The 54,947-nt window shown below is 66.7% G+C and carries 49 protein-coding genes; 38 read left to right on the top strand and 11 right to left on the bottom strand.

Annotated elements, in window-relative coordinates; translation table 11 throughout:
- Positions 1-32 precede the first annotated feature (32 nt).
- Positions 33-635 (bottom strand): lipocalin family protein, encoded by a 603-nt coding sequence (locus N7573_RS14935; protein WP_094001036.1) that lies wholly within the window; start codon positions 633-635, stop codon positions 33-35.
- Between the two features lie 127 nt (positions 636-762).
- Here N7573_RS14935 and N7573_RS14930 point away from each other — a divergent pair, with 127 nt between their 5' ends.
- Both N7573_RS14930 and N7573_RS14925 read left to right on the top strand, forming a co-directional pair.
- Positions 763-1,089, top strand: a complete 327-nt coding sequence (locus tag N7573_RS14930; protein ID WP_049399225.1) for a hypothetical protein — start codon at positions 763-765, stop codon at positions 1,087-1,089.
- Positions 1,090-1,158: 69 nt separating this feature from the next.
- Positions 1,159-3,255: a prolyl oligopeptidase family serine peptidase gene (locus N7573_RS14925; RefSeq protein ID WP_049421401.1), complete on the top strand. Its 2,097-nt coding sequence runs from the start codon at positions 1,159-1,161 to the stop codon at positions 3,253-3,255.
- A 78-nt stretch (positions 3,256-3,333) separates the two neighbouring features.
- On the opposite strand, the gene N7573_RS14920 is transcribed toward N7573_RS14925, so the two are convergent.
- Positions 3,334-4,521, bottom strand: coding sequence for a pyridoxal phosphate-dependent aminotransferase (locus tag N7573_RS14920; protein ID WP_049399229.1), 1,188 nt, complete (start codon positions 4,519-4,521; stop codon positions 3,334-3,336).
- A gap of 192 nt (positions 4,522-4,713) precedes the next feature.
- Here N7573_RS14920 and N7573_RS14915 point away from each other — a divergent pair, with 192 nt between their 5' ends.
- The 9 genes from N7573_RS14915 (at position 4,714) to hslU (ending at position 12,559) form a co-directional block, all read left to right on the top strand.
- Complete coding sequence (locus tag N7573_RS14915) at positions 4,714-6,825, top strand: S9 family peptidase (protein ID WP_279913799.1); 2,112 nt, start codon at positions 4,714-4,716, stop codon at positions 6,823-6,825.
- Positions 6,826-6,879: 54 nt separating this feature from the next.
- The gene (locus N7573_RS14910; RefSeq protein WP_121504351.1) at positions 6,880-7,305 is read left to right on the top strand and encodes a YbaN family protein; all 426 of its coding nucleotides are present in this window, start codon (positions 6,880-6,882) and stop codon (positions 7,303-7,305) included.
- Between the two features lie 82 nt (positions 7,306-7,387).
- Complete coding sequence (locus tag N7573_RS14905) at positions 7,388-7,660, top strand: lipoprotein (RefSeq protein ID WP_032129015.1); 273 nt, start codon at positions 7,388-7,390, stop codon at positions 7,658-7,660.
- Entirely contained in the window at positions 7,653-8,504 is an 852-nt protein-coding gene (gene dapF / locus N7573_RS14900; RefSeq protein ID WP_049399235.1) for a diaminopimelate epimerase, read from the top strand. Before N7573_RS14905 ends, dapF begins: the two co-directional genes overlap by 8 nt.
- Positions 8,501-9,175: a DUF484 family protein gene (locus tag N7573_RS14895; protein ID WP_125893427.1), complete on the top strand. Its 675-nt coding sequence runs from the start codon at positions 8,501-8,503 to the stop codon at positions 9,173-9,175. The genes dapF and N7573_RS14895 overlap by 4 nt, the downstream gene beginning before the upstream one ends.
- A 13-nt stretch (positions 9,176-9,188) precedes the next feature.
- On the top strand, positions 9,189-10,079 hold the full coding sequence (gene xerC / locus N7573_RS14890) for a tyrosine recombinase XerC (RefSeq protein ID WP_049421395.1): 891 nt from the start codon (positions 9,189-9,191) through the stop codon (positions 10,077-10,079).
- A 77-nt stretch (positions 10,080-10,156) separates the two neighbouring features.
- A complete protein-coding gene (locus N7573_RS14885; RefSeq protein ID WP_032129030.1) occupies positions 10,157-10,357 on the top strand; it encodes a DUF3079 domain-containing protein in 201 nt (66 codons plus the stop codon).
- 173 nt (positions 10,358-10,530) lie between these two features.
- Entirely contained in the window at positions 10,531-11,082 is a 552-nt protein-coding gene (gene hslV, locus N7573_RS14880) for an ATP-dependent protease subunit HslV (RefSeq protein WP_005411093.1), read from the top strand.
- A gap of 103 nt (positions 11,083-11,185) precedes the next feature.
- On the top strand, positions 11,186-12,559 hold the full coding sequence (gene hslU, locus N7573_RS14875; RefSeq protein ID WP_014038532.1) for an ATP-dependent protease ATPase subunit HslU: 1,374 nt from the start codon (positions 11,186-11,188) through the stop codon (positions 12,557-12,559).
- Positions 12,560-12,613: 54 nt separating this feature from the next.
- Here hslU and N7573_RS14870 read toward each other — a convergent pair whose 3' ends face one another.
- Both N7573_RS14870 and smeT read right to left on the bottom strand, forming a co-directional pair.
- Positions 12,614-13,606, bottom strand: coding sequence for a Gfo/Idh/MocA family oxidoreductase (locus N7573_RS14870; protein WP_121504353.1), 993 nt, complete (start codon positions 13,604-13,606; stop codon positions 12,614-12,616).
- Positions 13,607-13,651: 45 nt separating this feature from the next.
- Entirely contained in the window at positions 13,652-14,311 is a 660-nt protein-coding gene (gene smeT, locus N7573_RS14865) for an efflux transporter SmeDEF transcriptional repressor SmeT (RefSeq protein WP_032129009.1), read from the bottom strand.
- A 227-nt stretch (positions 14,312-14,538) separates the two neighbouring features.
- On the opposite strand from smeT, the gene smeD reads away from it, so the two are divergent.
- From smeD to smeF, 3 genes are all read left to right on the top strand, one after another.
- Positions 14,539-15,723, top strand: a complete 1,185-nt coding sequence (smeD, locus tag N7573_RS14860; RefSeq protein ID WP_154264460.1) for a multidrug efflux RND transporter periplasmic adaptor subunit SmeD — start codon at positions 14,539-14,541, stop codon at positions 15,721-15,723.
- Positions 15,724-15,735: 12 nt separating this feature from the next.
- The gene (gene smeE / locus N7573_RS14855; RefSeq protein WP_279943207.1) at positions 15,736-18,858 is read left to right on the top strand and encodes a multidrug efflux RND transporter permease subunit SmeE; all 3,123 of its coding nucleotides are present in this window, start codon (positions 15,736-15,738) and stop codon (positions 18,856-18,858) included.
- A 110-nt stretch (positions 18,859-18,968) separates the two neighbouring features.
- Positions 18,969-20,369 (top strand): multidrug efflux RND transporter outer membrane subunit SmeF, encoded by a 1,401-nt coding sequence (gene smeF, locus N7573_RS14850; protein WP_125893439.1) that lies wholly within the window; start codon positions 18,969-18,971, stop codon positions 20,367-20,369.
- Between the two features lie 142 nt (positions 20,370-20,511).
- Here the strand turns inward: smeF and N7573_RS14845 are convergent, their stop codons facing one another.
- The 4 genes from N7573_RS14845 to N7573_RS14830 form a co-directional block, all read right to left on the bottom strand.
- On the bottom strand, positions 20,512-20,934 hold the full coding sequence (locus N7573_RS14845; protein WP_032129005.1) for a low affinity iron permease family protein: 423 nt from the start codon (positions 20,932-20,934) through the stop codon (positions 20,512-20,514).
- Between the two features lie 62 nt (positions 20,935-20,996).
- Positions 20,997-21,323 (bottom strand): hypothetical protein, encoded by a 327-nt coding sequence (locus N7573_RS14840; RefSeq protein ID WP_014038526.1) that lies wholly within the window; start codon positions 21,321-21,323, stop codon positions 20,997-20,999.
- A 75-nt stretch (positions 21,324-21,398) separates the two neighbouring features.
- Complete coding sequence (locus N7573_RS14835) at positions 21,399-21,659, bottom strand: hypothetical protein (protein ID WP_197615762.1); 261 nt, start codon at positions 21,657-21,659, stop codon at positions 21,399-21,401.
- 198 nt (positions 21,660-21,857) lie between these two features.
- Positions 21,858-22,310 carry a nucleoside deaminase gene (locus N7573_RS14830; RefSeq protein WP_005411083.1) on the bottom strand — a complete coding sequence of 151 codons (453 nt, stop codon included), beginning with the start codon at positions 22,308-22,310 and terminating at the stop codon, positions 21,858-21,860.
- Between the two features lie 80 nt (positions 22,311-22,390).
- Here N7573_RS14830 and ubiE point away from each other — a divergent pair, with 80 nt between their 5' ends.
- The 4 genes from ubiE (at position 22,391) to N7573_RS14810 (ending at position 26,812) form a co-directional block, all read left to right on the top strand.
- On the top strand, positions 22,391-23,152 hold the full coding sequence (ubiE, locus tag N7573_RS14825; protein ID WP_005411082.1) for a bifunctional demethylmenaquinone methyltransferase/2-methoxy-6-polyprenyl-1,4-benzoquinol methylase UbiE: 762 nt from the start codon (positions 22,391-22,393) through the stop codon (positions 23,150-23,152).
- Positions 23,153-23,405: 253 nt separating this feature from the next.
- Complete coding sequence (locus N7573_RS14820) at positions 23,406-25,334, top strand: M1 family metallopeptidase (protein ID WP_049463229.1); 1,929 nt, start codon at positions 23,406-23,408, stop codon at positions 25,332-25,334.
- Between the two features lie 123 nt (positions 25,335-25,457).
- Positions 25,458-26,189, top strand: a complete 732-nt coding sequence (locus N7573_RS14815; protein ID WP_019337678.1) for a hypothetical protein — start codon at positions 25,458-25,460, stop codon at positions 26,187-26,189.
- On the top strand, positions 26,189-26,812 hold the full coding sequence (locus N7573_RS14810; protein ID WP_279913785.1) for an HAD family hydrolase: 624 nt from the start codon (positions 26,189-26,191) through the stop codon (positions 26,810-26,812). Before N7573_RS14815 ends, N7573_RS14810 begins: the two co-directional genes overlap by 1 nt.
- A 103-nt stretch (positions 26,813-26,915) precedes the next feature.
- Here the strand turns inward: N7573_RS14810 and N7573_RS14805 are convergent, their stop codons facing one another.
- Entirely contained in the window at positions 26,916-27,854 is a 939-nt protein-coding gene (locus N7573_RS14805; protein WP_134951036.1) for a carbohydrate kinase family protein, read from the bottom strand.
- 283 nt (positions 27,855-28,137) lie between these two features.
- On the opposite strand from N7573_RS14805, the gene N7573_RS14800 reads away from it, so the two are divergent.
- The 9 genes from N7573_RS14800 to N7573_RS14760 all read left to right on the top strand — a co-directional run bounded on the left by N7573_RS14800 (position 28,138) and on the right by N7573_RS14760 (position 40,167).
- Complete coding sequence (locus tag N7573_RS14800) at positions 28,138-29,184, top strand: rod shape-determining protein (RefSeq protein WP_005419402.1); 1,047 nt, start codon at positions 28,138-28,140, stop codon at positions 29,182-29,184.
- 121 nt (positions 29,185-29,305) lie between these two features.
- Positions 29,306-30,334 (top strand): rod shape-determining protein MreC, encoded by a 1,029-nt coding sequence (gene mreC / locus N7573_RS14795; RefSeq protein WP_279943206.1) that lies wholly within the window; start codon positions 29,306-29,308, stop codon positions 30,332-30,334.
- Entirely contained in the window at positions 30,331-30,816 is a 486-nt protein-coding gene (gene mreD, locus N7573_RS14790; protein WP_049463232.1) for a rod shape-determining protein MreD, read from the top strand. Before mreC ends, mreD begins: the two co-directional genes overlap by 4 nt.
- Positions 30,817-30,819: 3 nt before the next feature.
- Positions 30,820-32,895, top strand: a complete 2,076-nt coding sequence (gene mrdA / locus N7573_RS14785; RefSeq protein ID WP_107433308.1) for a penicillin-binding protein 2 — start codon at positions 30,820-30,822, stop codon at positions 32,893-32,895.
- Positions 32,892-34,004 carry a rod shape-determining protein RodA gene (gene rodA, locus N7573_RS14780; protein WP_032130317.1) on the top strand — a complete coding sequence of 371 codons (1,113 nt, stop codon included), beginning with the start codon at positions 32,892-32,894 and terminating at the stop codon, positions 34,002-34,004. The genes mrdA and rodA (N7573_RS14780) overlap by 4 nt, the downstream gene beginning before the upstream one ends.
- A 192-nt stretch (positions 34,005-34,196) precedes the next feature.
- Positions 34,197-35,276 carry a rod shape-determining protein RodA gene (gene rodA / locus N7573_RS14775; protein ID WP_279913878.1) on the top strand — a complete coding sequence of 360 codons (1,080 nt, stop codon included), beginning with the start codon at positions 34,197-34,199 and terminating at the stop codon, positions 35,274-35,276.
- Between the two features lie 1,153 nt (positions 35,277-36,429).
- Positions 36,430-37,575 (top strand): lytic murein transglycosylase B, encoded by a 1,146-nt coding sequence (gene mltB / locus N7573_RS14770; protein ID WP_049400491.1) that lies wholly within the window; start codon positions 36,430-36,432, stop codon positions 37,573-37,575.
- Positions 37,572-38,846 carry a septal ring lytic transglycosylase RlpA family protein gene (locus N7573_RS14765; RefSeq protein ID WP_279913270.1) on the top strand — a complete coding sequence of 425 codons (1,275 nt, stop codon included), beginning with the start codon at positions 37,572-37,574 and terminating at the stop codon, positions 38,844-38,846. The genes mltB and N7573_RS14765 overlap by 4 nt, the downstream gene beginning before the upstream one ends.
- A 100-nt stretch (positions 38,847-38,946) precedes the next feature.
- Entirely contained in the window at positions 38,947-40,167 is a 1,221-nt protein-coding gene (locus N7573_RS14760; RefSeq protein ID WP_032130313.1) for a D-alanyl-D-alanine carboxypeptidase family protein, read from the top strand.
- Between the two features lie 174 nt (positions 40,168-40,341).
- On the opposite strand, the gene N7573_RS14755 is transcribed toward N7573_RS14760, so the two are convergent.
- Entirely contained in the window at positions 40,342-41,415 is a 1,074-nt protein-coding gene (locus N7573_RS14755) for a lipid A deacylase LpxR family protein (protein WP_032130312.1), read from the bottom strand.
- Positions 41,416-41,676: 261 nt separating this feature from the next.
- Here N7573_RS14755 and N7573_RS14750 point away from each other — a divergent pair, with 261 nt between their 5' ends.
- The 7 genes from N7573_RS14750 to gnd all read left to right on the top strand — a co-directional run bounded on the left by N7573_RS14750 (position 41,677) and on the right by gnd (position 49,134).
- Positions 41,677-41,955 carry a YbeD family protein gene (locus tag N7573_RS14750; protein ID WP_005411067.1) on the top strand — a complete coding sequence of 93 codons (279 nt, stop codon included), beginning with the start codon at positions 41,677-41,679 and terminating at the stop codon, positions 41,953-41,955.
- Positions 41,943-42,653, top strand: a complete 711-nt coding sequence (gene lipB, locus N7573_RS14745; RefSeq protein WP_279913269.1) for a lipoyl(octanoyl) transferase LipB — start codon at positions 41,943-41,945, stop codon at positions 42,651-42,653. Before N7573_RS14750 ends, lipB begins: the two co-directional genes overlap by 13 nt.
- 18 nt (positions 42,654-42,671) lie before the next feature.
- On the top strand, positions 42,672-43,682 hold the full coding sequence (gene lipA, locus N7573_RS14740) for a lipoyl synthase (RefSeq protein ID WP_049421379.1): 1,011 nt from the start codon (positions 42,672-42,674) through the stop codon (positions 43,680-43,682).
- A gap of 252 nt (positions 43,683-43,934) precedes the next feature.
- A complete protein-coding gene (locus tag N7573_RS14735; RefSeq protein WP_032130309.1) occupies positions 43,935-46,112 on the top strand; it encodes a carboxy terminal-processing peptidase in 2,178 nt (725 codons plus the stop codon).
- Between the two features lie 241 nt (positions 46,113-46,353).
- The gene (locus N7573_RS14730; RefSeq protein WP_279913268.1) at positions 46,354-46,962 is read left to right on the top strand and encodes a DUF2242 domain-containing protein; all 609 of its coding nucleotides are present in this window, start codon (positions 46,354-46,356) and stop codon (positions 46,960-46,962) included.
- Between the two features lie 17 nt (positions 46,963-46,979).
- Positions 46,980-48,218 carry a hypothetical protein gene (locus N7573_RS14725; protein WP_279913271.1) on the top strand — a complete coding sequence of 413 codons (1,239 nt, stop codon included), beginning with the start codon at positions 46,980-46,982 and terminating at the stop codon, positions 48,216-48,218.
- Between the two features lie 10 nt (positions 48,219-48,228).
- Positions 48,229-49,134 carry a phosphogluconate dehydrogenase (NAD(+)-dependent, decarboxylating) gene (gene gnd / locus N7573_RS14720; RefSeq protein WP_014648435.1) on the top strand — a complete coding sequence of 302 codons (906 nt, stop codon included), beginning with the start codon at positions 48,229-48,231 and terminating at the stop codon, positions 49,132-49,134.
- Positions 49,135-49,358: 224 nt separating this feature from the next.
- On the opposite strand, the gene N7573_RS14715 is transcribed toward gnd, so the two are convergent.
- On the bottom strand, positions 49,359-50,402 hold the full coding sequence (locus N7573_RS14715) for an oxidoreductase (protein WP_279913267.1): 1,044 nt from the start codon (positions 50,400-50,402) through the stop codon (positions 49,359-49,361).
- Positions 50,403-50,573: 171 nt separating this feature from the next.
- Here N7573_RS14715 and N7573_RS14710 point away from each other — a divergent pair, with 171 nt between their 5' ends.
- From N7573_RS14710 to N7573_RS14695, 4 genes are all read left to right on the top strand, one after another.
- Entirely contained in the window at positions 50,574-50,957 is a 384-nt protein-coding gene (locus tag N7573_RS14710; RefSeq protein ID WP_107433314.1) for a BON domain-containing protein, read from the top strand.
- Positions 50,958-51,188: 231 nt separating this feature from the next.
- The gene (locus N7573_RS14705; RefSeq protein WP_032130516.1) at positions 51,189-53,006 is read left to right on the top strand and encodes an ATP-binding protein; all 1,818 of its coding nucleotides are present in this window, start codon (positions 51,189-51,191) and stop codon (positions 53,004-53,006) included.
- Positions 53,003-53,443 carry a response regulator gene (locus N7573_RS14700; RefSeq protein ID WP_005411057.1) on the top strand — a complete coding sequence of 147 codons (441 nt, stop codon included), beginning with the start codon at positions 53,003-53,005 and terminating at the stop codon, positions 53,441-53,443. The genes N7573_RS14705 and N7573_RS14700 overlap by 4 nt, the downstream gene beginning before the upstream one ends.
- Before the next feature lie 4 nt (positions 53,444-53,447).
- A partial coding sequence (locus N7573_RS14695) for a hybrid sensor histidine kinase/response regulator (protein ID WP_279943205.1) occupies positions 53,448-54,947 on the top strand: 1,500 nt, incomplete at its 3' end.

The following is a 54,947-nucleotide window of genomic DNA, read 5'->3' as shown; positions in this document are numbered from 1 at the left end:
TGCCGGCCGCTGGCCGGCAATCCCACCTGCAATCAACGCACGTTTGGTACTTCGTAGCCCAGCTTGCCGACCTGCTCCGGGTGCTGCGGCACGCGCTTGAGCTTGTCGGTGTTCACGCCGTACTCGTCGCGCAGTCGCTCTGCGAGCTCCTTGTACAGGGCTTTGTCCATGTCCGGCGTACGAGAGAAGATCCAGGCCATTTCACGGCCGGGATAGCCGATCAGCGCCCACGAATAGTCCGGGGCCACTTCCAGTACCCGCGAATGGGTGGGCACCACGCGGTAGAACCAGGTGCGCCAGCCGTGGTTGCCGCTGTCCGGGTCGACGCTGGCACGCGCGCGGACTTCCTGCAGCGGTTCGCCGAAGCCATCGCGGTAGCGGTAGGTGATGCCGACCTTGTGCGCGTCGCGGAGCTCATACTCGTTGACGCTGGCCACATGGCCCCGTTCGATGAAGTTCGGCACGCGGCCGATCACGTACCAGGTGCCCATGAAACGCTTCAGGTCGATCGGCGCATCCGGGTCGGCGGCGCGCGGAGCGCTGGCACGGGGCGACGGCGGCTCACTGGCGGCCACGGCGGGGCCCGCCAGGGACAGGGCCAGCAGCACGGCGCAGAGCGGGCGGATCGAAGTCATGCGGGAGCGGGCTCCAGTGGGCTTGCACGCGCATGGTCGACTGTGTGCACGCGATCCGTCAATGGTGTCGCAACCTGTGAGAAGGGCCTTGCCCATGCTGTGTTGCATTGTCCACCGGAGAAGCCCCATGAACGCACGTTCCGTCCGCCGCTCTGCAACTGAACGCGTCATTCTCGAGCGTGCCGACCCGCGCCTGCTGCGCAGCGTGCAGCAGCTGGCCCTGGCCGGTATGGCGCTGGTACTGGTCTGGCCGGCCGCGCGCGGCAGCAGTGCCTGGCTGGGCTGGCTACCCATGTGGCTGGTGGGCATGCCGCTGGTGGCCTGGTGGGCGTTGCTGCGCTTCCCGTTGCCGCGCCTGTCGTGGCTGCGGCTGGCGCGTCGTACCGGTGGACAGGCGCGTCGCCGTAGCGGCGGGGCGGCGCGAGGCCGTCGCGGTTCCACCGCCGCGGCCTGACCTTCGACACGGGGGCGCCCGCGGCGATCCATGCTAGCGTTCCACGGCTTATGACTGCCTGGAGCTGCAATGTCTCGACTCGCTTCCGCCTGCCTGCTGGCCGGCATGATGACCGCTGCCTCGGTGGGGACCGCCGTGGCCGCTGAAGACACCGATCGCTACGCCTGGCTCGAAGACGTCACCGGCGACAAGCCGCTGACCTGGGTCAAGGAACAGAACGCCAAGTCCGAGGCGCGCCTGGCGCAGACCCCGGCCTTCAAGCAGATGGAGACCAGCATCCGCGAGGTGCTCGACTCCGATGCCAAGATCCCCGGCGTGCAGAAGATCGGCGACTACTACTACAACTTCTGGAAGGACCAGCAGCACGAGCGCGGCCTGTGGCGGCGCACCACCCTGGCCGAGTACCGCAAGGCCTCGCCGCAGTGGGAAACCGTGCTCGACCTGGATGCGCTGAACAAGGCCGAGGGTGAGAACTGGGTCTGGCACGGCGCCGATTGCCTGCGCCCGGATTACAGCCGCTGCCTGATCGCGCTGTCGCGCGGTGGCGCCGACGCCGACGTCACCCGTGAGTTCGACCTGGCCAACAAGACCTGGATAAAGGACGGCTTCTTCCGTCCCGAGTCCAAGGGCGGCCTCAACTGGGTCGACCGCGACACCGTGTTCGTCTACACCGACTTCGGTGCGGGCTCGATGACTACCTCCGGCTACCCGCGCGTGGCCAAGCTGTGGAAGCGCGGCACGCCGATGACCTCGGCCACCGTGGTGTACGAAGGCAAGCCGGAGGACATGTACATCGCGGCGATGCACGATGACACCCCGGGCTTCGAGCGCAACCTGGTCAGCCGCACGCTGGCGTTCTACAACAACGAGCTCTACCTGCGTGGCGACGATGGCACGCTGACCAAGATCGACGCGCCGAATTCGGCCGAGAAGGGCCTGCACAAGCAGTGGCTGACCCTGGAACTGCGCGATCCGTGGACCGTGGGCGGCAAGACCTACGCGTCCGGTTCGCTGCTGGCGACGAAGCTGGACGACTTCCTGGCCGGCAAGCGCGACTTCGAGGTGCTGTTCACCCCGACCGCGACCACCTCGCTGGCCAGCGCCACCTGGACCAAGAGCCACCTGGTGCTGAACGTGCTGGATGACGTCAAGAACCGCCTGTCGGTGCTGACCCCGGGCGCCGATGGCTGGCAGACCAGCCGCTTCGTCGGCGCGCCGGCCTTTGGCACGCTGGCGGTGGGCGCAGTGGACAGCAACGACAGCGATGCGGTGTGGCTGACCGCCACCGACTACCTGACCCCGACCACGCTGGCTCTGGCCGAGATCGGCCAGGCGCCGGAAACGTTGAAGACCATGCCGGCCTTCTTCGATGCCAAGGGCAAGGTGATCGAGCAGCACTTCGCCACCAGCAAGGATGGCACCCGCGTGCCGTACTTCGTGGTGCACGACAAGGCGATGAAGCTGGACGGCTCCAACCCGACCCTGCTGTACGGCTATGGTGGCTTCGAGATCTCGCTGACCCCGAATTACTCAGGTGGCATGGGCCGCGCCTGGCTGGAGAAAGGCGGTGTGTACGTGGTCGCCAACATCCGTGGTGGTGGCGAGTACGGCCCGCGCTGGCACCAGGCCGCGCTGAAGCAGAACCGTCACAAGGCCTATGAAGACATGGCTGCGGTGGCGCGCGATCTGGTCAAGCGCAAGATCACCAGTGCCAAGCACCTGGGCGTCCAAGGTGGCAGCAACGGTGGCCTGCTGACCGGCAACATGCTGACCCAGTACCCGGAGCTGTTCGGTGCAGTGGTGGTGCAGGTGCCGCTGCTGGACATGAAGCGCTACAGCCACCTGTTGGCCGGTGCCTCGTGGATGGCCGAGTACGGCAACCCGGATACCAGCGACTGGGAGTTCATCAAGACCTTCTCGCCGTATCATCTGTTCAACGAGAAGAAGAACTACCCGCCGGTGCTGTTCACCACCTCCACCCGCGATGACCGCGTGCACCCGGGTCATGCCCGCAAGATGGCGGCGAAGATGATCGACGCCGGCAAGGACGTGACCTACTACGAGAACATCGAAGGTGGCCACGGCGGCGCAGCCAACAACGCGCAGGCAGCACACATGTCCGCACTGGCCTACAGCTTCCTGTGGGAGCGGTTGGGCGGCAAGTAAGCAGAACGGAAAACGCCGCCCCAGGGCGGCGTTTTTCGTTGGGTTCACGTATCCACGCATGGCGTTCGCGCAGATCGATCAGGCGCCCCAGCTCTTCAACCCGCGTGCAATTCGCGCCACCGCCTCCTGCAGCCGCGGCACTTCCTGGGTATAGGCCAGGCGCACATGCTGATTGGCGCGATGGAAACCGAAATCCAGGCCCGGGGTGAACGCCACGTGTTCGGTTTCCAGGAAGTGCGCACAGAACGCCTGCGCGTCATCGGTGAACGCGCTGACGTCGGCGTACAGGTAGAACGCACCCTGCGGTTCCACTTCGATGCGGAAACCAAGCTCGCGCAGCGCCGGCAGCAGATAGTCGCGACGCTGGCGGAACGCCTCGCGGCGCTGTTCGAAGATCGCCATCGATTCCTCGCTGAAGCAGGCGAGTGCGGCATGCTGGGCGATGCTCGACGCGCTGATGTACAGGTTCTGTGCCAGCTTCTCCAGGTCCGGCACCGCCGCCGGCGGCGCCACCAGCCAACCCAGCCGCCAGCCGGTCATGCCGAAATACTTGGAGAAGCTGTTCAGCACGAACGCGCTGTCGTCCACCTGCAGCACGCTGGGTGCATCCAGGCCGTAGGTCAGGCCGTGGTAGATCTCGTCCACCACCAGATGGCCGCCACGCGCGTGCAGGGCCTGCGACAGTGCCGCCAGTTCGTCGGCGGACAGCACGGTGCCGGTCGGATTGGCGGGGGAGGCCACCAGTGCGCCGACGCTGTCGGCATTCCAGTGCTGTTCCACCAGCGACGGTGTGAGCTGGTAGGCGGTGTCCGGGCCGACCGGCACCAGCTGTGCACCGCCTTCCACCAGGCGCAGGAAATGACGGTTGCAGGGGTAGCCGGGGTCGGCCAGCAGCCAGTGGCGGCCGGGGTCGACCAGCAGGCTGCTGGCCAGCAGCAGCGCACCGGAGCCGCCGGGAGTGACCAGGATGCGTTCGGGATCGATATCCAGCCCGTAGTGGCTGCGATAGAAGCCACTGATCGCCTGGCGCAGGGCCGGCAGGCCACGTGCGGCGGTGTAGCGGGTATGGCCGGCGGCCAATGCGGCCTGGCCGGCACGCACGACCGGTTCGGCCGTGGTGAAGTCCGGTTCGCCGATTTCCAGGTGGATCACATCGTGGCCCGCCTGTTCCAGCGCCTGCGCGCGGGCCAGCAGGGACATCACGTGGAACGGAGCGATTTCATGGCTGCGCCGGCTGTAGCCCGGCGTGTGGGGCAGGGTACTCATGTGCCCATGGTACGCCGCGCGTCCTGGAAGTGCCGGCCGCTGGCCGGCAACCCCCCGCCTCTGTTTATCCCGAGGTTGCCGGCCAGCGGCCAGCACGACCCATGACCATCCGCAGGGTTGCCCGCAACCCTCCTGCAACCCAGACTCGAGCACAAGGACGCCATTGCATTGCGGCTCAAGGAGCCTTATCTCATGAAATCCACCCTCTGCCTGTTGCTTGCGAGCCTGATGACCACCACTGCCACCGCCGCCACGCCGCCCGTTCCGCCGGATGCCGCCAAGCATCCGCATGTGGTCAAGGCGCCGTTCGGCGCGACCCGCAACGACGACTATTACTGGCTGCGCGACGACAAGCGCGAGAACAAGGACATGCTGGCCTACCTGCAGGCCGAGAATGCCTACGCCGACCAGTTGCTGGCGCCGCTGAAGCCGCTGGAAGACACCCTGTACAAGGAGATCGTCGGCCGCATCAAGCAGGACGATTCCAGTGTGCCGGCGCGCGAGCGCGGCTACTGGTACTACAGCCGCTTCGAGACCGGCCAGGACTACCCGATCCACGCACGCCGCAAGGGCGGCATGGATGCCGCCGAGGAAATCCTGCTGGACGTCAACACGATGGCCGCCGGCAAGGGCTACTTCAGCGTCGGCTCGATGGAAGTCAGCCAGGACAACCAGCTGCTGGCCTGGGCCGATGACGATGTCGGTCGCCGCCAGTACACCATCCGCTTCAAGGACCTGGCTACCGGCAAGGTGCTGCCCGATGTGATCACCGGCAGCTCCGGCGACCTGGTCTGGGCCGACGACAACCGCACCGTGCTGTATGTCGAGAACGATCCGGAAACGCTGCTGACCGTACGCGTGAAGAAGCACGTGCTGGGCACCCCGGCCAGTGCCGACACCGTCGTCTACGAAGAGAAGGACGACAGCTTCTACATGGGCATCGGCCGCACCCGCGACGATCGCTTCATCACCATCGGCGTGCACAGCACTGTGTCCTCGGAAGAGCGCTACGCGCCGGCCAGCGACCCGACCACGTTCACCGTACTGGCGCCGCGCCAGCGCGATGTGGAGTACGACGCTGACCACTACGACGGCCGCTGGGTGATCCGCACCAACGACGGTGCGAAGAACTTCAAGCTGGTCACCGCACCGACCGATGCGACCTCGCGCGCACAGTGGAAGGACTGGATCGCGCATGACGATGCGGTGTTCATCGAAGGCTTCGAGCTGTTCGACAGCTACACCGCCATCGCCGAACGTTCCGAGGGCCTGGAGCGCATCCGCCTGCTGTTCAAGGATGGCCGCAGTGACTACGTGAAGGCCGATGAGCCGGCGTACTCGATGGGCCTGGGCGACAACACCGAGGCCGATACGCCGTGGCTGCGCTACGTCTACACCTCGATGACCACCCCGACCACCGTGTTCGAGCTGAACACCGCCACCGGCGAGCGCCGCCAGCTGAAGGTGCAACCGGTGATCGGCTATGACGCGTCGAAGTACGAAACCGATCGTGTCTGGATCACCGCGCGCGATGGCGTGAAGGTGCCGGTGTCGCTGGTCTACCGCAAGGGCTACCAGAAGGATGGCAAGGGCGCGCTGTTCCAGTACGCCTATGGCAGCTACGGCATGTCGATGGATCCGTACTTCAACCAGACCGCGGTGAGCCTGCTCGATCGTGGCGTGGTGTATGCCATCGCCCATATCCGTGGCGGCCAGGAGATGGGCCGCGACTGGTACGAGAACGGCAAACTGCTGCACAAGCAGAACACCTTCAACGACTTCATCGACGTCACCCGCGGCCTGGTCGCACAGGGCTGGGCGGCGAAGGATCGCGTCGCCGCGTCCGGCGGCAGCGCCGGTGGCCTGCTGATGGGCGCCGTGGCCAACCAGGCGCCGCAGGACTACCGGGTGATGGTGGCGCAGGTACCGTTTGTCGACGTGGTCACCACCATGCTCGACCCGACCATTCCGCTGACCACCAACGAATACGACGAGTGGGGCAACCCCGAGCAGAAGCAGTATTACGACTACATGCTGTCCTACTCGCCCTACGACAACGTGAAGCAGCAGGCGTACCCGGCGCTGTTCGTGGGCACCGGCCTGTGGGATTCGCAGGTGCAGTACTGGGAGCCGGCCAAGTGGGTGGCCAAGCTGCGTGACGACAACACCGGCCATTACCCGATCCTGTTCCGCACCAACATGGAAGCCGGCCACGGCGGCAAGTCGGGGCGCTTCCAGCGCTACCGCGAGCTGTCCGAGTCGTACGCGTTCGTGCTGCAGCAGCTGGGCATCGCCCAGCCGTAATGGTGCAGGGGTGCCGGGCGTTGCCTGGCATCCCGAACCGGTATCCTTGCGGCCATGAGCCAGCCCGACCCCTCCGCACCGCGCGATAGCGCCACGCCACCGCGCGTGGTGCGTTTCCGCTGGGCATGGTGGCTGTTGGCGTATGTCAGCCTCGGCACCGGCATCGTCGGCATCTTCGTGCCGGGCCTGCCGACCACCGTATTCATCCTGATTTCGGCCTGGGCTGCCTCGCGTGGCTCCGAGCGCCTGCACAACTGGCTGCTGCAGCACCCGCGCTTCGGCCCCGCCATCGCCAACTGGCAGGCGCACGGCGCCGTCAGCCGCTACGGCAAGTGGATGGCCACGATCACCATGGCGGTGTGCGCCGGCATCATGCTGTGGTGCGTGCCGATTGCCTGGGTGAAGTGGTTCTCGATCGGCAGCATGACCGTGGTGGCGATCTGGCTGTGGACCCGGCCGCTGCCGCCGCCTGCAGATTGAACGCCTGCGGTGGTGCCGGCCGCTGGCCGGCAACCCGATCCCCTGCACCAACCGCTCAGCCGCCAATGGCTATACTCGGGGCATGAAGATCCCCCATCGAAACGCCATCCTGATTCCGCTGGCAGCGGCCTCGCTGCTGCTCCTCGCCGCTTGCGGCAACAAGGGCCCGCTGGTACTGCCGCAGAAGCCGGTGCCGGTGGAAGAAACCGTCGAACCGGTTGCCGAGCCCGCTACTGAAGCGACCCCGGCGGAGACCCAGGGCAGCGCCACGCCGGCCACGACCGTGGACCCGGCTGCACCGACCACGCAACCGGCGCCTGCACCTGCGAAGAAGGTGGGCGGCGGGAATGAGTAAGGCCGGTTCCAAGGCGCTGCGCTTCAGCAAGATGCATGGCGCGGGCAATGATTTCGTAGTGATCGACCTGCGTGACGGCACTGCGCCGCCCACGCCTGAACTGGCCGCGCGCCTGGCCGACCGCCACACCGGCGTCGGCTGCGATCAGATCCTGACTATCGAAGCGCCGCGCGCGGAAGGCTCGGTGGCGTCGTACCGCATCTGGAATGCCGACGGTTCCAACTCCGAGCAGTGCGGCAACGGCGCGCGCTGCATCGCGGCCTGGCTGGTGCGTGAGGGCAGTGCGCAGGGGGATCAGTTCGTCATCGACAGCCCGCTGGCCAGTCATGAGGTGAAGGCCCTGGGCGATGGCCAGTTCGCGGTGACCATGGGCGTGCCTGCGTTCGAGCCGGTCAACGTGCCGCTGGTGGGCTTCGCCCATGCACGCGAGGAGTACCTGCTGCCGTTGCAGGGCGAGAGCATACGCTTTGCCGCGGTGTCGATGGGCAATCCACATGCGGTGATCGAAGTGGGCCTGATCGATGCAGCACCGGTCGAGCGCGTCGGTTCGCTGCTGCAGCAGCATGCCTCGTTCCCGCGCTCGGTGAACGTGGGTTTTGCCCAGGTGATGGGCCCGGCGCATGCACGTCTGCGTGTGAATGAACGTGGCGTCGGCGAAACCCTGGCCTGCGGCAGCGGCGCCTGCGCCGCTGCGGTGACCCTGATGCAGCGTGGCCGCCTGCAGCGCGATGCGCGCATCAGCCTGCCCGGGGGTGACCTGCGCATCCAGTGGCCGGGCGATGGCCAGCCGGTGGTGATGGCCGGCCCGACCGCATTCGTCTTCGAAGGGGAGTGGATCGCATGACCGAAACCGTCGACAAGCTCGGGGCCCATGAAGTCGCTGCCTGGTTGCGGCGACATCCCGGCTTCCTCAAGCAGTTCCCGGACCTGGCCCTGACCCTGGTGGTGCCACGCGACGACGGCCCGACCGCGTCGCTGGCCAGCTACCAGCTGGAAGTGCTGCGCGAGAAGAACCGCGAGCTGGCACGACGGTTGGCCGATCTGGGTGCCACCGCCCAGGTCAATGAACGCCTGGCAGTGCGCACGCATCAGCTGACCCTGGCGCTGATGAAGCAGGACAACGCCGCCGACACCCTGCGTGCGATGGCTGCCTCGCTGCAGGAAGATTTCGCCGGCGACCTGGTGCGATTGGTGGTGCACACACCGGTGGCCGGGCTGGAACAGGCCGACTGGCTGCAGGTGATCGCCGCCGATGATGCGCAGCTGGGCCCGTTCCGCGACTGCCTGAACGACGGCGAGCCGATCTGCGGGCGCCTGCAGCCGGAAAAGAATGCCGTGCTGTACGGCGTGCGCAGCGAAGAAGTGCAGACCACCGCGCTGCTGCCGTTGCCGGGCGTGGGCCTGATTGCTGTGGGCAGCCACGACCCGAACCGCTTCTACCCGGGCATGGGCACGCTGTTCCTGCGCATGATGGGCGATGCGTTGGCCACCGGCCTGAAGCGCTTCCCGGGCTGAGCAGGATACGACGATGAGCGCGGTACAGGCCTTCCTGCAGCATCTGCAGGTAGAGCGGCGGATGTCGGCACATACGCTCGACGCCTACCGCCGCGACCTGGACGCGCTGTCGGCCTGGGCCGAGCCGCGCGGTGTTGCGGTGGAAGCACTCGATGCCGAGTCGCTGCGTCAGTTCGTCGCCGATGAGCACCGGCGTGGCTTGTCGGCCAAGAGCCTGCAGCGCCGCTTGTCGGCCTGCCGCAGCTTCTACGCCTGGCTGTTGAAGCATGGACGCATCGAGGTCAGCCCGGCGGCGACGCTGAAGGCGCCACGCGCACCGCGCCGGTTGCCGCAGGTGCTCGATGCCGACGAAGCCGTGCAGCTGGTCGAGCTGGAACCGGAAGGTGAACTCGGCCGCCGTGATCGCGCGCTGCTGGAACTGTTCTATTCCTCTGGCCTGCGCCTGAGCGAAGTCTGCGCGCTGACCTGGCGGGATCTGGATTTCGACAGCGGCCTGGTCAACGTGCTGGGCAAGGGCAACCGCCAGCGCCGGGTACCGTTCGGCCGGCCGGCACGCGAAGCACTGCAGGCGTGGCGTGCGGAAAGCGGGGGCGGGCCGGCCTCGCCGGTGTTTCCCGGCCGCAACGGACCGATCAGCCAACGCGCGGTGCAGATCCGCATCCGCCAACTGGCGCAGCGCCAGGGCCTGTTCAAGCACGTGCACCCGCACATGCTGCGGCACAGTTTCGCCAGCCACATCCTGGAATCGTCCGGTGACCTGCGTGGCGTGCAGGAACTGCTTGGCCATGCCGACATCGCCACCACGCAGATCTACACCCACCTCGATTTCCAGCACCTGGCCAAGGTCTACGACGCCGCGCATCCACGTGCGAAGCGCCGCAGCAAGGACGACAAGGCTGAATAGCGCGCCCTTGATCTGGATCAGGGCAGGGCGGGCGCTACCGGCGCATCGTGGCCGCAGGCCACGAGGACACCGCCACCATGGCGAAGCCCATACCGTTGCATCCCAAACACCCCGAGCGCATCTGTTGGGGCTGCGACCGCTACTGCGCGGCTGACGCCCTGGCCTGCGGCAATGGCTCCGGCCGCACCCAGCACCCGATCGAGACGCAGGGTGAAGACTGGTACCTCGCCTGGGGCATCGAGCCGAATCCGGACCGGCCGTCGCAGGCCAAGCGCTGAACGGCAGGCGTTCCACGTTCGGGCGGTGGGATCCGCGCGCATTGCGATGCGCTCGTCAGAAAGGCGCCCTCCTGTCGATGGGGCGCGGCCAAGCGCTGAACGGCAGCCATCCGCACAGGCTTGATCGCACCCGGCGCTGTCCCCATGTCCCGGGAACAGCTATCGGAGGCCGCATGGACCCCAGTCAGAATCCCAACGTTTTCCACGCCACCACCATCGTCTGCGTCCGTCGCGGCGAGCACGTGGCCATTGCCGGCGACGGCCAGGTCACGCTGGGCCACACCGTGATGAAGGGCAATGCGCGCAAGGTGCGCCGCCTTGGCCGTGACGGCCAGGTGCTGGCCGGCTTCGCCGGTGCCGCCGCCGATGCCTTCACCCTGTTCGAGCTGTTCGAGGCCAAGCTGGAAAAGCACGGCCAGCTGCAGCGCGCTGCGGTCGAACTGGCCAAGGATTGGCGCACCGAGCGCCGCCTCGGCAAGCTCGAGGCCCTGCTGGCAGTGGCCGACAAGGAAACTTCGCTGATCATCAGCGGCACCGGTGATGTGATCGAGCCGGAGGACGGCATCATCGCCATCGGTTCCGGTGGTTCCTATGCACTGTCGGCCGCGCGCGCACTGATGGCGCACACCGAACTGGATGCGCGCACCATTGCCAGCGAAGCGATCGGCATTGCCGGCGACATCTGCATCTACACCAACCGCAACGTGGTGGTCGAGGAGCTGTGAGGGTCGTGCCGGCCGCTGGCCGGCAACCTCATGATCCCCCGCACGCGTGCCTGGTTGCCGGCCAGTGGCCGGCACTACCGACAATGAATCCGTGAGCACATCCATGTCGAAGATCGAAGTTTCCTCCGCCACCATGACCCCGCGCGAGATCGTGCAGGAACTGGACCGGCATATCGTGGGCCAGCACGACGCCAAGCGCGCCGTGGCCATTGCCCTGCGCAACCGCTGGCGCCGCATGCAGCTGGTGCCCGAGCTGCGCAATGAAGTGATGCCGAAGAACATCCTGATGATCGGCCCGACCGGCGTCGGCAAGACCGAGATCGCGCGTCGACTGGCCACCCTGGCCAACGCGCCGTTCGTCAAGGTTGAAGCCACCCGCTTCACCGAAGTCGGCTACGTCGGCAAGGACGTCGAGCAGATCATCCGCGACCTGGCCGATACCGCGGTCAAGCTGTACCGCGAACAGGCCAAGGTGCGCGTGCGTACCCAGGCCGAGGAGCGCGCCGAAGACCGCATCCTCGATGCGCTGCTGCCGCGCCGCAGCGGTGGCATCGGTTTCGATCCGGAAGTCGCCCGCAACGAGCCGTCGGCGCAGGACAACGAGACCCGCATCAAGTTCCGCAAGATGCTGCGCAACGGTGAGCTGGACGAACGCGAGATCGAGCTCGACCTGGCTGCCAACGTCAGCATGGACATCATGACCCCGCCGGGCATGGAGGAAATGGGCCAGCAGCTGAAGTCGATGTTCGCCAACCTCGGCGGCGGCGCCAAGGCGCACAAGCGCACGCTGACCATCAAGGCCGCGCGTCCGCTGCTGATCGAGGAAGAAGCCGGCAAGCTGGTCAACGAGGACGACATCCGCACTGCCGCGATCGAGGCCTGCGAGCAGCACGGCATCGTCTTCATCGACGAGATCGACAAGGTCGCCAAGCGTGGTGACAACGTGGGTGGTGGCGACGTCTCGCGCGAAGGCGTGCAGCGCGACCTGCTGCCGCTGGTGGAAGGCTCCAACGTGTCCACCAAGTACGGCACGATCAAGACCGACCACATCCTGTTCATTGCTTCGGGTGCGTTCCACCTGGCCAAGCCCAGCGATCTGATTCCGGAGCTGCAGGGCCGCTTCCCGATCCGCGTGGAGCTGGGTGCGCTGAGCAAGGGTGATTTCGTGCGCATCCTGACCGAGCCGAAGGCCGCGCTGACCAAGCAGTACGAAGCGCTGCTGGCCACCGAAGGCGTCAAGGTCAGCTTCACTGCCGATGCCATTGATCGTCTGGCCGAGATCGCCTTCCAGGTGAACGAGCGCCAGGAGAACATCGGTGCCCGTCGCCTGCATACGGTGCTGGAGCGGCTGCTGGATTCGCTCAGCTACGAGGCACCGGACCGCGACGGCGAAACCCTGGCCATCGACAGTGCTTATGTCGATGCGCACCTGGGTGAGCTGGTGCAGGACCCGGACCTGAGCCGCTACATCCTGTAATGCCCGACGCTGCAAAGCAGGAGGCCGCCGAAAGGCGGCCTTCTGCTTTGGCAGTCAGCGCGAGTGCCGTGTGCGGTAGGCCTGCAGCACCTGGTCGATCACCGCGCTGGTGCGGGCGGCGCTGATGCCGTTGGATGGTGAGTGGCCGTTGCCGCGCAGCTCGTCCACCAGAGTGGCGATCAACGGCTGCTGGATCGACGGCGGGTTCGGGATGTCGAACGCCTGCACGCCCGCTTCCGTCTCCAGAACCACCGGAACGTCCTCGAAGGTGGCAAAGCGCAGCTGTCCGCGATCGCCGGTGATTTCGATTTCATCCTGGCGGCGGAACGCGCAGAAGCTCCATTGGGCGATGCCGTGCGCCCCCGTCCCGGTGCGGAAGCACATCGAGACGCTGTCCTCGGCGGCGTAGGCGCCGGTCAACGAGCTGGCCAGGCCACGCACATCGCTCAGCGGCCCCAGCAGATGGTCCAGCAGGTCCAAGGTATGCGAGCCCAGATCGACGAACAGCCCGCCGCCGGCGATCGCCGGGTTGGTCCGCCAGAAGTCCGGCGATGCAGCGTTCGCCGAATGCGGCCGGTGCAGGGTGGCGCGCACGCTGCGCGGCGTGCCGATCGTGCCGCTGTCCAGCAGCTGCTTCACCTGCGCGAAGCGGGGCAGGGCGCGGCGGTAGTAGGCCACGAACACCGGCACGCCGCTGCGCGCGCTGGCCTCCAGCACGCGTTCGCATTCCGCGTGATCCATGGCCATCGGCTTTTCTATGTAGACCGGCTTGCCCGCGGCAATCGCCTGCAACGCGTAGTGCATGTGCGTGGAGGGCGGCGTCGCAACGTAGATCGCGTTCACTTCCGGGTCGGCGATGAGTGCATCGGCGTCCGCGTACCAGCGGGGAATCGCATGGCGCCGCGCATAATCCTCGGCCAACGCCGCATTGCGGCGCATGACCGCCGCCACCCGTGAGCCCGGCGTGTTGGCCAGGGCCGGCCCGCTCTTCTTCTCGGTGACGCTGCCACAGCCGATGAAGCCCCATACCACGTTGTCCAGGATCATGGGTCCGTCCTCAGATGAGTGTCGCGGTGGCGGCAGCAGCTCTACTCACGCTTCGGGCAGCGGCTCGGGCACCGTTCCGGGCACGAACACGCCTTCTTTCACGTAGGCGGCCAGGGTCATGTCCAGCGCAAGCATGCCGTCGCGCTTGAGGTCCATCAGTTCCGGTTCGACCATCGCGCCATGCAGTACGCCCAGCACAGTGGCGTGCAGCATGCGCGCGGCGATCTTCGGGTCCGCGCCTTCGCGCAGCTGGCCTAGGTCCTGGGCCCGGCGCAGGGCGCGCTCCATCCGGTCCAGCGCGTCGCGGAAGCCGGCCTGCTGCATTTCGGTCAGCACCTTGGTATCGGCCGAGGCGTCACTGCGCAGCATGATCTCCATGGTCTTGCGCAGGCGTTCGTCCTCGGACAGCTCGATGAACGAGTGGATCATCACTGCGCGCAGGTCGTGCACCGGTGTGTCGCGCTGGTCGGTGGAGGTGCGCTCCAGTTCCTGCATGAAGGGCAGGTGCACCCGTTCGACGATCGCGGCCAGCACCTCGCTCTTGTTCTTGAAGTGCCAGTACACCGCGCCACGGGTATAGCCGGCGCGGGCACCGATCATCTCCAGCGTGGTACGGGCCACGCCGTGTTCATGGAAGCAGGCTTCGGCGGCGTCAAGGATGCCTTCCCGGGTTGCCTGGGTGTCCTCTTTGGTCTTGCGGGCCATGGGTGTGGGTACGAGTGCGGGTGAAACGTGGCTGAATTGTACCGGTTTACAAACAAACAAGCATGTATGTATATTTCGCACCCATCATTCCCGTCGTGTGCGTGGCAGGCCCGTCCGGCTCCCACTCCACCCGGGTGGGCGCTGTTCGCACGGTCTTCACCTTCGCTGGTGGAGGGTCCGCCGTATCAGCGCTGGCTGAGACCCTTTCCTTCAAGAGCCTTTCCGTCATGTTGCTGAGCCGAATCCGACCCTTTGCACTGTCGCTGGCAATCGCCGCGACCGTGGCTGCCTGCGGCGGCCAACCCCAGGCCCCCGAACAGGGCCCGGGTGACGTCACCGTGGTCACGCTGAAGTCCGAGACCGTGGGCCTGACCCGCGAGCTGCCGGGCCGTACCAACGCCTTCCTGGTCGCCGAAGTGCGTCCGCAGGTCAACGGCATCGTCGCCAAGCGCCTGTTCACCGAGGGCGGCATGGTCAAGGCTGGCGAGCCGCTGTACCAGATCGAGGACGCCAGCTACCGCGCACAGGCCAACAGTGCCCGTGCCCAGCTGGCGCGTGCCGAGGCCACCGCCAACGCCGCGCGCCTGAGCGCCAAGCGCATCACCGAGCTGGCCAAGGTCGATGCGGTCAGCCAGCAGGACCTGGAAAACGCGGTGGCCGCGCAGAAGCAGGCCGAGGCTGACGTCGGTGCCGCCAAGGCCGCGCTGGATGCGGCCAACGTCACTCTGGGCTACGCCCGCATCACCGCGCCGATCAGCGGCCGCATCGGCAAGTCCAGCGTCACCCAGGGTGCGCTGGTCAGCGCCGGCCAGGCCAATGCGCTGGCCACCGTGCAGCAGCTGGACCCGATCTATGTCGACCTGACCCAGTCCTCGGCCGAGCTGCTGCAGCTGCGCCGCGAGCTGGCCGCGGGCCGCCTGCAGGACAACCAGACGCTGCCGGTCAGCATCCTGATGGAAGACGGCAGCACCTTCGAGCACAAGGGCACGCTGGAGTTCTCCGAAGTCAGCGTCGACCCGGCCACTGGCAGCTTCGGCCTGCGCGTGAAGGTGGACAATCCGGACGGCCTGCTGATGCCGGGCACGTACGTGCGCGCGGTGATCGGCGGCGGTGTGCGCAGCGATGCAGTGCTGGTGCCGATGGCCGGCATCGCCCGCGATCCGAAGGGTGACACCTCCGCGATGGTGGTCGACAAGGACAACAAGGTCGAAGTGCGCCCGGTCAAGGTCAGCCGCACGGTCGGCGACAAGTGGCTGGTCGAGGACGGTCTGAAGGCCGGCGACAAGGTCATTGTCGAAGGCCTGCAGAAGATCGGCCCCGGCATGCCGGTCAAGGCCACCGAGAAGGGCGCTGCTCCGGCCAAGCCGGCAGCGGCCGCCCAGCCTGCCGCTCCGGCCGGCGACGCGAAGTAAGCGGAGAACCCCATGGCACGCTTTTTCATCGATCGACCCATCTTTGCATGGGTGATCGCCATCATCATCATGCTCGCCGGCGGCCTGGCCCTGTTCAAGCTGCCGGTCTCGATGTACCCCAACGTCGCACCGCCGGCGGTGGAAATCAGCGCCACCTACCCGGGTGCATCGGCCAAGGTGGTCGAGGACTCGGTGACGCAGATCATCGAGCAGAACATGAAGGGCCTTGATGGCCTGATCTATTTCTCCTCCAACAGCTCGTCCAACGGCCAGGCCACCATCACCCTGACCTTCGAGAGCGGCACCAACCCGGACATCGCCCAGGTGCAGGTGCAGAACAAGCTGCAGCTGGCCATGCCGCTGCTGCCGCAGGAAGTGCAGCGGCAGGGCATCAACGTGGCCAAGTCCAGCTCGGGCTTCCTGAACGTCATTGCGTTCGTGTCCGAGAACGGCAGCATGGACGCCAACGACATCGCCGACTACGTCGGTTCCAATGTCGTCGACCGTCTGAGCCGCGTGCCGGGCGTGGGCAACATCCAGGTGTTCGGTGGCAAGTACGCCATGCGCATCTGGCTGGACCCGAACAAGCTGCATACCTATGGCCTGTCGGTTGCGGAAGTGACCGCAGCAGTCAAGGCACAGAACGCCCAGGTGGCCATCGGCCAGCTCGGCGGCGCGCCGTCGATCAAGGGCCAGCAGCTCAACGCCACCATCAATGCGCAGTCGCGCCTGCAGACCCCGGAACAGTTCCGCAACATCATCGTGCGCGGTGCGCAGGACGGTGCCGAACTGCGCCTGGGCGATGTCGCCCGCGTCGAACTGGGTGCAGAGTCCTACGACTTCGTCACCCGCTACAACGGCCAGCCGGCCAGCGGCCTGGCGGTTACCCTGGCCACCGGCGCCAACGCGCTGGATACCGCGGCCGGCGTGGATGCCGCGCTGCAGGACATGAAGAGCTTCTTCCCGGCCGGCCTGAAGGCCGAGATCCCGTACGACACCACCCCGTTCGTGCGCGTGTCGATCAAGGGCGTGGTGCAGACCCTGATCGAAGCGATCGTGCTGGTGTTCGTGGTGATGTACCTGTTCCTGCAGAACTTCCGCGCCACCCTGATCCCGACCATCGCCGTGCCGGTGGTGCTGCTGGGTACCTTCGGCGTGCTGGCGATGCTGGGCTTCTCGGTGAACATGCTGACCATGTTCGCGATGGTGCTGGCGATCGGCCTGCTGGTGGACGATGCCATCGTGGTGGTGGAGAACGTCGAGCGCATCATGTCCGAGGAAGGACTGTCGCCGCTTGAGGCCACCCGCAAGTCGATGGGCCAGATCACCGGCGCGCTGGTGGGTATCGGCCTGGTGCTGTCGGCGGTGTTCGTGCCGATGGCCTTCATGAGCGGCTCCACAGGCGTGATCTACCGCCAGTTCTCGGCCACGATCGTTTCGGCGATGGCGCTGTCGGTGCTGGTCGCGATCGTGCTGACCCCGGCGCTGTGCGCGACGATGCTCAAGCCGCTGAAGAAGGGTGAGCACCACGTCGCACACAAGGGCTGGACCGGTCGTTTCTTCAATGGTTTCAACCGCGGCTTCGACCGCACCAGCGAAAGCTACCAGCGCGGTGTGCGCGGCATCATCCACCGTCCGTGGCGCTTCATGGGCATCGTGGCGGCACTGTTCGTGCTGATGGGCGTGCTGTTCGTGCGCCTGCCCAGCTCGTTCCTGCCCAATGAAGACCAGGGCGTGCTGATGGCGCTGGTGCAGGCGCCGGTCGGTGCCACCCAGGAACGTACGCTGGAATCGATCGCGGCACTGGAAAAGCACTTCCTGCAGAACGAGAAGGATGCGGTGGACTCGGTGTTCTCGGTGCAGGGCTTCAGCTTCGCCGGTATGGGCCAGAACGCGGGCATGGCATTCGTCAAGCTGAAGGACTGGAGCGAGCGTGACGCCGACAATGGCGTGATGCCGATCACCGGTCGCGCGATGGCGGCACTGGGCCAGATCAAGGATGCCTTCATCTTCGCCTTCCCACCGCCGGCCATTCCGGAACTGGGTACCGCGTCGGGCTATACCTTCTTCCTGAAGGACAACAGCGGCCAGGGCCACGAGGCACTGGTGGCCGCGCGCAACCAGCTGCTGGGCCTCGCCGCCGGCAGCAAGAAGCTGGCCAACGTGCGCCCGAACGGCCAGGAAGACACGCCGCAGTTCCGCATCGACATCGATGCAGCCAAGGCGACCTCGCTGGGGCTGTCGATCGACCAGATCAACGGTACCTTGGCCGCCGCATGGGGCAGCTCGTACATCGACGACTTTGTCGATCGTGGCCGCGTCAAGCGTGTGTTCGTGCAGGCCGACCAGCCGTTCCGCATGGTGCCGGAGGACTTCGATCTCTGGTCCGTGAAGAACGACAAGGGCGAGATGGTGCCGTTCAGCGCGTTCGCCACCAAGCACTGGGACTACGGTTCGCCGCGTCTTGAACGCTACAACGGTGTGTCGGCGATGGAAATCCAGGGCGAACCGGCCCCGGGTGTCGCGTCCGGTGACGCCATGGCCGAGATCGAACAGCTGGCCAAGCAGCTGCCGGCGGGCTTCGGCATCGAGTGGACGGCGATGTCCTACCAGGAACGCCAGGCCGGCTCGCAGACGCCGCTGCTGTACACGCTGTCGCTGATGATCGTGTTCCTGTGCCTGGCCGCGATGTATGAAAGCTGGAGCGTGCCGACCGCGGTGCTGCTGGCGGCCCCGCTGGGTATCCTCGGCGCGGTGCTGGCCAACACCTTCAAGGGCCTGGAGCGCGACATCTACTTCCAGGTGGCGATGCTGACCACGGTGGGCCTGACCAGCAAGAACGCGATCCTGATCGTCGAGTTCGCCAAGGAAAACCTGGAGAAGGGGGCCAGCCTGATCGAGTCGATCATGCACGCCGTGCGCGACCGCTTGCGCCCGATCGTGATGACCTCGCTGGCCTTCGGCATGGGCGTGGTGCCGCTGGCAATCTCCACCGGTGCCGGCTCCGGTGCCAAGCAGGCGATCGGCACCGGTGTGCTCGGCGGCATGATCGTCGGCACCGTGCTCGGCGTGTTCTTCGTGCCGCTGTTCTTCGTGGTGGTGCAGCGCGTGTTCAAGCGCAAGTCCACGACGTGACCTGAAACGGTAGTGCCGGCCGCTGGCCGGCACCTACTGCCCGCGTGATGTGAATCCAACGAGGTTGCCGGCCAGCGGCCGGCACTACCTCCTGCCATCCGGCAGTACCGATGGAAGTCATTCCCATGAAAAGTGCATCCCTGTTTCTTTCCATTGCCGCCGCGCTCGCGCTCGCCGGCTGCTCCACCCTGGTGCCGAAGAACACCGCCGTTGCTCCGGCCATTCCGGCGCAGTGGCCGGCCGAGGCCGCGCAGGGCGAGGTGGCCGATGTCGCCGCCGTCGGCTGGCGCGACTTCTTCACCGATGCGCGCCTGCAGCAGGTGATCGACCAGTCGCTGCAGAACAACCGCGACCTGCGCGTGGCCGTACTCAACGTTGAACGCGCGCGCGGCCAGTACCGCGTACAGCGCGCCGACCGTGTGCCCGGTGTGGCCGTCACCGGCCAGATGGACCGCCGTGGTACCGACGCCGGTGTCACCGAGCAGTTCACCGCGGGTGTCGGCGTAGCCGAGTTCGAACTGGATCTGTTCGGCCGCGTGCGCAATCTCAGTGAAGCGGCGCTGCAGCAGTACTTCGCCGTGGCCGCCAACCGCCGCAACGCGCAGCTGAGCCTGGTGGCCGAGACCGCCACGGCGTGGCTGACCTACGGGGCTGATGCGCAGCGGCTGAAGATCGCCGATGCCACGCTGAAGACCTACGAGGATTCGCTGCGCCTGGCCGAGGCCCGCCACGAGCGTGGTGGCAGTTCGGCGCTGGAGCTGACCCAGACCCGTACCCTGGTCGAGACCGCACGTACGGATGCTGCACGTCTGCGTGGCCAGCTGGCCCAGGACCGCAATGCGCTGGCGCTGCTGGCCGGTGGCCAGTTGGATCCGGCACTGCTGCCGGACAGCATCGAACCGCAGCTGCTGGCACTGGCACCGCCGCCGGCCGGCCTGCCCAGCGATGTGTTGCTGCAGCGCCCGGACATCATGGCCGCCGAACACCAGCTGCTGGCGGCCAACGCCAACATCGGTGCGGCACGCGCGGCGTTCTTCCCGAGCATCTCGCTGACCGGCAGCATCGGTAGTGGTTCGAGCGAATTGTCCAACCTGTTCGACAGTGGCACCCGCGTGTGGAGCTTCCTGCCGAAGATCACGCTGCCGATCTTCCAGGGCGGCAAGCTGCGCGCCAATCTGGCCATCGCCAATGCGGACCGTGACATTGCGCTGGCGCAGTACGAGAAGTCGATCCAGGTGGGCTTCCGCGAAACCGCCGATGCGCTGGCGTTGAACGTCAGCCTGGATGAGCAGGTGAGTTCACAGCAGCGCCTGGTGGAAGCGGCCGAACAGGCCAACCGCCTGTCGCAGGCACGCTACGACGCTGGCCTGGACAGCTTCGTGACCCTGCTTGATGCGCGCCGTACCGCCTACAACGCGCAGCAGACCCAGCTGCAGGCGCAGCTGGCCCAGCAGGCCAACCGCATCACCCTGTACAAGGTGCTGGGCGGCGGCTGGCACGAGCGCGGGTAAGCAGTGCTTCTGGTAGGTGCCAACCTTGGTTGGCACGGATGCGTCAGCGCAGGCGGCTGGCCCTGTGCCAACCAAGGTTGGCACCTACCTGGAGATCGAGGGTAATGCCGGCCGCGGGCCGGCATTGTCATTTCAGGAGCTGCTACACCGCTTCATCGTCGCGCCGCGCTGCGTGGCAGGCGCGCACCCGCGCCAGCGCGTCGCCGGCTTCGCGCGCCATCTGCTCGTACTCGCGCCGGATCTCTTCCAGCCGCTCCTCGTCCAGTTCTTCCAGATCCAACAGTTCGTTGTTGGCTTCGGCCGTCGCGCGGATCAGCTCGTCCAGCTTGATCTGCATCGCGGCGGTATCTGCGTTCTGTGTGTGCTGGATCAGGAACACCATCAGGAAGGTGATGATGGTGGTACCGGTGTTGATCACCAGCTGCCAGGTGTCGTTGAAACCGAATACCGGGCCACTGATGCCCCAGATCACCACGATCGCTACCGCGGCCAGGAAGGTCCACGGCGAGCCGGTGGCGGCCGCGGCCTTCTTGGCGATCGTATTGAACAGGTTGCGTGCTTTCATCGTCGTCATCCCACTCAGGTGACGAGGATGATCGGCAGCGGCTCGTGCAGGGGCTGTGCAGCTCAGGCGCGCAGGCGCGGGGCGTCCTGCAGGCGCACCGGGCTGGTCTGGTAGACGTGCTGCCAGCAACGGTCGACGAATTCGCGGGCCTGGGCTTCGCTCAGGCGCGGCATGATCTGCAGCGCGTACTGGGTCTGGAACATCTCGTCGCGCTGCGCATTGCTGGCGCGCGGCTGGGTGATCAGCGAATCACAGGCGAACTTGATCCACGGCACGTAGGAGCCGAACGAGTTGTGCGGTAGTGCGCCGTCGGCATGCTGGCGGCGCCAATGGTCAAGCTCGGCGTCAACGTTGATGACCGGGGGAATGGTGGGGACTTCAGCGTGCATGACAATCCAGTTCGGTTGAGTGGAAAGGGAGTGGGGGTTCATCCGAGTGTGGCCGATGGGGCAGTGGAAGCCGCGTCAGCGCGATGTGGAGCCGGCGTTGCGATTGCCTATCAGTTGCGCATGCTCGACCGCGCCGAGGTCTTCGGCCATGTCGGCCATTGCATTGCACAGGCGCTCATGGTCGAGCGGATGGCCGCGCACCAGTTCCAGCTGCAGGCCCTGGTAGGCGGTCCAGAACAGGGCGCCACGCTGGTGCAGCGCATACTGCTGCTGCAGGCGCTTGCGAATGGCGTCGAGGATCGGGTCGGGCGTGGGGCGTACGGCGTGCGCGCACATGGCTGGCTCCGCCGGGGAAGGAAGTCCCGGTAACCCCACCCTAGGCGCGGCAGCCGGGTAGGGTGTTACCGCAGCGTGTGCGCGTTGCGCAGCTGACTGTGCGCGGGTTCACGGCAATGGCCGCAAACGCTGCCGGCACTAGGGCGTGCCGGCACTGAAGCGTTCATTAAGCGGGTTCAACAGGACACTGCGTGGTGTTCATTCACCGATGTCTTCGTTCCAGATCTCCGGGTGTTGCGCAATGAAGCCGCCCAGCAGGTCCACGCATTCCTGGCTGTCCAGGTCGATCACGTTGACGCCGTTTTCCCGTAGCCAGTCGATGCCGCCCTGGAAGGTGCGCGATTCGCCCACCACCACGGTGCCGATGTTGAACTGGCGCACCAGCCCCGAGCAGTACCAGCACGGCGCCAGGGTGGTGACCATGATGGTGTCCTGGTAGCGGCGCTGGCGGCCGGCCTTGCGGAACGCATCGGTTTCGCCGTGCACCGACGGGTCGCCTTCCTGCACGCGGCGGTTGTGGCCGCAGCCGAGCAGGCGGCCGTCGTTGTGGTACAGCGCCGCGCCGATCGGCACGCCGCCTTCGGCCAGGCCCTGGCGGGCTTCGGCGATGGCGGTCTGCAGCAGGGCCTGGTAGTCGGGCGTGGTGATCATGCGGGGCTCCGGTAAGTCGTGGCCCGCCATGATACGGGCAGGGGGTGCCGCTGGCCCCCGGCGGTGCGATAATCGGGGCCATGAGCGAATCCCCCTACAAAGCCGGTACCACCCATTTCGGGTTCCGCGACGTCGCCGCCAAGGACAAGCAGAAGCTGGTCGGCCAGGTGTTCACCTCGGTCGCGCGCAACTACGACCTGATGAACGACCTGATGAGCCTGGGTGTGCACCGGGCGTGGAAGCGCTACTACGTGGCGACCGCGCAGGTGAAGCCGGGCGACCGTGTGCTCGACCTGGCCGGCGGGACCGGCGATATCGCCGCCCTGCTGAAGGAGCGCGTCGGCGCCGAGGGCTCGGTGGTGCTGGGCGACATCAACGCCGGCATGCTGTCGGTCGGCCGTGACCGCCTGACCAACCGCGGCCTGGTGCTCGGCCTGGACTATGTGCAGTGCAACGCCGAAGCCCTGCCGTTCCCGGACAACAGCTTCGACCTGGTGACCATTGCCTTCGGCCTGCGCAACGTGACCGACAAGGACGCTGGCCTGCGCGAGATGTACCGCGTGCTGAAGGTGGGTGGCCAGGCCCGCGTGCTGGAATTCTCCGAAGTCACCGCCGACTGGTTCAAGCCGATCTACGACTTCCACTCGTTCAAGATCCTGCCCAAGCTGGGCAAGCTGTTCGCCAACGATTCGGACAGCTACCAGTACCTGGCCGAGAGCATCCGCAAGCACCCGCCGCAGGATGAGCTGAAGGCGATGATGGGGCAGGCCGGTTTCGAGCGCTGCCACTACAAGAACCTGACCGGCGGCATCGTTTCGATCCACTCCGGCTACAAGCTGTAAGCCGCGCTTTTGTAGGTGCCAACCTTGGTTGGCACACCCCGGCCGCGAGCGATGAAAGATCCGTGCCAACCAAGGTTGGCACCTACCTGTGGATGCCAACCAAGGTGGGCACCTACCTGTAGAAGCCAACCTTGGTTGGCATGCGCCGGAGGCGCAGGATCGGCCCCGGCCGCCATTACCCCGCACCGCGCAACGCCTGCGGAGCCGGAGGGAGTTACCATTGGGGGTCTGATCCCCGTAACGGTCCCGATTCATGCGTAATCCGCTGATGCTCCTTCCGCTGGCCGTGGCCCTGGCCGCCGGCTGCTCCCAGGAGGCGGCCGCGCCCGCCGCCGCCCCGACTGCCGCCAAGGCCCCCGCCGCCCCCGTGAACGCCGAGAACCGCAGCCACGACGAAAGCTCGTACGCCGAGCCGGACAAGGTCGTCATCAAGGACATCGCGCTGGATCTGAAGCTGGACTTCGACCAGAAGCAGATCGGCGGCACCGCCACCTACACCCTGGAATGGAAGCAGAAGGACGCCAAGCAGCTGGTGCTCGACACCCGCGAGCTGACCGTGTCCAAGGTCGAGGCCGTCGCCGCCGATGGCGCGCGCAGCCCGTTGAAGTTCGAGCTGGCCGCCGCTGACAAGGTGTTCGGCAGCAAGCTGACCATCGAAGCCCCGGAACAGCCGGCCAAGGTGGAAGTGACCTACCACACCGCGCCGACCGCCTCGGGCCTGCAGTGGCTGGCACCGTCGATGACCGAGGGCAAGAAGCTGCCCTTCATGTTCAGCCAGTCGCAGGCCATCCACGCCCGTTCGTGGGTGCCGCTGCAGGACACCCCGAGCGTGCGTTTCACCTACAGCGCGCACGTGGTCTCGCGCCCGGACGTGATGGTGCTGATGAGCGCCGACAACGATCCGAAGGCCGCGCGTGACGGTGACTACACCTTCAAGATGCCGCAGCCGATTCCGTCCTACCTGCTGGCCATCGCTGCCGGTGACCTGGTGTTCGAGCCGATCTCCGGCCGCTCCGGCGTCTGGGCCGAGCCGACCATGGTCAACAAGGCCGCCAAGGAATTCGAAGACACCGAGAAGATGATCGGTGCCGCCGAGAAGCTGTACGGCGAATACCGCTGGGGCCGCTACGACATGCTGGTGCTGCCGCCGTCGTTCCCGTTCGGTGGCATGGAGAACCCGCGCCTGACCTTCGCCACCCCGACCGTGATCGTCGGTGACAAGTCGCTGGTCTCGCTGGTCGCCCACGAACTGGCGCACAGCTGGTCGGGCAACCTGGTGACCAACGCCAGCTGGAAGGACATCTGGCTCAATGAAGGCTTCACCACCTACGTCCAGGGCCGCATCACCGAAGCTCTGTACGGCAAGGAAATGGCCGAGATGGAGAAGCAGATCGACCAGACCGACCTGCTGGCCGAAGTGAAGGACATGAGCCCGGCCGACCAGGCGCTGGCGCTGCCGCCGCTGAACGAGCGTGACCCCGACGAAGCCCTCAGCCAGGTCGCCTACGTCAAGGGTTCGTGGTTCCTGGAATTCCTGGAGCAGCGCTTCGGCCGCGAGACCTTCGATCCGTTCCTGCGTGGCTGGTTCGATGACCACGCCTTCCAGAGCGCGAACACCGACCAGTTCGTCGAGTACCTGAAGAAGAACCTGCTGCCGAAGAATCCGTCGGCAGTGACCGAGGCCGAACTGAAGGCATGGCTGGACGAGCCGGGCATCCCGGCGTTCGCGGCCAAGGCGCAGTCGCGCAACTTCAGCAGCGTCGATACCGCGCGCATCGCGTTTGCCAGCGCCGGCACCGTGCCGAGCAGCCAGGTCATCGCCGACTGGAGCACGCAGGAATGGGTGCGCTTCATCGACGGCCTGGGCGCGACCCAGCCGTTGGACAAGCTGGCCACGCTGGACAAGGCCTTCCACTTCACCGGCACCCCGAATGGCGAGATCGCCATGCGCTGGTATCCGCTGGCAATCCGCAGCGGCTACGAGCAGGCCAATGAAGGCGCGGCCGCCTTTATCGAGCGCGTCGGCCGTCGCAAGCTGATCCTGCCGATCTACGCCGAACTGGTGAAGACGCCGAAGGGGCTGGAGCTGGCCAAGCAGGCCTTCGAAAAGGCCAAGCCGGGCTACCACCCGATCACCACCGCCTCGGTCCAGGACATGCTGGCCAAGGCCGAAGCCAAGTAAGAAAACGCGCCGGGCATCCCCCGGCGCTTTTTTTTGTAGAGTCGAGCTTGCTCGACTGGCTCTTCAACAGCAGTCGAGCAAGCTCGACTCTACAGATATGCGAAAACACGAAGGACCTCCGCCATGAAACGACTGATCCTGCTCACCGCCTGCACCCTGGCCCTGGCTGCCTGCAGCAACCCCGAGGAAGAGCGCAAGGCGCAGGAAGCCGCCGCTGCCGCCGTGCAGGCACAGAAGGAAGCCAAGGCCGAAGACGTGGCCAAGCAGTACGACATGGCCGTGGCCGCACAGGACTGGGAGCGTGCGCGCCTGCATGGCGCCTCGCTGCTGGACCAGTACAAGGACACCGCCGCCGCCGAGCGCATCGCCGCCGGCTTCGACGAGGTCAAGGCCAAGGGCGATGCTGCGCGGGACCTGCGCCGCATGCAGGCGCTGTGGCAGTACAACCAGATCCCGGTGGGCAACAAGGGCAACCAGGTTTCGGCGCAGATCTACAGCAAGGAACGGGTGGATGTGGATGGCAGCGGTGCCAAGCCGGTGCAGCTGGTGTTCCGCGATCACCCGGAGTGGAAGCGGCATGCCTACCTGGTGCTGCAGGCCGGCGATTTCCGTTGCCCGCAGTGCACGGTGAAGGTGACCGTGGACGACGGCAAGCCGATTTCCATGGCGGCCTGGCGCCCGAAGACCGATGAAGCCATCGCGCTGTTCATCACCGACCAGAAGGCGTTGTGGAAGCTGGCGCGCAAGGGCAAGTCGATCAGCATCGAGTTCCCGGTCAAGGCCGGCGGCACGCGTACCGCCGTGTTCGAAACCGGTGGTGTCGACGCCAGCCGCATGCCGCAGTGGTGGCAGTGATGGTTGCGGCGGGCAGCGCAGTGCACGCGTTGTCCGCGATCCGGCACTGGGTGTTCGACATGGACGGCACGCTGACCGTCGCTGTGCATGATTTCGCCGCGATCCGCCGCGCGCTGCTGATCGCCGCGGAGGAAGACATCCTCGACCATATCGCAGCGCTGCCGGATGCACCGGCGCAGGCCAAGCGTGAGTGGCTGCTGGATCACGAGCGCACGCTGGCCGAGGACGCGCTGCCGGCACCGGGCGCGGTGAAGCTGCTGCGCGCGCTGGCGGCGGCCGGCTGCCGGCTGGGCATCCTGACCCGCAACGATCATGCGCTGGCGAAGCTGACCCTGGACGCGATCGGGGTCGGGGAACTGTTCGACGATGCCGACATCATCGGCCGCGATGAAGCGGTGCCCAAGCCGTCGCCGGATGGCCTGCAGCAGCATCTTCGACGCTGGGGAATCGGGGCTGCGGAGGCGGTGATGGTCGGAGACCACGCCTATGACCTGGAGTGCGGCCGCGCCGCGGGCACCCACACCGTGCTGGTCAATCTGCCGGAGAACCCGTGGCCGGGCAGTGCCGACTGGCATTTCGCCGATTGCCGTGCACTGTTGGCGGCCTGGCAGCAGAAGGGGTAGTGCCGGCCGCTGGCCGGCAGTGTCGACCAAGGTAGACACCTACCAAGGCACAGCGTGTCGACCAAGGTCGACACCTACCGAACAGATGCGCGGGCAGTTCGGTTTACGCGCCCAGCGCGTAACCGAACTGCTGCTTGAACTGCTCGTTGAACTCGTCAAAGGTGAAGCGCTGGTTCTGGGTGCCCGGGTGCTCCACCTTCAGCGCGCCCATCAGGTTGCCCATGCGGCCGATGGTCAGCCAGTCGTAGCCCTTCTGGATGCCGTAGATCAGGCCGGCGCGGAACGCGTCGCCACAGCCGGTCGGGTCGACCACGCGGCGTTCGTGCGCCGGCGGGATGTCGTAGCTCTTTTCCGGGGTGTGGATGACCGCGCCCTTCGGGCCACGGGTGGTGATGTAGGCCTTGACCCGGCTGACGATCTCCTTCTCGTCCCAACCGGTGCGTTCCTGCAGCAGGTTCGACTCGTAGTCGTTGACCACCACGTAGTCGGCCTGGTCGATGAAGGCGCGCAGCTCCGGTCCGTTGAACAGCGGCATGGCCTGGCCCGGGTCGAAGATGAACGGGATGCCGTCTTCGTGGAATTCCTGCGCGTTCTGGATCATGCCTTCTCGACCGTCCGGGCCGACCAGGCCCAGGGTCACGCCGGGCACGCCACGCACGTGGTTCTCGTAGGAACGCATCATCGCGCCTGGATGGAAGGCGGTGATCTGGTTGTTGTCGTGGTCGGTGGTGATGAACGCCTGCGGGGTGAACAGCTCATCGATCACGCGCACGCGCGTCAGGTCGATGCCCAGGCCTTCGAAATACTCGCGGTACGGGCCGAAGTCCGAACCGACGGTGCCCATCGGGATCGGCTGGCCGCCCAGCAGGTGCAGGTTGTAGGCGATGTTGCCGGCGCAGCCGCCGAACTCGCGGCGCATGCGCGGCACCAGGAAGGACACGTTCAGGATGTGCACCTTGTCCGGCAGGATGTGATTCTTGAACTGGTCCGGGAACACCATGATGGTGTCGAAGGCAAGAGAACCACAGATCAGAGCGGACATCGATGTAAGCCTATGCGGTGAATTTTGGGGTGGGCCGGCCCGGTTCGGCGGGCAAGCAAACGGCGCCCTTGGGCGCCCGACGGCGCAAAGGTTACCCGCTGGTGCCGCTCAGGGCCAGAACCGGGTGAGACCCGATCAGGCCGAAAGCCTGTGAAGACGCGGGTTCAGCTAGTTTTTTCCTTGCTCGGCGGCAGGCGGGTTGCTAGGCTTGTCGGCCTCGATTTCTGCCCATTTTTTCGCCATCCCGCGGCGGGCACGACACCCCTCAGGACTCCTTCCTCAGATGTTCAAGAAACTCCGTGGCATGTTCTCCAACGACCTGTCCATCGACCTGGGCACGGCCAACACCCTCATCTACGTGCGCGGGCAGGGGATCGTGCTGAACGAGCCGTCGGTCGTGGCCGTGCGCCAGGACCGTGCCATTGGTGGTACCCGCTCGGTGGCAGCCGTAGGCGCCGAAGCCAAGCAGATGCTTGGCCGTACCCCGGGCCACATCACCACCATCCGCCCGATGAAGGACGGCGTCATCGCCGACTTCACCTACACCGAGGCGATGCTCAAGCACTTCATCAAGAAGGTGCACAAGTCGCGCGTGCTGCGCCCGAGCCCGCGCGTGCTGGTCTGCGTGCCGGCCGGCTCGACCCAGGTCGAGCGCCGCGCGATCAAGGAATCGGCCGAGGAAGCCGGTGCCCGTGATGTGTTCCTTATCGAAGAGCCGATGGCCGCCGCGATCGGCGCCGGCATGCCGGTTACCGAAGCCCGTGGCTCGATGGTCATCGATATCGGCGGCGGCACCACCGAGGTGGCGGTGATCTCGCTCAACGGCATCGTCTATTCGGCCTCGGTCCGCATCGGCGGCGACCGCTTCGACGAGTCGATCACCAACTACGTGCGCCGCAACCACGGCATGCTGATCGGCGAAGCCACCGCCGAGCGCATCAAGGTCGAGCTGGGCTGCGCCTACCCGCAGGCGGAAGTGATCGAGATGGAAATCTCCGGCCGCAACCTCGCCGAGGGCGTGCCGAAGATGATCAAGATCAGCTCCAACGAGGTGCTCGAGGCCCTGCACGAGCCGCTGTCGGGCATCGTCAGCGCGGTCAAGCTGGCGCTGGAGCAGACCCCGCCGGAACTGTGCGCCGACGTCGCCGAGCGCGGCATCGTGCTGACCGGTGGTGGCGCCCTGCTGCGTGACCTGGACCGCCTGATTTCCGAGGAAACCGGCCTGCACGTGCAGGTGGCGGACGATCCGCTGACCTGCGTGGCCCGCGGCGGTGGCCGTGCGCTGGAGCTGGTCGACATGCACGGCAACGAGTTCTTTGCGCCGGAATAAGCCGTCCCGGCTGCCTGCGCCCGCAGCGCCCCTCCGGGGTGCGGCCCACCATGAGGGTAGGCCGGCACCGGCGGGGCGTCCGCGTGTTTCCCTTCCGCCTTCTGCCAGTTGAATCGTTGCCGTGCCGCCCTACGCCGGACCTCCCGTTGCTTCCCGATCCGGTGATGCCGCCAGCCCGCTGCGTCTGCTGGCTTATCTCGCACTGGCCATCACCCTGATCGTGCTTGACGACCAGGCCGGCTGGCTTGCGCAGCTGCGCGGGCAGGCCAACAGCCTGGTGCAGCCGGTATGGGCACTGGCGGGACTGCCGGGCAAGCTCGGCAACCAGGTCAAGGACTCGGCGGCCAGCCACGGCCAGCTGGTCAACGAGAACCGTGAACTGCGCAACCAGCTGCTGCTGGCCAACGCCCGCCTGACCCGCCTGCAGACCGCCGCGCTGGATAACGCCCAGCTGCGCGAACTGCTGAACGTGGCCGAGCGCAGTGGCCTGGACGTGCAGCTGGCGCCGATCCTGGACATCGACCTGGATCCGGTGAAGCAGCGTCTGGTGCTCGACGCCGGCAGCCGCGAAGGCGTGCACGTCGGCCAGGCGGTGATCGATGCCGGCGGTCTGATGGGCCAGGTGATCAGCGTCACTGGCGGTACCTCCACCGTGCTGCTGCTGACCGACCCCGACCATGCCGTGCCGGTGACGGTGGCCCGCAACGGCGTTCGCCTGATCGTCTACGGCCGCGGCGACAAGCTGGAACTGCGCGACATCCCGCTCAGCGCCGGCGTGGAGGTGGGCGATGAGATCGTCACCTCCGGCCTCGGTGGCCGCTTCCCGGCCGGGTTCCCGGTCGGCACCATCACCGGCCTGCGCCCGGACGACACGCACGCCTTCCTGGTCGGCGAACTGAAGCCGGCGGCGCAGCTGGACCGCGGCCGCGACGTGCTGCTGCTGCGCCCGGGCGCGGCAATTCGCTTGCCTGCGGCCAGCGAATTGCCGCCGACTGCACCTTCGGCGCAACCGGCCCGCGCATCCTCCCTTACCCCCGCGCCTTCAGCGCGCCCCCCTCTACAAGAGGGGGGCTCTCCACCCGATGCTGGGTCGGCGACGGTAGTGCCGGCCGCTGGCCGGCAACCGACCACGCCGGAGGCCCAGCGATGAGCCGCCTGCGCGACAACCCGTGGGTGCTGCCGGCCAGCCTGGTGGTGGCGCTGCTGCTGGGCCTGCTGCCGTTGCCGGCGCTGCTGCAGCCGCTGCGCCCATACTGGCTGGCGCTGGTGCTGGCCTATTGGGTGATTGAAGCGCCTGAGCGTGTCGGCCTGGGCGTCGCTTTCGCCAGTGGCGTGATCGCCGATCTGCTGTACGGCGGTGTACTCGGCGAACAGGCGCTGCGGCTGGTGATGCTGGCCTTCATCCTGCAGCGCTTCCGCGCCCGCATCCGCTTCTTCCCGATGTCCCAGCAGATGCTGGCCATCGGCGGCCTGCTGTTCAACGACCGCATCGTCAGCGCGCTGGTCCACATCGTGGTGGATGAGCCGACCCTGCCGTGGTCGTACTGGTGGGCACCGCTGCTGGGCATGGGCCTGTGGCCGCTGGTATTCGTGCTGCTGGACGCGGTGCGCTTCGGCAAGCGCGGGCGCTGAGCCATGATCCCGCGCCGCCAGGTCAAGAATCCGCACGCCGAAGCCGAACAGTTCCGCCGCCGCGCGGCGCTGGGCTTCCTGGGTGTGCTGGTCTGCCTGCTGGGCCTGGGCGGCTGGTACTTCAAGCTGCAGGTGCTGGACCACGACGTCTACGCCACGCGCTCGGAAGCCAACCGCATCAAGCCGCGGCCGGTGGTGCCCGGGCGCGGCATGATCTACGACCGCAACGGCCGCCTGTTGGCCGAGAACGTGCCGGCCTTCCGCCTGGACGTGACCCCGGACAAGGTCAAGGACATGGACGCCACCCTGGAAGGGCTGGCGAAGATCATCAGCATCAGCCCGGAAGAACTGGAAGCGTTCAACAAGTCGCGCAAGGCGCGCCGCAAGTTCCTGCCGGTCACGCTGAAGCTGCGCATGAGCGACGAGGAGATGGCGCGCTTTGCCGTCGACCGCTGGCGCTTCCCCGGCGTCGAGCTGGAACCCTACCTGACCCGTCGCTATCCCTATGGCGATCTGTTCGCGCACATCATCGGTTACGTCGGCCGCGTCGATGACAAGGACCTGGAAATCCTCGGCGAGGGCAATGCCGCGCTGACCCACATCGGCAAGTCCGGCCTGGAGCGTTATTACGAGCAGCAGCTGCGCGGCAAGGTCGGCTACGAGCAGGTCGAGACCAACGTGCAGGGCCGTGCGATCCGCACCATCGGCCGCGTCGCCGCGCAGTCCGGCGCCGACCTGCGGCTGTCGATCGACGCCGACCTGCAGCGCGCCATGGTGGCCGCCTTCGGCGACCAGGAAGGCTCGGCGGTGGCGATGGACCCGCGCACCGGCGAAGTGCTGGCGATGGTCAGCCTGCCGTCCTACGACCCCAACCTGTTCGTCAACGGTATTTCCCATGCCGACTTCAAGGCGCTGAACGACAACCCGTCGCGGCCGCAGTTCAATCGCCTGGTGCTCGGTGGCGTCGCCCCCGGTTCCACGCTGAAGCCGCTGATCGGCCTGGCTGGCCTCGATTCGGGCGTGCGCCGCCCGGAAGACAAGGTGCTGTCCACCGGCATGTTCTACCTGCCCGGCACCTCGCGTGGCTGGGGTGACTCGCACCGCGGCGGCCACGGCTGGACCGACCTGCGCAAGTCGATCGCGCAATCGGTCAACACGTATTACTACAAGCTGGCGCTGGATCTGGGCATCGAGCGCTTCGACCATTACATGGAGTACTACGGCTTCGGCCAGCCGACCGGCATCGACCTGACCGGCGAGATCGGCGGCATCCTGCCGTCGCCGGCCTACAAGCGGAAGAGCCGCAAGGAAGCCTGGTATCCGGGTGACACAGTCAACATCAGCATCGGCCAGGGTGACTGGAAGGTCACTCCGCTGCAGCTGGCGCGGGGCGTCAGTGGGCTGGCCAACGGGCAGCTGCGCACGCCCCATCTGGTGATCCAGCAGCGTGCGGGGTTCGACCATGACTGGATGGCGACCGACCCGGGCGAGAGCAAACCGGTCAGCCCGAACCCGAACAACCTGCAGGCGGTGCGCGAAGGCATGATGGCCACCATGCTGCCTGGCGGCAGCGCTGCGCGAATGGCGGCCGGCGCGCCTTACACGATGGCAGGCAAGACCGGTACCGCGCAGGTCGTCAGTCGCAAGGGCACCGCTGCAGTGAACCCGAAGAGCCTGCCGATGCACCTGCGCCACCGCGCGCTGTTCGTCGGTTTCGCGCCGGTCGACCAGCCGGTGATCGCGCTGGCGATCGCAGTGGAGGGCGGTGGTTACGGCGGCGCGGCGGCCGCGCCGATCGCACGCAAGGTGTTCGACGCCTACCTGCTGGGCAAGATGCCCGAAGGCATGCAGCCGCTGGACAGCGAGCGCGGCACCACCGCCATCGGTGCAACCGCATTCGACAACGAAGATGTGGGCGCGCGCCAGGCCGGTGACCTTGCTGCGGCACAACTGGGGGAACACCCCGTGCTGATTGGCGTGCCTGCGCCGGAACCGGCACCCGCACCGCCGCCGGGAACGCCGGCCGCCGCCGCGCTGCCGGCCACGCCACGCCCGACCACCGCGGAGCCCGCACGATGAGAGTGTTCCTGCGTTGGGCCGGCGACATGCTGCGCCGCTTTTTCAGCACGCTGGACTGGGTACTGTGCCTGGCCCTGGGCGCGCTGATGGTGATCGGCCTGGCCACCTTGAAGAGTGCCGGTGGCGACGGCCTGGTGATGGCCCAGGGCGCGCGCTTTGCAGTGGGCATGGCCGCGCTGTGGGGCATCTCACGGGTACCGATCCTGCGCATTCGCTCGGCAACACCGATGATCTACGCGATCTCGATGATCCCGTTGCTGGCGGTGTTCGTGCTGGGCACCGGCAAGTACGGGCGGCAGTGGCTGGACCTGAAGTTCTTCTACCTGCAGCCGGCCGAACTGCTGAAGGTCAGCCTGCCGATGATGGTGGCCTGGTATCTGCACAAGATGCCGTTGCCACCGCGCTTCAATACCGTACTCGTGTCCCTGGTCATCATCGGCGTACCGACCGGCCTGGTGATGCTGCAGCCGGACTTCGGTACCGGTGTGCTGATCGCCGCCAGCGGCGTGTTCGTGCTGCTGTTGGCAGGCCTGCCGTGGTGGTGGGTCGGGCTGGGCGTGGGTGGCGTGGCTGCGGTCGCGCCGGTGGCCTGGTTCTGGCTGCTGCGGCCGTACCAGAAGGACCGCATCATGATGTTCCTGGACCCGGAGATGGATGCACTGGGAGCCGGCTGGAACATCATCCAGTCGAAGATCGCGATCGGTTCCGGCGGCTTCGATGGCAAGGGCTGGGGCGAGGGCTCGCAGTCGCATCTGAACTTCATTCCCGAGCAGACCACCGACTTCGCGTTCTCGGTGCTGAGCGAGGAGTTCGGCTGGATCGGCGTGGCCACCGTGCTGGCGCTGTACCTGGTGGTGATCGGGCGCTGCCTGTGGATCGCCAGCCAGTCGCGCGATTCCTATTCGCGCCTGCTGGCCGGCGCCACCGGCCTGGCGTTCTTCGTCTACGTGCTGGTGAACGGCGGGATGATCTCCGGCCTGCTGCCGGTGGTGGGCGTGCCGATGCCGCTGATCAGCTATGGCGGTACCTCGGCGGTCTCGCTGCTGGCCGGCTTCGGGTTGGTGATGGCCGTGCGTAGCCACAATCCAGTGCACGGCGGCTACGGGTAACAACGGCCGCGCCTTTCATCGCGCTTCCATATGCTCGATTGCTTCTCGCTGTTCTGTAGAGTCGAGCCGTGCTCGACTGCTTCTGCTGCATGAAAGGCAGTCGAGCACGGCTCGACTCTACAGACGCAGAAGCACCCTGACAGCTTCACGCAAGCGCGCGTTGTTACCGTGGCCAGCGTGGACTGGAAACGAATGCTTGGCGGCTGCCGTGAGGCGGTGCGCACGATCGACCTGCCGTTGCTGGTCGCGTTGTTGATCCTGATGGGCGCGGGGCTGGCGGTGCTGCACAGCGTGTCCGGTCCGGTCACCGGGCAGGCGACGCGCTTCGCCGGTGGCCTGCTGGCGATGTGGCTGCTGTCGCGTGTTTCGCTGCTGCGCCTGCGCGCGTGGACACCGGCGCTGTACGCGCTGTCGATGCTGCCGCTGATGGCGGTGTATGTGATCGGCACCGGCAAGTACGGGCAGCGCTGGCTCAACCTCGGCGTCTTCTACCTGCAGCCCTCCGAGCTGCTCAAGCTCAGCCTGCCGTTGATGATGGCCTGGTACCTGCACCGGCAACCGCTGCCACCGTCACCACGCACGGTACTGACGGCCGCAGTGCTGATCGGCGTTCCCGCCGTGCTGATCCTGATGCAGCCCAACCTCGGTACCGCCACGCTGGTCACCGCCAGCGGCGTGTTCGCGTTGTTGCTGGCGGGCCTGCACTGGGGCTGGGTGGCCACCGGCGCGGTGGGGCTGGCGGTGGCCGCGCCACTGGCCTGGCTCGGCGTGTTGCGGCAGTACCAGAAGGATCGCGTACTGACCTTCCTAGACCCGGCAGCAGACCCGCTCGGCACCGGCTGGAACATCCTGCAGTCGCGCATCGCGATCGGTTCCGGTGGCTGGCAGGGACGTGGCTGGGGGCAGGGCACCCAGGCCACACTGGATTTCCTGCCCGAGTACACCACCGACTTCGCGTTTTCGGTGCTGGCCGAGGAATTCGGCTGGATCGGTGTGGCGACGCTGTTCGCGCTGTACCTGTTCGTGGTCGGGCGTTGCCTGTGGATCGCAGTGCACGCGCGCGACACCCATGCGCGGTTGCTGGCCGGCAGCCTGGGGCTGGCGTTCTTCGTCTACGTATTGGTGAACGGTGGAATGATTTCCGGCCTGCTGCCGGTGGTGGGCATTCCGATGCCGTTGATCAGTTATGGCGGGACATCGGCGGTCTCGTTGCTGGCCGGCATCGGCCTGGTGATGGCGGTACGTGGGCACCGCCCCGTGCACGGGGGATAGGGTTTCCAGCCAACGGCGCAGCCCCTCGTGGGTGGTCGCGCAAAGCAGTTCATGGGTGGGGCCGGGTAGATGGGCTGCGCAGGGGACGCTGCAAGTACGTCCATGTAAGCTCGGTCGCCGCATCCATGCGGCTCACGCCCCTGCGCAGCCCATCTACCCGGCCACGGACAGGTTCCGTGCGCGTCCACCCACGGAGAAGAAAAAGAAGATCAAAAGCAAAAGCGGCCTGGCGGGTCGCTTCCTTGCTTTGTGTAGAGCCGAAGGCAGCGGCAGGAGCCGCTGCCAACGTCGCCCACGGCGACGGCCCGAAGGGTGCCGGTCAGGACGACCGGCATAGCCATGCTCGGCTCTCGAGCAAGCGCAGCGCGCGACCCGCTTGTGATCTTCTCTTTCTTCTCCGTGGGTGGCAGACCACCGAAATCTGTCAGAGGGCGGTCGGGTTGGGTATGCGGGGGTGTCAGCCGCATGGGCCCGAGGCATGCCTCGGGCGGGTTGGGCAGGACGCCCAAACCCTGGCCTTGCCGCGCGTGCAGGACTGCGCGCAAGAGCAAGCGGCTGCCAAGCCTCCAGGGGGTCACTTCAGGGACGGATTCACGGCGTCCCCCGCGTACCCAACCCGACCGGCCCAGCGGCGGCTTCTGCTTTCCGCAACACACCCCACCCACGAGGGGCTGCGCCGTTGGCTGGAAACTTCCTGACTCTGCGCAACGCCCGTTGTGGAAGCGTTCTCACAACGATGCACGGCAGCACGCCCACTGACCAAAGTCCGGAAAAAGCGTTAGCTGGTTCACACTTTTACAGCGCGTTGATCCTGATCAATGGACTTGTCGTAATCGGCCTGCACAATGGCGGCCCGTTCGGCACGGCGCGCCGTCAATCGTTGCAGCGCGAGGGGGCGTCGGGCGGGAAGCAGTACTGATCCAACGGGTACAGGGAGCGCGGAGCACTGCCACTGGGGAGCGGCAGCCGCGCGGGTACCGACCGGATCCGGTCGCCGGTTGCGTCTGCGGGGATGGGGACGCAACCGGCAACCTCTATCTGAATGGGGAAGTGTGATCACGACGTCTTCACATTTCCCGCTACTCGCAGGCAAATCGTTGTGATTCATGGTGTTAGGGGTTTTAATTCATCCATGACCTGCTAACCTGCGACGATGATTCGACGCACTCTGGCCTGCATGCTCACCCTCGGCCTGGTCGCCTGCGCGACCCAGCCGAAGTCCCCACCGTCTTCGCCCCAGGCCAGCAGTACGCCGCGCCAGCCCGCCGCCAAGGCCCATGGCCCGGCCGAGGCCGCGCCCGAAGCCGCTGCCGCCACCGCGCCGCCGGTCGATCTCACCCCGGTGCCGTTCGAGGTCGCACGGGCCCGCTTCATTGCCGATACCGCCAAGCGCTATGGCCTGAAGCCGGAGCAGATCAGCAGCGTGCTCGACCAGGCGCAGGTGCGCCAGCCGATCATCGCCGCGATGTCGCGCCCGGCCGAACGGGTCAAGCCGTGGAACGAGTACCGGCCGATGTTCATCAGCAAGGCGCGCATCGATGGCGGCCGCGCGTTCCTGGCCCAGCATCGCGCCGAACTGGATCGCGTGCAGCAGCGCACCGGTGTGCCGGCCGAAGTGATCGTGGCGATCATCGGCGTGGAAACCAGCTACGGCAAGAATGCCGGCAGCCATCGCGTGCTCGATGCGCTGTACACGCTGGCGTTCTACTACCCGCGCAGCGGCGACCCGGCCAAGCTGGAGCGCGAAGTGCGCCGCGAGCTGTTCTTCCGCGATGAGCTGGCCAAGTTGTTCGAGCTGGGCCGCGAAGAGAACCTGGACATCACCACGCTCAAGGGCAGCTATGCCGGCGCGATGGGCATGGGCCAGTTCATGCCGTCCAGCTACCTCGATTACGCGGTGGACGGTAATGGCGACGGCCGTCGCGACCTGTTCACCAGCTACGACGACGTGTTCTCGTCCATCGCCAACTACTTCGTGAAGAAGGGTGGCTGGGTGCGTGGCGGGCAGGTGGCCGTGCCGGCCACGTTGGCGCCGGGCCGCGAGGAATTCAATCCGACCGAATGGATGCCGACCTGGTCGCTGGCCGACCTGGCGAAGCGTGGCTACCAGCCCAGCGCAGCGGTGCAGCCGGGCGCCACCGCTACGCCGATCACGCTTGAAGGCAGCACCGGCAAGCAGTACTGGCTGGGCTTCCAGAACTACTACGCGATCACCCGCTACAACCTCTCGAAGATGTACGCGATGGCCGTGTTCCAGTTGTCCCAGGCCATTGCCGGACAGGAGCTGCCCCCGGCATGAACATCAGATGGCTGGTCCCAGGCTTGATCGTCCTCGCGCTGGCTGCCTGCAGCAGCGCGCCGAAGAAGCCGGCCACGGCCGGCCATGGTGGCAAGTCCGGCGGCACCCTGGTGCAGGGGCGCGGCTCGCGCCCGGCACACTGCCCGGAAGGATCGCCCTACGCGGCGGCCAAGGAAGACCTGAGCACCCGCGGCAACTACACCGCCGGTGGCCTGTACAAGCCGGGCGTGCGTGACAGCACGCCGGACTACATTCCCAACGTGGCCTGCATCCCCGAGCCGGAAGTGACCGCGGAAGAACGCTCGGCGATCGGCAACAAGACGCCGTACGTGGTGCTGGGCAAGTCGTACAAAGTGCTCGACGACACCCGCAACTATGTCGAACGCGGCACCGCGTCGTACTACGGCGCCAAGTTCCACGGCCGCCTGACCTCCAACCGTGAGGTCTACGACATGTACCAGTTCACCGCTGCGCACAAGACGCTGCCGCTGCCCAGCTTCGCCCGCGTGACCAACCTCGACAACGGTGAGTCGGTGATCGTGCGCGTCAACGATCGCGGTCCGTTCCATGATGGCCGCGTGGTCGATCTCAGCTATGCCGCCGCTGTGCGCCTGGGCATCACCCAGCGCGGCACCGGCAACGTGGAAGTGCGCGCGCTGCAGCCGGGTGAGGGCAACCTGCTGGCGCAGAAGCCGTCGCGCCGCGAGCGTCGTGCTGCGGAAGCGGCCGCCGCCAGCGCTGTAGCCAGTGCGCGCCCGGCACCGACCGCGCGTGCCGCCGCCGACAGCGACATCGATCGCCTGGTCAAGGGGCTGCCGGCCGATGGCATGCCGGCGCGTGGCCAGCCGGCCACCACCCAGGGCATGGCCAGCACCGTGCCGGATGTGGCGGTCAGCAGCCTGCCGCCGAGTGCTCCGCCGGTGCGCAGCACCGCATACGCGCCGGCTCCGGCGGTCGTTGCCAGCACCACGCCGCGCGCCGCTGCGCAGGCACCGGTCCGCACCGCCGCCGCTACCCCCAGCCTGTCGCAGCAGGTGATGGGCGCAGTCATGGTGCAGGTTGCCAGCTTCTCCAACCGTGACAACGCCAACCGCGCGATGGGCCAGCTCAACGCCGCCGGCATCGTCGGTGCCACCATCAGTGACATCGCCGCCGGTGGCCGTACGCTGTTCCGCCTGCGCGTTCCCGCCAGCGACCATGCCAGCGCCGCGGAACTTGTCGGCCGCATCGCCGGTCTGGGGCTGGGTTCGCCGCAGATCGTCAAGGATTGATCCACCCGGGCCGGTGCTGCCGGCCCATGCTGCCCCGGCCTTACAATGGCCGCTACGTTCCACCCTCCATTCCTGGCCGTCCCCTGGAGCCTGCTGTCCAATGAATTTCCGTTCCGCCGCCACCGCCCTGGCCGCCACCCTGGTGGTGGGCCTGGCTTCCGCCCAGACGCCGCTGCCGACTCCGGCCACGCCGGCGCCTGCCGCCGCCGCTGCCGCCCCGGCCACCGTCGCCACTCCGCCGGCGCCGGCGCCGAGCGTGTCCAAGGCCTGGGTGCTGATGGATTACGCCACCGGCCAGGTGCTGGCCGGTGAAAACATCAACGAACAGCTGGCTCCGGCCAGCATCACCAAGGTGATGACGTCCTACGTGATCGCTGCCGAGGTCAAGAACGGCAAGGTCCGTGCGGATGACCAGGTGATGATGAGCGAACGCGCCTGGCGCGAAGGCGGTGCGGGTACCGATGGCAGCTACAGCGGCTTCCCGGTCAACCAGACCGCGCGCCTGGAAGACATGGAAAAGGGCATGGCGATCCAGTCCGGCAACGACGCCGCGATCGCCCTGGCCGAGCATGTGGCTGGCAGCGAGGAAGCCTTTGCGTCGCTGATGAACAGCTATGCCGCCAAGATCGGCATGAAGAATTCGCACTTCGTCAACGCCCATGGCCTGACTGCGCAGGGCCACCACAGCACCGCCTACGACCTGGCGCTGCTGGGCCGCGCGATGGTGCGCGATTACCCGGAAACCTACGCGTACAACAAGATCAAGGAATTCCAGGTCGGCAACATCAAGCAGCCGAACCGCAACCTGCTGTTGTGGCGCGATGGCAGCGTGGACGGCATCAAGACCGGCCACACTTCCGAAGCCGGTTACTGCCTGATGAGCTCGGCCCAGCGCGGCGACCAGCGCCTGATCGCCGTGGTGCTGGGCGGCCAGTCGGAAAAGCAGCGTGCCGATGACAGCCTGGCCCTGCTGAACTGGGGTTTCCGCTTCTTCGAGACCCACCGCCTGTACGAGCCGGGCAAGGCCGTGGCCGAGCACAAGGTCTGGAAGGGCACCACCGACAAGGTGCAGCTGGGCGTGGCCCAGCCGATGCTGGTGAGCGTGCCGCGCGGCCGCTACAACGACCTGAAGCCGAGCATCGACGTGCCCAAGACCCTGGAAGCACCGTTCACCGCCGGCCAGCAGATCGGCACCGTGAAGGTGATGCTGGATGGCAAGCTGGTGGCCGAAGCGCCGCTGGTGGCGGTGGCTGCCGTTGAACAGGCCGGCTTCTTCAAGCGCCTGTGGGACAGCTTCTGGATGTGGTGGGAATCGGAATGATCCACGCCCCGGCGTGGTGAGGGAAAAGGCCGGCAAATGCCGGCCTTTTCTGTTTCGGGATGCCGCTTGCGCATGAATCCTGCCGGATGTGGGTAGTGCCGGCCGCTGGCCGGCTCCTCATGAACCCATCCGGATATGCCGGCCCCGGTGTGCCGACCAACGGTCGGCACCTACCTACAGCGAGCGGCTGATGGTGAAGCTGCCGAACACCGGCGCTTCGCGCTGGCCGTTGAACTCGCGCGTGCTGTGGTAACGCGCCGCAGCGAACTTCCAGCGTCCGTACATCACCGCCACGCCATAGCCGCCGTAGGCCACCACGTGGCGCTTGTCCACACTGTGGCTGTTGCGGAACGTGTTGCCATCCAGCGTGATGTCACGGATCACCCAGGCGGCGTCCGAGGTCGCGAACAGGTGCCAGGACCAGCCATTGGGACGGCCGCCACGGGTCGGCGCAGTGTTCTCACCGGCCGGGCGCAACGGCGTGCTGCCGAAGTCGTCCGGCAGCTTCCAGCCGAAGCGCACTTCACCGCCAAGGTTGGCCTTGGTTTCCAGGTTGCCGATCGATCCGCCGTAGTGGCTGATCGCGTCCCAACCCCAGCCGTCGGCATTGACGCTGGCATCGCCCGGCCAGCGGCGCATGCGCTCATGGGTCAGCATGAACAGGGGCTCGTTGTGCAGCTGGTTGTCCCAGCCCTTGAATTTCTCGTCGCCCAGCACTTCGTGCACGGCATTCTGCACTTGCTTGCCCTGTGCCCACGGGCCAACCACGCCCAGCGTCAGCTGGGTGGTCTGCAGGCGGTCGCCGCTGCGCGCATTGAAACCGAAGTTTGCGATCAGTACGCCGGCGTAAGGGCGGTCGTCCTCAATCAGGTCCCTGCGGCTGAAATCGGTCGGGGTGAAGATGCCCTGGCCGATGCTGAAGATCATGTTCTGCTGTTCGAACTTGCCCGGATGCAGCCCTTCCAGGTACTGGTTCACCCAGCGGGCCATGCGTGGCAGGCAGGGGTCGTCGGTGTAATCGACCAGATTGGGCGAGACCAGGGTCAACAGTGCACCATTGGTATAGCCCTGGTCCTGGTGGCGGCCGCCGAACAGGTCGTTGTCAACGCGGAAATTGACCTGCGGAGGGTGGTCGCGCATCGCGTCCGGGCCACATTGTTCGGCCGCCTGGGCGGCGAGGGGGAGGGCAGCAGCCAGCAGGCCGGACAGCCCGAGGGCTGCAAGGCGGCGTTGGGAAGGGGGGCTCATGTGGAGGTTTTTTCTGTCTGTCGTTATATGCCGCGACACGGTACTCGTGCGGGCGTGATGGAACGAGCGCGTTCGAATCACTTGTCTGTTCCGAAAACGACATTGTCTCGTGAAGACAATCCTGCACTGTCCTGCGGCGCCCCAAGGGGCAACGGCCAATGCTGAACGGCTGTTCAGCTGCAACGCAGCGACTCACCGGTGCACTGTTTGACGTTGATGAATACTCTTGGGTTTGTTGGCCTGCGGCCCGATAATGGGGGCATGGAAATCAAGTCCGACAACCCCGACCACGGCTTCCAGTTCCCCGGCCAGTTCGAGCTCAGTGCCATGGGCCCGGCCAACCGCGGCCTGGAACATGAGCTCCCCCGCCTGCTGCTGGCTGCCGGCATCGATGTCGTCAACGAACGCATCAGCTGGAAGCATTCCTCCAACGGCAAGTACGTGTCCGTGCGCATCGTGTTCAAGGCCGAGAGCCGCGAACAGTACGACCTGGCGCACCAGGCACTGCGCGACCACCCGGAAGTGAAGTGGACGCTGTAGCCGACAGCTGCCCGGCCGAAGCCGCCCCGGAAGACCGCGCGCCGCGTCCGGCGGTGGTCCGTGACCTCGGCCGCCAGGCCTATGAACCGGTGTGGCGCGCCATGCAGCGCTTCACCGACCAGCGCAGCGACGCCGATGCCGATGAGCTGTGGGTGGTCGAGCACGACCCGGTATTCACCCTGGGCCAGGCCGGCAAGGACGAGCATGTGCTGGCGCCGGGCGAGATCCCGGTGCTGCACGTGGACCGCGGCGGCCAGGTGACCTATCACGGCCCCGGCCAGCTGGTGGTCTATCCGCTGCTGCGCCTGCCACGGCTGGGCATCGGTGTGCGCGACTACGTGTGCCGCATCGAGCAGGCCATCATCGATACCCTGGCCGAGTGGAACATCGGCGCCGAACGCCGCGAGGGCGCCCCGGGCGTCTACGTCGGTGGCGCCAAGATCGCCGCGCTCGGCATCCGCGTGCGCCGCGGCTGTACCTTCCATGGCCTGGCCTTCAACGTGGCCATGGACCTGGAACCTTTCCACCGTATCAACCCCTGTGGCTATCAGGGGTTGCAGGTGACCTCGGTAGTAGACTTGGGCGGGCCCTCCGGGATGGAGGCCGTCAAGCCGGTGCTGCTGGACCACCTGGCCCGCCAGTTCGGCCTGCTGCTGCAGCCCACGCCCGAACTGCCTGATCTTTCTGCGGCCGCCTGACCGCCCCCCGGAACTGCCATGACTGAAACCACCGCCCGTTCCATTCCCCTGCAGATCGTGCAGGGCGACTCTCCGTCCGCCGCGCCGTTGCAGGCCGGGGTCAAGCAGCTGGGCGGTGACAAGATCAACCGCTCGCCGGTGCAGTTCGCCGACGCGCCGGTGCTGCGCAAGCCGTCCTGGATCCGCGTGCGCATTCCTTCGGGCAATGCGGTGCAGAACCTGAAGGCCAAGCTGCGCGAGAACCGCCTGGTGACGGTGTGCGAGGAAGCCAGCTGCCCGAACATCCACGAGTGCTTCGGCCACGGCACGGCAACGTTCATGATCCTCGGCGAGGTCTGCACCCGCCGCTGCTCGTTCTGCGACGTCGCCCACGGCCGCCCGAAGCCGCCGGATGCCAACGAACCGGCCAGCCTCGGCCAGACCGTGGCCGACATGGGGCTGAAGTACGTGGTGGTGACCAGCGTCGACCGAGATGACCTGCGCGACGGCGGTGCCCAGCACTTCGTCGACTGCATCAGTGCCATCCGCGCGAAGTCGCCGGGCACCCGCATCGAAGTGCTGACCCCGGACTTCCGCGGCAAGGGCCGCATGGAGCGCGCGCTGGAGATCCTGGCGCAGAACCCGCCGGACGTGTTCAACCACAACATCGAAACCGTGCCGGACCTGTACCGCAACGTGCGCCCGGGTGCGGACTACCAGTGGTCGCTGAACCTGCTGAAGAACTTCAAGGCGCAGCACCCGGACGTGCCGACCAAGAGCGGCATCATGCTGGGCCTGGGCGAAGAGTTCGAACAGATCAAGGCCACCATGCGTGACCTGCGCGCGCACGACGTGGACATGATCACCATCGGCCAGTACCTGCAGCCGACCGCGCATCACCACCCGGTGCTGAAGTACTGGACCCCCGAGGACTACAAGGCGCTGGAAGACTACGGCTACGAGCTGGGCTTCAGCCACGTGGCCTCCGGCCCGATGGTGCGCTCGTCGTACCACGCCGACGTGCAGGCCAAGGGCGCCGGCGTCTCCTGAGGTGGGTGCGGACCGTTGGTCCGCACGCCTTCGCCAAGCACGGCCCGGCGCTGCCAATGGGTGCCACCACCATCGTGGGTGCGGACCGTTGGTCCCACGCCTTCGCCTGCATTCACAATTTGCTACACCGGCCCGGCTAGGCTGGTTTTCCACCGAGCGCGGCCGGGTGACAAACCCGGCAACTTTCGGCACTGTCGTGGTGTCTTAACACCCCGCAGTCTCCCCCTTGGCAAGGCGCCTTCGAGCACGTCAATGAAATTCAAAGCCCCCGCATTCCTGATGGCCCTGGCGCTGGTCGCGCCGCTGGCGCTGGCGGCCAAGGCCGATTCGCCGGCATTGCCCGCTGCGGCAACCGCCGATCAGGTGACCACCTCCAAGCTGGTGTACGGCCTGCTGTCCGACAGCCGCTACGCGTACCGCCCGCGTGCGCTGGACGAGGCCACCTCCAAGGACGTGTTCAAGCGCTACTTGGAGACGCTGGACGGCGGCAAGCAGTACTTCACCCAGGCCGACGTGGCGCGCTTCGCGCCGTTCGAAGCCAACATTTCCTCGGCCATCCGTGGCGGCGAGCTGGAGCCGGCGTTCCAGGTGTTCGCGGTCTACAAGCAGCGCGTCGGCGAACGCGTGGCCTATGCGCGCAAGCTGCTCAAGCAGGAGCCGGACTTCACCACCGACGAGCGTTTCGAATACGACCGCAAGAAGGTGCCGTGGGCGGCCAGCAGCGCTGAACTGGATGAGCTGTGGCGCAAGTCGGTCAAGAACGACTGGCTGCGCCTGAAGCTGGCCGGCAAGAAGCCGGACGACATCCGCAAGACGCTGGACAAGCGCTACGCGACGCTGGAGAAGTCGGTCAATGAACTGAAGGGCGAAGACGTCTTCCAGTTCTTCATGAACTCGTACACCAGCGCCGTTGACCCGCACACGGATTACTTCACGCCGCGCACCGCCGAGAACTTCAACCAGGCGATGTCGCTGTCGCTGGAAGGCATTGGTGCGCAGCTGCAGCGCCAGGACGACGTGGTGGTGATCCGCGAGATCATCGCCGGTGGCCCGGCCGCAGTGGATGGCACGCTGAAGCCGGGTGACCGTATCGTTGGCGTCGGCCAGGGCAAGTCCGGCCTGGTCGAGGACGTGATCGGCTGGCGCATCGACGACGTTGTGGCCAAGATCCGCGGCGCCAAGGATACCCAGGTCAAGCTGGAGTTCATCCCGGCTGCTGAGGGCGCCGACGGCAAGCACCACACCCTGGTGCTGACCCGCCAGAAGGTGCGCCTGGCCGAACAGGCCGCCAAGGGCGAGACCATGACCATTCCGGCCGCCAATGGCGAACCGGCGCGCAAGGTCGGCGTGATCAAGCTGCCGACCTTCTACCAGGACTTCGAAGGCCGTCGCCGCAACGCGGCCGACTACGCCTCGGCCACCCGCGACGTGGCCAAGCTGCTGGCCGGCTTCAAGAACGACAAGCTGGACGGCGTGGTGCTGGATCTGCGCAACAACGGTGGTGGTTCGCTGGATGAAGCCATTGAACTGACCGGTCTGTTCATCGAGCAGGGCCCGGTGGTGCAGGTGCGCGAGTCCGGTGGCCGCGTCACCGTCAACAGCGACCGCAACCAGGGCGTGGCATGGGATGGCCCGCTGGCAGTGCTGATCAACCGCGGTTCGGCCTCGGCTTCGGAGATTTTCGCCGGCGCCATCCAGGACTACGGTCGTGGCCTGGTGATCGGTGAAACCAGCTTCGGCAAGGGCACCGTGCAGAACATCGTCGACCTGGACCGTTGGCCGAGTGGCGAGACCCAGCGCTTCGGCCAGGTGAAGCTGACCATCGCCCAGTTCTTCCGCATCAGCGGCAGCAGCACCCAGCACAAGGGTGTGGTGCCGGACCTGGCCTTCCCGGCCAGCGTCGATGCCACCGAGTTCGGCGAGAGCACCTACGACAACGCGCTGCCGTGGACCCGCATCGCTGCCGTGCCGCACACCCAGTACGGCAACTTCGCGCCGCTGCTGCCGAAGCTGGAAACCCGCCATGACGCGCGCATCGCCGCCGACAAGGAATTCCAGTGGTGGAACGAGGACGTGCAGCAGTTCCGCACCGAGGCCGCGAAGAAGTACATCTCGCTCAACGAGGCCACCCGCCGCGCCGAGCGTGAGCGCCAGGACACCCAGCGCAAGGAGCGCCAGGCGATGCGCAAGGAACTGGGCCTGGCCCTGGACCCGCTGGCCGATGACAGCAACGACGACGGCCTGACTGGCAACGAGCGCGACATCGTAAAGGATGCCGCCCGCGAGAAGGCTGCCGAGAAGCGTCCGGACCCGCTGCTGCGCGAGTCGGCCTCGATCCTGGCCGATGCGGTGAACCTGCTGGCCAATGATCGCCCGCTGTCGGCGCAGGTGCTGCCGCAGTCGACCGGCGCTGGTCGCTGGGCGGACTGAGCCGGCGACGGCATGTGATACCCGAGGGGCCGGCATTGCCGGCCCCTTTCTGTCTGGGGACCTCGTTCACGGTAGTGCCGGGCCATGCCCGGCGAGCGAAGTGCCACAAACGACTTAATCCCCTCCGTCCCCTTTTCTGTGTATGAACCGGCAGCAACGGGGGGCTCGGTCACGCCGGTTTCGACCTGCCGCACACGGCCGCAGGGCTACCCTTGGCGGTACCGTCCTCGCAGGAGTACCCATGCGGGCCTCCCGTCTTTCCAGTGCTGCCGTGGCGCTCGCCAGCGCCCTGATCCTGTCGGCCTGTGGTGGCCGCGCCGCCGACAGTACGTTGCTGCGCGAATCCTTTGATTCCGGCGACACCTTCTCGCGTACCGTCGATGGCCGCCCCGGTGACGCCTGCGAGGCCGCGCGGCGCACCCTGCTCAGCCAGGGCTACGCCATCGCCCGCTCCGACGAAGCGCAGGTGGAAGGCAACAAGAACTTCCAGCCACGCGAGGACGACCACGAGCAGCTGGTGCTGCGCATCTCCTGCGCGCCGCGTGGCAGCCAGACGCTGGTATTCGTCAGCGCCGTGCAGGACCGCTACGCGCTGAAGAAGAGCCCGACGTCGGCCAGCGCGGGCGTTGGTGCGCTGGGCTCGGTGTCGCTGCCGTTCGGCAGCAATGACGACTCGCTGGTGAAAGTGGCCAGCAGCACCGTCACCGATGCCGGGTTCTATCAGCGCTTCTTCCAGCGCCTGCAACAGTATCTGCCTGCGGATGCTGGCAAACCCGCACCGCCTGCGCTCGCGCCGCCCGAGCCTGCATCGTCCGAGCCCGCACCGGCCCGCAGCACGGATCAAGGGTGATCGTGCGCGGCAGGTTGATGGGCGTGGCACTCCTGCTGATGCCCGCGCTGGGCATTGCGTCCGCAACGCCGGACTGCACGCAGGGCCTGCTGCAGCGGCTGGGATGGCGCTTTGACGAGGTCACGGCCGGTGCACCACAGGTGCACGGCGGCCCGGTGTGTACACGTGCCTCGCTGGCTGAAGCACAGGCGGCAGGCGATCTGCGCGTGGGGTGGCCGGCCGGAATGTCCGCTGCAGCACGCCAGGCGTTGCTGCAACAGTTGCTGGACGATCCAGCCACGGTCTGCGCCTATGCCTTCGAACTGGGCGCGGCCACGCAACGTGCGGCTTCTGCACTGCAGGACAACCCCGCCTTCCGCTTCTCCGGCCCGCAGCTGGGCTGGATCGGCTTCGGCCTGCAGGGCCCACGCGCGCAAGGCTGGCAGCGCACACGCAGTTTCGGTCGTGGCTTCGTGCCGAGCGCGGGTAACAGTCATGCACTGGAGGCGTTCTACAGCGGTGCCGTGCGTGCCGAATGCGGGGGCGGCCGCCAGGTCGCGCAGCTGGCCACGCAACGAGAGCTTTATGGTGATGCCGCGTTCGATACGGAGTTCGCAGCGGATGAACTGTCGATCGGCACTTTTCTCGCCCTGCACGAGACCGACAGCATCCTGCTCGGTGCCCACGCGGGTGATTTCTTCGCTGATGGCAAGGCGGTGCGCACCTCGGCGATGGGACGGCAGGCCTTCGTTGGCGTGCCCGGTTTCATCGAGCACGTGTACGACAAGGGCACGCTGGATGACCTGAGCAACCAGGCCGAGAACTTCGTCGTGGTCGAGGTGGGCGAGGGCGCCGCGCAGGCACTGGCTGCGCATGGCGGCCTGGCCTGGTACGACCAGCGCAATGTCGAACTCTGGAAACTCGCGCAGGGCATCCCGCGCATCGGCCAGCGCTACTTCGAGCGCCTGCTGTTCGAGCGCGATCCCAACCTTCGTGCACGGCTGGAACCGCGCTACCACGACACGCTGGCACGCATGGACCAGCTGCTGGACGATCCGTTCTACCAGCAGTTCGTGATCTATGTGCATCCACGCGGTATACGTCCCATCGGCTACCACATCGCCCGCCTGCTCGATCGCAACCCGCGAACGCCGTTTTCGATCGACCTGGCGGTGCACAATCTGCATACCACGCTCTACCGGCGTTGGCGCGAGGCGCAGCTGCGCCACTGCGCGGCTACCGGCAGGCCAGGCAGCCTGACCCTAGACCCCAACTGAAGGTGAAACAATGGATATTGCAATGATCGGCCTCGGCCGCATGGGCGCCAACATGGCCCAGCGCCTGCATCGCGGCGGCCATCGCGTGGTTGGCTACGACCCGGGCGAAGGTGCCCGCCAGCGCGCTGCCGAGGCCGGCCTGGAAGTGGTTGATTCGCTGGCCGCCGCGGTTGCCGCGCTGCCGGTACCGCGCGTGGTGTGGCTGATGGTGCCGGCCGGCGAAACCGTCGACCAGACCCTGGGCCAGTTGACCCCGCACCTGGCCGAGGGTGACATCGTCATCGATGGCGGCAACTCCAACTACCAGGACTCGATCCGCCGCGCCAAGGCACTGGCCGAAGACGATCTGGGCTACGTCGACTGCGGCACCAGTGGTGGCGTGTGGGGCCTGCAGGAGGGCTACAGCCTGATGGTCGGTGGCGAAGCGTCGGTGGTGGAGCAGATCGCACCGCTGCTGCGCACGCTGGCACCGGCCGAAGATCGTGGCTGGGGTCGTGTCGGCCCGTCCGGCGCTGGCCACTTCACCAAGATGGTCCACAACGGCATCGAGTACGGAATGATGCAGGCCTACGCCGAAGGCTTCGCGCTGATGGAGCGCAAGCAGGAAATGGAACTGGACCTGGCCCAGGTCGCCGAAGTCTGGCGCCACGGCAGCGTGGTGCGTTCGTGGCTGCTGGACCTGAGCACTGAAGCCCTCAAGCGCAATCCGTCGCTGGATGGCATCGCCCCGTACGTGGAGGATTCCGGCGAAGGCCGCTGGACCGTGGCCGAAGCCATCGCGCTGGACGTGCCGGCACCGGTGATCACCCTGTCGCTGCTGGAACGCCTGCGCTCGCGCGAATCGAATTCGTTCACCGACCGCCTGCTGTCGGCGATGCGCAATGAATTCGGCGGCCACGCCATCAAGAAGTCGTAAGCACTAAGCCGGGGTCGGATCCCTTTCCGCAGGAAAGGGCTCTGACCCCATGCAGCCAGCCGGGCGTGGCTCGACTCTACAAAAGCCGTTTCCGATGGTTTCCACGTCGATGTGTCGACCAAGGTCGACACCTACCGTCGGACCCACCCCGCCATCCACGGAATGCCCGCTTTTGACGTTGACGTTGCCGTTGATTCGGCAGGTGCAGGGCGCAGCCCTGCCGGTCACCCCAACTGAACCCGCCGCCCTTCGCGCGCGCTGTCCATGCCGGCCTGCAGCAACCGCATCAGCTGCAGTGCCTGCACCGCACTGACCGTCGGCTCGCCATCGCCGTGCATCGCCGCCGAGAACTGCGAATACAGCCGCCGGTAGTCGCCCGGCAGGTTGTCCACGGTACTGCGCTGCACATTGTCCTCAGTATCGCAGCGCACCAGCTCGCCGTGCCGTGGGTCGATGCCCCAGCCTGGCGCTCCTGGCGCAACACCGCGCCGCAGCTGTGCCTCCTGCACGTCCAGCCCATGCTTGATCCAGCTGCCACGACTGCCATGCACACTGAAGTGCGGCGTGGGGGCCGCCACCAGCGAACCGGCATGCACGATCGCGCGATGCCGCGGGTAGTGCAGTACCGCGTGGAAGTAATCGATGCCGCTGCCGCCTTCGCGCTGCACGGCCAGATCGGCATCGATGGCCTCGGGCCAGCCGAACAGCACCAGCATCTGGTCCAGCAGGTGCGGTCCGAGGTCGTACCACAGGCCGCTGCCCGGTCCGTCCTGCTCGCGCCAGCGGTCGCGCACCTGCGGCCGGTAGCGGTCGAAGTGCGCATGGCACTCGGCCACGTCACCGAGCGCGCCTTCGGCCAGCAGCGCCTGCAGGGTGAGGAAGTCGGCATCGAAGCGCCGGTTCTGGAACACGGTCGCGATGCGTCCGGCATCACGTGCCGCAGCCAGCACCGCTTCGGCTTCAGCGACATCCAGCGCGAACGGCTTGTCGACCAGCACGTGCTTGCCCGCGGCCAATGCCGCGATCGCCAGCGGTGCGTGTTGTGCGTTCGGAGTGGCGATCACCACCGCGTCCACCGCCGGGTCGTCGAACACCTCCTGCGGCGTGGCGCGCACGTGCACGTCGCTGAACGCGCGCAGCAACGTGTCGCGCTGCGAACTGACGATGCTGTGCAGCACCAGGCCGGGCGTGTGCTGGATCAGCGGCGCGTGGAAGACGCGGCCGGCGAGGCCGTAGCCGATCAGGGCCAGTTGCAGGTCGGGGCGCATGAGACGGCTCCGGCAATGGGGAAGGGCAGGGTAAACGACACCTGCGTACAGGCCAAAACTGAACCGTTGCCGTTGGAATCGCCTCGATTCACAGCGGCATGACCGCAACGCCACGCCTGCTCTACGGCGGCTTGTCCAGACTGGCAGCACATCCCGAAGGAGTACGACACGATGAGCAATACCACCCGCACGCTGATTGCTTCCGCCCTGACCCTGGGCCTGGCGCTGTCCTCCTCGGCTGCATTCGCCAAGGACCCGGCCGCGAAGAGCCCGCCGACCAGCACTCATCCGACGACCCATGCCGATCGCCATGACTCAAACGAGCCGGTGACCGACAGCTGGATCACCACCAAGGTGAAGGCCGACCTGCTGGCCAGCAGCAACGTTCCGGGCACTGAAATCAAGGTTGAAACCGTGAATGGCGTGGTCAGCCTGAGCGGTGCCGTGGCCACCCAGGCCGAGAAGGACAAGGCGGTCACCACCGCCAAGGGCATCAAGGGCGTGACCCGCGTCGATGCCGCCGCATTGAAGGTCAGCGCTGCCGCCAAGCGCTGAACCGGGCGGGCGCCCCGGTGCGGGGCGCCCGCTGCCTGGGTAGAGTCGAGCTTGCTCGACTGCCCTTTGGGTTGCAGCCGAGCACGTCTCGGCTCTACCGTGGGTTTCCGCAACCCGTTCAGCCAACCAGGCTGGAAACTCCAGAGTTGTGACCGCCTGCGCTATATTGCCCGTTCCGCCGCAGCCGGGCCGGTATCGGCCTACGCTCCGCGGCTGTGCTGACGAGGAACTATGGCGCTGGTTTTCAGTGATGACATCTGGGACCGTTGGCGGTTGCCGGCCTTGGCGCTGGCCGCCGCCGCGATCATCGTGGTGCCGTGGTTGACCCTGCGCCAACTGCAGCAGGACAGCGAAGATGCGATGGCCTGGGTCAATCATACCCAGGCCGTGGGTGTGGCCCTGCAGCAGCTGCAGGCTGATGTACGCGATGTCGAATCGGCTGCGCTGACCCTGTCCAAGGGTGTGGATGCGCCTGGCCTGCGCGAGCGCATGGCCAAAGCCAATGACCTTCCCGGTCGCCTGGCTGAACTGGGCCGGATGACCCGCGACAATCCTGAGCAGCTGATCCGCATCGGCCGTATCGAGTCGATGCTGGAAGGGCGCATGGCGCTTGCCCGCGAACTGGCAAAGTCCGAACCCAACAGTGATCAGCGCGAGCTGGTGCAGGACCTGAGCACGCGCTATCCGATCCGTGGCCTGGTGGAGGAACTGCAGGCGAGCGAGCAGAAGCTGCTGACACAGCGCGCCGAGCAGGCCGCACGCCAGCGCAAGCAGACCGAGCTGGTGTCGTGGAGTTCGCTGGTGATCCAGCTGGCGCTGCTTGGCCTGGTGCTGTGGCTGCTGCAGCGGCAGATCGGTCGCCGCCTGCATGCCGAACGACAGTCGCTGCGTTCGGCCGCGCGTGCAGCCTCGGTGCTGCAGACCGTGCGTGAGCCGATCGTGCTGCTCGACCGCGACCTGCGTGTGCAACTGCACAACCCTGCCTTCGCCGAGCTGTACGGGCTGCAGGATGAACGCGCCGATGGCCTGTTGCTGGACACTGTCGGCGACGGTGCATGGAAAGACCCCGTGATGCGCCAGCGACTGTCCGATGTGCTGTTGCGCGGCCGCGAACTGTGGGACTTCGAGCATGAACAGCGCGCCGCCGATGGCATGGTGCGCTACATGCTGCTCAACGCGCGGCGCATGCCGCTGCCGGACACCGACGACGAAGTGGTGTTGCTCACGGTCAGCGACGTCACCGTGCAGCGTGCCGTGCAGCTGCGGGTGGAGGAACTGAACCGCCAGCTGGAAGGCAAGGTTGCGCAGGTGTCCGAGGTCAACAGGGAACTGGAAGCCTTCAGCTACTCGGTGTCGCACGACCTGCGTGCACCACTGCGCCACGTGGCCGGTTTCTCCGACAAGCTGTCGCGCCATCTGGGCGACGCCGCCGATGACAAGAGCCGCCATTACCTGGAGGTGATCTCCAGTTCGGCGCGGCGCATGGCGGCACTGATCGACGACCTGCTGGTCTACTCGCGGCTGGGCCGTGCGGCAATGCGCCAGCAGGCGGTGGACATGCAGTCGCTGGTGGCCGATACCCGCGCCATGCTCGATTCCAACCTGCAGGCCGAAGCCGAGAACAGCGGCCATGCGCACCACGTGGAGTGGAGCATCGCGCCGCTGCCGATCGTGGTGGGCGATGAGAACATGATCCGCCAGGTCTGGCTGAACCTGCTCGGCAACGCGGTGAAGTACTCGGGCAACCGCGAACCAGCGAAGATCCGCGTGGACTACCAGCCACAGCCTGACGGCGGTCATCAGTTCACGGTCAGCGACAATGGTGCAGGCTTTGACATGGCCTACGCCGGCAAGCTGTTTGGTGTCTTCCAGCGCCTGCACAAGGCCAGCGACTACCCGGGTACCGGCATCGGCCTGGCCAGCGTGCGCCGCGTGCTCACCCGTCATGGCGGCCGTATCTGGGCCGAGGCTGAACCGGACGTCGGCGCCACCTTCCACTTCTACCTGCCTCCCGCGATCGATGCGGACAAACAAGGGCCTTCTGCATGACCACTCTGCGCACCATTCTTCTCGCCGAAGACAGCCCGGCTGATGCCGAAATGGCGATCGACGCCCTGGAAGAGGCGCGTCTGGCCAACCCCATCGTGCACGTCGAGGATGGCGTGGAAGTGATGGACTACCTGTTGCGCCGTGGTGCCTTCGCCAACCGCGAGGAAGGCCTGCCGGCGGTGCTGCTGCTGGACATCAAGATGCCGCGCATGGATGGCCTGGAGGTGCTGCGGCAGATCCGCGAGCACGAAGAGCTCAAGCGCCTGCCGGTGGTGATCCTGTCGTCCTCGCGCGAGGAAAGCGACCTGGCCCGCAGCTGGGACATGGGCGTGAACGCCTATGTGGTCAAGCCGGTGGACGTGGACCAGTTCTTCGGCGCGGTGCAGACCCTGGGCAAGTTCTGGGCGTTGATCAACCAGGCACCGGAACTCGAGTGAGCCCATGCCCCTGACCGGTCCCGCCCTGGGGGCGCTGCGCATCCTGCTGGTGGAGGACTCACCGGAAGATGCCGAGCTGATGTCCGAACAGATGCTCGACGCGGGCCTGGAGGCCCGTTTCGAGCGCGTCGAAAGCGAGGCTGAACTGCGCCAGGCACTGGTCGCGTTCCAGCCGGACATCGTGCTGTCCGACCTGAGCATGCCGGGGTTCTCCGGTGATGACGCGCTGCGCATCGTGCGCGAGACCTCACCGGAAGTGCCCTTCATCTTCGTCTCCGGCACCATGGGTGAGGAGAACGCGGTGGCGGCGCTGCAGAAGGGCGCCAACGATTACATCATCAAGCACCTGCCGGCGCGCCTGCCGTCGGCGGTGGCGCGTGCGATCCGCGATGCACGCAGCGCCATAGAGCGTGCACGGGTGGAAACCGAGCTGATGCGCGCGCAGCGCCTGGAAAGCCTGTCGCTGCTTGCCGCCGGCCTCAGCCACGACCTGCGCAACATCCTGCAGCCGCTGCTGATCATGCCGGACCTGCTGAAGGCGCGCACCGAGGATCCGCAGCTGCACCACCTGGCCGATGTCATTGCCGAGTGCGGCCGCCGTGGCCACGAGATGGCCGAATCGATGCTGTCGTTCGTGCGCGGCTCGCGCAAGCCCAGCGAGCGCATCGAGATCGATGGCCTGTTCGATGCGGTGGCGCTGCTGTTGCGCAGCAACGTGCCCGATGCGGTGCGCCTGGAGTTGCAGGTGCAGGACGAAGGTCTGGTGGTCGACGCCAACTACACCGAACTGCAGCAGGTGATGCTGAACTTGGCGCTCAACGCGATCCAGGCGATGCCCAACGGCGGTCGCCTGAGCCTGACTGCCAGCCATGCCGGCGAGCGCGATGGCGTGGACTGGATGCAGATCTGCGTGGCCGATGAAGGCATCGGCATGGATGCGGACACGTTGTCACACTTGTTCAATCCGTTCTTCACCACCAAGGCCGATGGCACCGGCCTGGGGCTGATTTCCTGCAAGCGCATCGTTGAAGGCGCCGGTGGCAGCATCCACGTCAACAGCCAGCCGGGGCAGGGCACCTGCTTCGAACTGCGCCTGCCGATGCATGAGGCCATCGATGGCAGCGAGCCGATCGAGCAGCTGGTGGCGCTGGGCAGTGGCCAGTCGATCCTGGTGGTCGATGGCGAAGCCACGCGCCTGTCGCTGCTCGGCAACGCGCTGTCCAGCCAGGGTTACCAGTTGCAGCTGGCCTCCGATGGCCCGGCGGCGTTGCGCTGGATGCAGCAGGAGGCGATGCCGGCGCTGGTGATTGCCGATGCCGGTTCCAAGCTGCTGCCGGCCAGCCAGCTGCTGGGCGAGATGGCCACGCTTGGCTACCGCGGTCCGGCGCTGGTGCTGGAGGACCCGGCGGTGCCAGTCGCGGCGGACGCGTTCCCGGCCGGTGTGGAGGTGCATGTGCTGCACAAGCCGCTGCAGATGCAGCAGGTCTTCCGCGCGGTGGCTGAA

This window comes from Stenotrophomonas sp. GD04054 (genome assembly GCF_029836955.1).
Taxonomy (GTDB): domain Bacteria; phylum Pseudomonadota; class Gammaproteobacteria; order Xanthomonadales; family Xanthomonadaceae; genus Stenotrophomonas; species Stenotrophomonas maltophilia_A.
Note: the sequence above shows the minus strand (reverse complement) of the source record. Positions and strands in the feature narration are given on the sequence as shown.

What these genes read in the sequence shown, in the direction of transcription:
- N7573_RS14935 (WP_094001036.1), bottom strand. Translation starts at nt 635, where the DNA reads ATGACTTCGATCCGCCCGCTCTGCGCCGTGCTGCTGGCCCTGTCCCTG.
- N7573_RS14930 (WP_049399225.1), top strand. Translation starts at nt 763, where the DNA reads ATGAACGCACGTTCCGTCCGCCGCTCTGCAACTGAACGCGTCATTCTC.
- N7573_RS14925 (WP_049421401.1), top strand. Translation starts at nt 1,159, where the DNA reads ATGTCTCGACTCGCTTCCGCCTGCCTGCTGGCCGGCATGATGACCGCT.
- N7573_RS14920 (WP_049399229.1), bottom strand. Translation starts at nt 4,521, where the DNA reads ATGAGTACCCTGCCCCACACGCCGGGCTACAGCCGGCGCAGCCATGAA.
- N7573_RS14915 (WP_279913799.1), top strand. Translation starts at nt 4,714, where the DNA reads ATGAAATCCACCCTCTGCCTGTTGCTTGCGAGCCTGATGACCACCACT.
- N7573_RS14910 (WP_121504351.1), top strand. Translation starts at nt 6,880, where the DNA reads ATGAGCCAGCCCGACCCCTCCGCACCGCGCGATAGCGCCACGCCACCG.
- N7573_RS14905 (WP_032129015.1), top strand. Translation starts at nt 7,388, where the DNA reads ATGAAGATCCCCCATCGAAACGCCATCCTGATTCCGCTGGCAGCGGCC.
- dapF (WP_049399235.1), top strand. Translation starts at nt 7,653, where the DNA reads ATGAGTAAGGCCGGTTCCAAGGCGCTGCGCTTCAGCAAGATGCATGGC.
- N7573_RS14895 (WP_125893427.1), top strand. Translation starts at nt 8,501, where the DNA reads ATGACCGAAACCGTCGACAAGCTCGGGGCCCATGAAGTCGCTGCCTGG.
- xerC (WP_049421395.1), top strand. Translation starts at nt 9,189, where the DNA reads ATGAGCGCGGTACAGGCCTTCCTGCAGCATCTGCAGGTAGAGCGGCGG.
- N7573_RS14885 (WP_032129030.1), top strand. Translation starts at nt 10,157, where the DNA reads ATGGCGAAGCCCATACCGTTGCATCCCAAACACCCCGAGCGCATCTGT.
- hslV (WP_005411093.1), top strand. Translation starts at nt 10,531, where the DNA reads ATGGACCCCAGTCAGAATCCCAACGTTTTCCACGCCACCACCATCGTC.
- hslU (WP_014038532.1), top strand. Translation starts at nt 11,186, where the DNA reads ATGTCGAAGATCGAAGTTTCCTCCGCCACCATGACCCCGCGCGAGATC.
- N7573_RS14870 (WP_121504353.1), bottom strand. Translation starts at nt 13,606, where the DNA reads ATGATCCTGGACAACGTGGTATGGGGCTTCATCGGCTGTGGCAGCGTC.
- smeT (WP_032129009.1), bottom strand. Translation starts at nt 14,311, where the DNA reads ATGGCCCGCAAGACCAAAGAGGACACCCAGGCAACCCGGGAAGGCATC.
- smeD (WP_154264460.1), top strand. Translation starts at nt 14,539, where the DNA reads ATGTTGCTGAGCCGAATCCGACCCTTTGCACTGTCGCTGGCAATCGCC.
- smeE (WP_279943207.1), top strand. Translation starts at nt 15,736, where the DNA reads ATGGCACGCTTTTTCATCGATCGACCCATCTTTGCATGGGTGATCGCC.
- smeF (WP_125893439.1), top strand. Translation starts at nt 18,969, where the DNA reads ATGGAAGTCATTCCCATGAAAAGTGCATCCCTGTTTCTTTCCATTGCC.
- N7573_RS14845 (WP_032129005.1), bottom strand. Translation starts at nt 20,934, where the DNA reads ATGAAAGCACGCAACCTGTTCAATACGATCGCCAAGAAGGCCGCGGCC.
- N7573_RS14840 (WP_014038526.1), bottom strand. Translation starts at nt 21,323, where the DNA reads ATGCACGCTGAAGTCCCCACCATTCCCCCGGTCATCAACGTTGACGCC.
- N7573_RS14835 (WP_197615762.1), bottom strand. Translation starts at nt 21,659, where the DNA reads ATGTGCGCGCACGCCGTACGCCCCACGCCCGACCCGATCCTCGACGCC.
- N7573_RS14830 (WP_005411083.1), bottom strand. Translation starts at nt 22,310, where the DNA reads ATGATCACCACGCCCGACTACCAGGCCCTGCTGCAGACCGCCATCGCC.
- ubiE (WP_005411082.1), top strand. Translation starts at nt 22,391, where the DNA reads ATGAGCGAATCCCCCTACAAAGCCGGTACCACCCATTTCGGGTTCCGC.
- N7573_RS14820 (WP_049463229.1), top strand. Translation starts at nt 23,406, where the DNA reads ATGCGTAATCCGCTGATGCTCCTTCCGCTGGCCGTGGCCCTGGCCGCC.
- N7573_RS14815 (WP_019337678.1), top strand. Translation starts at nt 25,458, where the DNA reads ATGAAACGACTGATCCTGCTCACCGCCTGCACCCTGGCCCTGGCTGCC.
- N7573_RS14810 (WP_279913785.1), top strand. Translation starts at nt 26,189, where the DNA reads ATGGTTGCGGCGGGCAGCGCAGTGCACGCGTTGTCCGCGATCCGGCAC.
- N7573_RS14805 (WP_134951036.1), bottom strand. Translation starts at nt 27,854, where the DNA reads ATGTCCGCTCTGATCTGTGGTTCTCTTGCCTTCGACACCATCATGGTG.
- N7573_RS14800 (WP_005419402.1), top strand. Translation starts at nt 28,138, where the DNA reads ATGTTCAAGAAACTCCGTGGCATGTTCTCCAACGACCTGTCCATCGAC.
- mreD (WP_049463232.1), top strand. Translation starts at nt 30,331, where the DNA reads ATGAGCCGCCTGCGCGACAACCCGTGGGTGCTGCCGGCCAGCCTGGTG.
- mrdA (WP_107433308.1), top strand. Translation starts at nt 30,820, where the DNA reads ATGATCCCGCGCCGCCAGGTCAAGAATCCGCACGCCGAAGCCGAACAG.
- rodA (WP_032130317.1), top strand. Translation starts at nt 32,892, where the DNA reads ATGAGAGTGTTCCTGCGTTGGGCCGGCGACATGCTGCGCCGCTTTTTC.
- rodA (WP_279913878.1), top strand. Translation starts at nt 34,197, where the DNA reads ATGCTTGGCGGCTGCCGTGAGGCGGTGCGCACGATCGACCTGCCGTTG.
- mltB (WP_049400491.1), top strand. Translation starts at nt 36,430, where the DNA reads ATGATTCGACGCACTCTGGCCTGCATGCTCACCCTCGGCCTGGTCGCC.
- N7573_RS14765 (WP_279913270.1), top strand. Translation starts at nt 37,572, where the DNA reads ATGAACATCAGATGGCTGGTCCCAGGCTTGATCGTCCTCGCGCTGGCT.
- N7573_RS14760 (WP_032130313.1), top strand. Translation starts at nt 38,947, where the DNA reads ATGAATTTCCGTTCCGCCGCCACCGCCCTGGCCGCCACCCTGGTGGTG.
- N7573_RS14755 (WP_032130312.1), bottom strand. Translation starts at nt 41,415, where the DNA reads ATGAGCCCCCCTTCCCAACGCCGCCTTGCAGCCCTCGGGCTGTCCGGC.
- N7573_RS14750 (WP_005411067.1), top strand. Translation starts at nt 41,677, where the DNA reads ATGGAAATCAAGTCCGACAACCCCGACCACGGCTTCCAGTTCCCCGGC.
- lipA (WP_049421379.1), top strand. Translation starts at nt 42,672, where the DNA reads ATGACTGAAACCACCGCCCGTTCCATTCCCCTGCAGATCGTGCAGGGC.
- N7573_RS14735 (WP_032130309.1), top strand. Translation starts at nt 43,935, where the DNA reads ATGAAATTCAAAGCCCCCGCATTCCTGATGGCCCTGGCGCTGGTCGCG.
- N7573_RS14730 (WP_279913268.1), top strand. Translation starts at nt 46,354, where the DNA reads ATGCGGGCCTCCCGTCTTTCCAGTGCTGCCGTGGCGCTCGCCAGCGCC.
- N7573_RS14725 (WP_279913271.1), top strand. Translation starts at nt 46,980, where the DNA reads ATGGGCGTGGCACTCCTGCTGATGCCCGCGCTGGGCATTGCGTCCGCA.
- gnd (WP_014648435.1), top strand. Translation starts at nt 48,229, where the DNA reads ATGGATATTGCAATGATCGGCCTCGGCCGCATGGGCGCCAACATGGCC.
- N7573_RS14715 (WP_279913267.1), bottom strand. Translation starts at nt 50,402, where the DNA reads ATGCGCCCCGACCTGCAACTGGCCCTGATCGGCTACGGCCTCGCCGGC.
- N7573_RS14710 (WP_107433314.1), top strand. Translation starts at nt 50,574, where the DNA reads ATGAGCAATACCACCCGCACGCTGATTGCTTCCGCCCTGACCCTGGGC.
- N7573_RS14705 (WP_032130516.1), top strand. Translation starts at nt 51,189, where the DNA reads ATGGCGCTGGTTTTCAGTGATGACATCTGGGACCGTTGGCGGTTGCCG.
- N7573_RS14700 (WP_005411057.1), top strand. Translation starts at nt 53,003, where the DNA reads ATGACCACTCTGCGCACCATTCTTCTCGCCGAAGACAGCCCGGCTGAT.